The following is a 57,671-nucleotide window of genomic DNA, read 5'->3' as shown; positions in this document are numbered from 1 at the left end:
CGCCACTGCGCTGGTTCCGAAAAGCTCCCCGTAGAGCTCGATGTCGGCGAAGATATCGTCGAAGCTGCCCGCCGCGTCTCGGCAGTAGCCCCGGGTGACGAGCAGCGGGATGTTCACCTGGGCGAGATCGTCGGCGGTGACGGCCGCGCCCTCGAAGCTGACGACGATATCGGGGCTCCGGGCGATGATCTCTTCGCGGGCGATCTCACCGGTGCGGGAGGTCGTCTCGATACCGGCCAGCTCGTCTGCGTATTCGCCGGGGAACGGCGCGGTCTCGAAGGTCCGGGTGACGATCCGGTCGGCGGCCCCGGCGGCGGCGATCAACGGTGCGGCGACGGAGCCGACGGTGACGGCTCGTTGCGGGGAGGCGGCGATGGTGACATCGCGGCCGCAGCTGGAGATGGTCATCGGGAAGCCGACCGCGGTGGAGCCGGGTTCGGCCGATGGGCCGCCACACCCGGCCAGGAGCGCGGTGGCGAGCAATGCGACACCGGGTAGAGCCAGGCGTGCGCCGCTGGGTAATTGAGTGAACACTGTGGTGAGTTTCCTTTCGTAAGGGGTCAGTGCGGCGTTTGCCGGAACCGGCGCACCAGGACGAGGAGCAGCGGTGCGCCGACCACCGCGGTGACAATGCCCAGTGGCAGTTCACGCGGTGCGAAGGCGAGCCGGGCCACCACATCGGCCACCACCAGGAACAGCGCGCCGAGCAGAGCGGACAGGGGCAGTAGACGCCGGTGCCCGGCGCCGACACACAGCCGGGCGACGTGCGGGACGATCAGGCCCACGAACCCGATCGCCCCCGCGACGGCGACCACACCACCGATGGCCAGGGCCACGATCGCGAGGACGATCATGCGCAATCGCCCGGGGGACAGGCCGAGCGCGCGGGCGGTATCGTCCCCGGCGGCAAGCATGTCCAATCGGGTGGCGAGTAGTACGAGAGCGGCGATCGCGGCGACGGTCACCGTCGTGGTCGTCGCCACCGACGGCCAGGCCGCCGAGCCCAGCGAGCCCAGCAGCCAGAACAGTACGGTGCGTGCGCCCTCCTGATCGTCGGAGGCGAAGATCAGGAAACTGGTCGCGGCGGAGAAGAGATAGCCGATGGTGACCCCGCCGAGCAGCAGCCGCAGTGACGTCATCTGCCCGTTGAGGTGAGCGATCGCGAAAAGCAGTGCGGTCGCCACTACGGCTCCGGTGAACGCGCTCGCGGCGAGCGCTCCGGCGGCCACGGATCCGCCGAAGAGCAAGGAGACCGCCGCGCCGGTGGACGCGCCGGAGGTGACGCCGAGAATATGCGGATCGGCCAGCACATTGCGGACCAGGGTCTGCAATACGGCCCCCGCCACCGCGAGGGCGGCGCCGACCAGCGTACCGAGCAACACCCGGGGAACCCGTACCAGCCACACGATCGAATCCTGTGCCGTGGTCCAGTCCGCGTTCGCGGGTACACCCACGGTGTGGTGTCCGATGATGCGCGCCACCGTGAGCGGCGGAACCGGTACCGGGCCGAGCCCGGTGGCGATCACAACTACCAGCACCAGTGTCAGACCGAAGCCTCCCAGCCACCACAGCATCCGGACCCGGTCGCGCGCATGTCCGAGGTCGTCGACGGTATCGCCGCTGGGCAGGGTGGCCGTCATCCGCTGACCGCCTGTCCCTGTATGCCGTTGCGTTCGACCGAGTTCGCGGCGCCCTGCCGCTCGCGCGGACCGAAGAGCAGCTGGGTTTCGCCGAACGCGGTACAGCGTTGGACGCGTACTCCGTATACGGGTTCGATGATCTCCGGGGTCAGTACCTGGTCGACCGGGCCCGCGGCGGCCACCCGGCCGCGACGCAGCAGCACGAGTGTGTCGCAATAGCGGGCTGCCAGGTTCAGGTCGTGTAGCACCACCAAAGTGGTGGCGGTCAATTCGCCGACCAGCTCGAGCAACTCGTGCTGGTAACCGATATCCAGGTGGTTGGTGGGTTCGTCCAGCAGCAGGTGGTCGGCCTGCTGGGCGAGCGCGCGGGCGATCAGGACCCGCTGGCGCTCCCCACCGGAGAGCTGGGCGACGGGCCGGTCGGCCAGATGCCGGGCGCCGACCCGCTCGAGGGCGGCCGCCGCCGCGATGCGGTCCTCGCGTGAATAGCCGCGTAGCGAATGGGCCCACGGGGCGCGGCCCAGGAGGACGGTGTCGGTGACAGTGGCCGGGGTCTCCGGGGGTGCCTCTTGAGCCACCACCGCGAGGCGGGAGGCGAGGGCCCGGCCGCGCAATGTCTCGACCGGGATGTCGTCGATACCTACGACACCGGAATGTGGGCGCAGCGCCCGGTATATCGTCCGGAGCAGGGTCGATTTACCCGATCCGTTCGGGCCGATGAGCCCGACGGTGCTGCCCTGTGCCACGACCAGATCGATGTCGTCGAGGACGAGGCCTCCCGCGTAGGAGAACGTGATACCGGCGGCGCTGATCATCTCCGGACCGCCTCGATAGTTGCGAATATCATTCTGCGGTACCACCTTTCGTCTTCGGTGCCACGGGCAGTGCGGTCCCGGCGGCGGGCAGCAGCCCGCGCCCGCGCAGTACGAGAACCCCGACCGCCGACGTGCCGCCGATCGCCGCGCAGCACCCGGCCGGGGCCCAGGCGAACGGGCCGCCGTACCGGTCGACCAGTGCGCCCAGCCCGGAGGTGGTCGCCACCGTGAAAACTCCCGAAACCAGATAGAAAGCGCCGAAATAGGTCCCCGTGAGCGCCTCGCCGGCGAAACGCGGAACGGCTTCGTTGACGAAGGGCTGGACCATCGCCACCCCGATCGCGAGGACGACGGCGCCGGCCGGCACCGGCAGCAGGCGGATCGTCACCTCGACCGGCCCGGCCCCCGCAGGCACCGGCCAGAGCGCTGCCAGCGGAGGTACCAGGAACGCGGCACCCGACACCGCCATCCCGGCCGCCATCGCCGGCCCGCGGTCGGGCCGGTTGCTCAGCGCGCGGGTGATCGGCACCTGGCATACCAGTACCGCGACCGTTTCCACCAGGAACAGCGCGGCCACCGCTTTCGGCCCGGCGAGGTGCCGCGCTTGCACAGTGAAAAGAAAGTAGATCTGACTCTGCAACGCGAACATTCCCATGAGGGCCGCGGCGAAGCCCCAGAAGGCGCGATCGGTGAACAGCCGGCCCAGATCCGTGATCAGAGTGGTCCGGCGGGCCGGGACGGGGTGCGCGGGCAGCAGTGCCAGCTGGGCGACGGTCAGTATCGCGAACACGGCCGCGGCGACGATTGCGCTGAGCCGGAAACCCGCGCCCATCAAGAGCACACCGACCAGCGGTCCGACCGCCGAGCCGGTATTCCCTATCACGTTGAACAGGGCGAAGGCCTGCGCCGATCGGTCGCCGCTGTCACGAGCGATATACGCCCGAACCGCGGGATTGAACAGTGCTCCGGCGAACCCGGTGAGTACGGAGGCGAGCAGTACCACCGGCAGCGAACCGCCGACCGCGAACAGAGCGAATCCCGCGGCCCGGATCGCGGCCCCCACGATGATGACACCGCGGGCGCCGAGCCGGTCCGAGGCGGCCCCGCCGACCAGGAACAGCCCCTGCTGGCTGAGGTTGCGGACACCCAGTACCACCCCGACCACGGCCGCGGAGAGCGCGAGGTCGCTGAGCAGATAGTCGGCCAGGAACGGTATCAGCATGTAGAAGCCGATATTCCCGAGCAGATGATTGCCCAGCAGGAGGCGTACGGACAGTGGGAAGGTTCCGAAGGAACCGAACCGGCTCACCGCGCACACTCACGCGGCGCCCGGGCGATCACGGGAGACCGGAAACCGGTTCCGCGACCGGCGACGGTATCGGCGAACCAGGTATGGATACGTGCGGGCGGCGAAGCCAACTCAGTGCTCACAACCGAAACCGCTCCGGTCGAACGCATTCCTCATCGCATACCCTCTCGATCGAGGGATAATGATAACCGTTTGCAACTGCTTCGGGTAGCTTCGGTCACGCCGGCGCAACCGGCGGGCGCGACCGCGTCAGCCGTTACCCGCCACCGTTGTACTCCGCGATGTGCTCGGCGAGTATCTCGTCGAAACAGGACGCCACCGATCGGCCAGAGCCGGATCGGCGCGGTCGCAACGCAGGTGCCGCGAACTCTCTACCGAGGAACACCATGCGATAGGTCCGGCGGTGCCGAATCACGTGAGCGTAGTTGCAGTATCAAGACCGCAGCGCTCGCGACAAGCGCCAAGGCGACAGCACACCAGGGCGCGGCGAGTCCCCAGCCGGTGGCCGGCACCATGTCGATCAGGGTTCCGGTGATCACCGAGCCGACCAGTACACCGAGGCCGCCGATGGAGGCGAGGAGCCCATAGTAGAACCCGAGCCGGCGCTCGGCGGCCATACGCGGCACCAGGTCCCGGGCCACGGGCACGGCGATCATCTGGCCGAGTGCCAGGAGGAGGGCGAACACGGCGGCCGGGATCAGTGCGGGCAGGCCGTGGAGTTGCACCGGCGCGAGGAGAGCCATCACGGCGAATGCGACGGCCATCACGGACAGTCCCGCGGGCAAGGCCGTGACGGTGCGCACCCGTCGTGTGATGGGCAGTTGGGCGAAGACGACGAATACCGACGTCAGGGCGAAGTACCAGCCCAGCGGGGTCTGCGACCCCCACGCGCGTTCGACCTCCAGTGGTAACAGCAGATACAGCTGGTTGTATGCCACCAGCTGGGAGCTCATCGCCACCGCGAAGAGCAGAAAGGCCTTGTTCGCGATCACTTCCCGCCAGCCGTCGAGCCACCCGTCGGCGGCGTGCGCGCCGGGGCGGGCGGGGAGCCGGCGCAGATGGACGAGCAGGATTGCGGCGAAGACGGCTGCCGCGACCAGACACGCGACGGAGAAGTCGACCGTCAGCAGCAGCGATCCGAGCAGCGGGCCGGCGAACGCGCCGACCTGACCGCACGCGGCGAACAGTGCGAAGGCGTCCGTTCGGGACAGGCCACCGTCGTCGGCGCTACCCGCGGCGGTGGCGAGGGCGGACTCGACAGCCGGCGAGAACAGCGCGCCGGCGAATCCGGTCAGCACGGTCGCCACGACGATCCCGGGTACCGAAGTAGCGAAGCCCAATCCGGCGAAGCCGATGATCCGACACACACACCCGGCGACGACCACCGGCTTCACGCCCCACCGGTCCGCGAGCGAGCCCCCGATGAAGAACAGGCCCTGCTGCGAGAACGTGCGGAGTCCGAGCACCGCGCCGACGAGCGCCGCCCGCAGACCGAGATCCTCGGTCAGGTGCACCGACAGGTACGGCAACACCATGAAGAAGCCGACGTTGAACACGAGTTGAGTGAGGACGAGCAGCCGGACGGTCGGGGTCGCGGCCCGCAGACCGGTCAGCAGTGACCACCGGAGGCCGCGCGGCCGACGAATACGTGCCGCCGTGTCCGACGCCGACACGGTCTGTCGGTCCTCAGCGCGCGGCGACGGCAACCGGACCCGGTTCGAAAAGGATCGACAGCCGCCCCTTCGACTCGTCGACGAGAACCTCGGCACGGACGTTGTACACCTGGGCGATCAGCTCGGGGGTCAGGACTTCGGCGGGCTTTCCGCCGGCCACGACCCGGCCCTCGTTCAAGACGATCACCGCGTCGCAGAACATAGCGGCGAGGTTGAGGTCGTGCAGGGCGATCACGCTGGTGACCGGCAGCCGTGTGACCAGTGCCAGCAACTCCAATTGATGGTGGATGTCCAGGTGATTGGTCGGCTCGTCCAGCAGGAGCTCACGTGGCTCCTGGGCCAGGGCTCGGGCGATCTGAACGCGTTGTTTCTCCCCGCCGGAGAGCCGGTGCCAGAGCCGGTTCGCCTTCGAGGTCAGGCCGGTGTGCTCGAGCGCGGCCGTCACCGCGGCGTCGTCGGCAAGTGGGTTCCCGCCGAATGTTGTGCGATGCGGGATGCGCCCCAGCCGCACGACGTCGCCGACGGTGATGTCGAGATCGGTATCGGCGTGCTGACTCACGACGGCCACCGCTCGCGCGATGTCCTTGCGTCGCATGGCGGACAGGTCGTTGCCGTCGAGGGTCACGACACCCGCGGTCGGCCGCACGACCCCATTGAGCAGGTGCAGCAGTGACGATTTCCCGGACCCGTTCGGACCGAGCAGGCCCAGGGTCTCGCCCGGCGCCATCGTCACCGTGACGCCGTCGACCACGAGCGCACCGCCGCGGTTCCAGGTGACGGTATCCGCGTGCAAGGTCACTGTGTTCTCCTACGGCGCGACAGGATCACGATGAACGCGGGAACACCGACCAGTGCGGTGCCGACGCCCACCGGCAGCGGGGTGGGCGCGAAGGCGACGCGGGAGACGGCATCCACCCATACCATGAAGACCGCCCCCAGCAGCGCCGTCGCGGGAATCAGCCGGCTGTGCCGCGGCCCCAGCAGGAACCGCGCCGCGTGCGGGAGCACGAGTCCGACGAATCCGATCGCGCCCGCGACGCTGACCAGGGTCGCGGTGATGATCGCCGTGACCACCAGAAGCATGAGCCGGACCTTCGCGACGGAGATGCCGAGCGATGCCGCGACATCGTCGCCGAAGGCGAAGGCATCCAGGGCGTGCGCGAAGTACAGGCACACCGCCGTCCCGAGAAGCACCACCACCGCGCACAGCCCGACGTCGTCCCAGCGGACGCCTTCGAGCGAGCCGAGCAGCCAGAACATCACACCGCGGGTCTCGTCGGAGTCCGCGAACGCGAAGATGACGAAGGAGGTCAGCGCCGAGAACAGCTGCGTACTGGCGACACCCGCGAGAATGACGCGGTCGTTGCTGCCGCCGGCCAGGCGGGCGAGCAGCAGCACCAGCCCGAACGCGACCAGTGCTCCGATGAACGCCCCGCCGGACAAGCCGAGCGCGACGCCGCCGACACCGAGAACCCCCACGATCACAGCCCCGGTCGACGCGCCCGACGAGATGCCCAGGACGAACGGGTCCGCGAGCGGGTTGCGCAGCAGCGACTGCATGAGCGCGCCACAGATGCCGAGCCCCGCGCCGCACGCGGCCGCCACCAGGGCACGCGGAAGCCGTTCCTCCCATACGATCGCGTTCTTGGCCATCCGTACCGGAATGTCGGCGAGGCCGAGATGATTGAGCAGGATGTCACGGACATTCACCAACGAGATGTCCGCCGGGCCCAGGGTGACGGCGACGAGAACCGACAGACCGAGCGCCACGACCCCGGCGACCACGATCAGCGACCCGGCGATCCACCCTCGCCCCCGAATCGGTCCGGTGGCGAGGGTCTCGGCCCGGTCGCGAGTGGCGGTCAGTTCGGCACCTGCAGGTCGCGAAGGCCGGTGGCGACCTTCTCGAGTCCGTCGATGGCGCGGATCGACGGGTTCATCTCCGCACCGTGCAGAGCGATGTACCGCCTGTTGCGCACGGCGTCGAGGTTGCGTGTCACGGGATCGGATTCCAGGAAGGCGATTTTGTCGGCCAGCAGGTCTCCGGGGAAGCGGTTGCGTAGGAGGTCGCCGAGGACGAGGACATCCGGGTTGCGGTCCACGACGGTCTCCCAACCGACGGCGGGCCAGTCGTCGGTCAGATCCCCGAACACGTTGGTGCCACCGACCGTGGTGGCGAGCAGGTTCGCCGAACCCAGACCACCGGCCACATACGGGCTCTTGGTATCGGCGAACCAGAACGCTATCGACACATCCGACTTCTCGATCCCGGCGAGGGCCGCGGTTTCGCGGCGGCGCAGCTCGTCGATGAGTTGCGCGCCCCGCTCGTTCACATCGAAGACGGCGGCGAGCTCACGGATCTCCTGATACAGCGCCTCCATCGTCAGCGGTGTGGTGCGCTTCCCGCCACCGTTGATGCTCACGCCGTTCTCGCAGTCGGTCGGCGACAGATACGATTCGACCCCGGTCTCCGCGAACCGGGCGCGCTCTGCGACACCCCCCTGCTTGAAATGCCGGCCGAACGACGCGGTGACGAAGTCGGGATCGGCGCCCAGGACGACCTCATAGGTCGGTGCGTTGTCCGCGAGCCGGGGAACCGATTCGTTCGCTTCTGCCAAGTTCTCGCGAATGGGATCGGTCCACGACGCGGTTCCCACCAGGCGATCGCCGAGCCCGAGCGACAGCAGAATCTCGGTCGATCCCTGATCCAGCGAGACGACCCGCTGCGGCGCCGCGTCGACGGTGACCGTTTTGCCGCAGTTGTCGAGAACGAGGGGATAGGCGGTGCTCCCCTCTCCGGTGGATACGGCGCCGGCATCGTCGACGTGCTCGGACTGTCCACAGGCGACGAGCGCGCTCGCCAGCACAGTTGCGACGGCCAGGAGACCGATCCGGCCCACGGAAATCTTCACGTTCGCCATGGCTTTCTGCTTGTCGAGAAGTTGCGCTGCCTCGCGCGCCATGGGTGGGGCCGACGAGGAAGCAGGGGAACGCTAGCACAAGTAAACCTAACCTAAACCGTCGGTATACCTACCGGTCGGTTGTGCGTGGAGAAGGCTGGTTCGGAGCGACATCGATACCGCCGGTCTTCGTCATCGAGGGTTGCCGGCATCCGAGGGCCCGGGGAGATTGGTGCCCTTGTCCAATATGTTTTCGACCGCGTGGCTGTCGGCCTGGGTGAACCGGCCGTGGGGCAGCGGCACTCCCAGGGCCGAGGCCAGTTCCGGAAGTTTGACATCGGTCAGCGCCTCGACGAGGAGGCCGAGATCGGCGGCCGCGCGGCGGGCCGCGGTCCAGGCCGAAAGGTAGAGAACGACTCCGACAAGGGCGGCCGGCCACCACAGTAGGCCCAGGGCCAGGTAGCCGAGCGACCACGCGGCCCGCACCGAGGCCGCGGTGTACCGGTCCCAGGCGAACTGGACGGGGCCGCGTTGGCTGTCGTCACACAGATGCCACAACCTGGGCCATACCCGGATCAGCGCCACCCGGTACTGGGCGTATACGCGCTTTTCGGCGAGCAGCAGGTGATCTCCGATACGGGTCGCCCGCTGGGGGAGGTAGCCGGCGTGATGGCCGGGCGGAGCCTCGTTCTGGGCCTGCCGAATGCGTCGGCGGCGGAAAAGGGCCAGCATCTTGCCGCTCGGCACGCCGCGTCCGAGCCACAGCCGGGCGATGGCACGGCTCGATTCCGCAGCGGCGCCGGCCGCGGCCGCCGCGGTGAGCGTCACCAGCGCGGCGAACACCAGTCGGTGCCGTGTGTTCACCGCCCACCGGGGCGGCGCCTGGTCCAGCCGGTCGCTGAGCAGGGCCGGGTCGAGGGCATGCGCCACGCCGAGCGGGTGCAGCCACCAGGACAGCGCCAGCGTCGATGCGAAGAGCAGGCCGGGTAGTGCGAGCAGGGTGATCCACCGTTCGGCGAATTTGGCCCCCAGACCAGTGAGAAGAGCGTCCATGATCTCGCGCGGCCTAGGGGTCGAGTCGGTAGGTGGTGGACTGTAGCGGTCGGTCTTCGAGGTGACAGTACGGCTCGTGCGCGTCCTGGTCACGACCACGCGGTGGGCACACCCCACGCGGGCAATGGAACAGTTGCCCGACCGGCCGCGGGTCCCACACGTCTCGGAGGGGCACCTCTCCGAGCCCGCGTACGGTGGCGGAGGAGTCCAGCAGCAGTGCCGCCAGCGCCTCGTGGACAGGCCGCCCGTCCCGTACGGCCGTCACCTGGGCTTCGAGCTCCCGCCGCCAGCCGTACCTTTCTGCTTTGGCGCGCAGCAGCGGCAGTCGCTCGCAGAGCCAGGCTTGGGCCAGTGCGGGGTCCTGCGGCGGAGTACCCGAATCGGGGGGTTGCGGCGGAGCCGGAGCGGGTTCGTTCGGGCGGGTACGTCGTCGGAAAAAGGAGGGCATGCGTCAACTGTGCACCAGCACTGGCTGTTTCAGGGACCGATATGCACGAAGGGTGCCCAGCGAGCGGGATCGGCCCGGTACTTTTCGCGCAGCCGGTGTTGCGCGTGGTGCAGTGCCAGTGCGGGGCCGCATTTTTCGGTCAGCAGCATGCGGTAGAAATCGTCCGCCACTGTAGGTCCATCCGCGCTGTTGATCTGCCACATGGTGCCGATCACGTGGGAGAAGCCGTTCAGATGGAACGCCGCGGCCGGATGGAGCACCTCGTCCATGGCCCGGGCATCCGGTAGGGCCGAGACACAGGCCGACAGGAACGCCAGCCGCTCTCCGGCCAGGTTCATATCCGCCAGTTCTTCCAGGCCGAGATGCCCGTCGCGCAGGATCAGGCCGCTCTCATCGCCGTGGCAGGCGATGTGTACCCACGGGTGGGCGTGCAGCGCGGCTCGTATCGCGGTGACAGTGACCTCTTGCTCGCCCAGCGTTTCGACCGCCGGGAACCGGGCCGAGATGATCGCCGCCTCTTCCTCGGCGTGCTCGAGTTCGGGCATACCGGGGGTTTCGCGCAGCGAGGCGACCAGCATCGACGAGGGCGGGGCGGGACCCACGACACCCGCGCCGGTCCGGCGGGCGTCTCGCAGCGCCCACAGACTGGGCGTATAAGAGGAGACGACGTGGTCGATCAGCGCGGGGCCGTTTTCCTGATCGTGGTGACCGGCCAAGTGCAGGGGAACCGCGGACAACGGGCCGGTCGGGCACCACCAGACCCGGCGGTCCGGACCGAGATGGGGCTCGACCACTTCCAACACGGGGGCAGCGATAGTGTCCCAGAGGAGGCGGGCGAGAGCGCGGGCGTTCATGCCCCGGATGGTGGGGGCGAGTAGACCGCCGGCCCGGGTGGCCAACTCGGCGTGGTTCGCGAGGGGAAGCCCCACGGGTACCGGATCACGATCGGCCAGTACAACGACTGCGGCGCAGCCTGTATCGCTGATATTCACGATGACGACGGGCCCGCCGTGGGCCGCCTCTCGTAGCTCGGAGAAGCTCATACCCCGGTCGGGACCGTGCCCGGCGGTCAGGCTCTCCCATTCGGCGGCCAACTCGGCGCGAGCCCGGGCCGCGCGGTGCCCGGACAGCAGGTCGTGGCGCCCCAGGCCGGGATAGCCTGGATTGTCCAGCTCGCCGCGGAGCTCCATCAGCCGGGCCGACACGCCGAGTGGCGGCTCGGTGCGGCGTAACCGGCGGGTCTGCGACCAGATGACGGTCCGGCTCAGTTCCAGCAACTCCACTGCCCGCCCGACCTGGCCCATGGACAGGGCGATGTCGGCGACCGAGGGAGGAGACAGGACTCCGGTGCCCAGCACCACCTTCCGGTCATGGAGGCTCAGCCCGAGGGACGCGGACTGTTCGGCCAGCATCAGGGCCCGCTCGTACCAGGTGAGGGCCATCTCGTGGTCGTCGTCCAGAGCGAGAGCGGCTCTGCACATGGTGGACACTGCGTTGAGCGGAAAGGACAACTCCGGCAGCGCGTCCAGCATATCCAGCAGGTCCACGACCAGGGCACGCTCCGGTCCGAATCGCCACGCCGGCGCCTGTATGGCTGTGAACAGCAGCACGAACAGACCCTCCTCGTCGTCCGGGCCTTCGGCGGCCAAGTCCCGGGCGGCCGCGCCGGCCTCCGTCAGGTCGTCGCCGTTCGCAGTTGCCCGGTGCCGGAGCACCAGTGCCCAGATCAGTGCGGAAGACGGGCCGGCCGACCGGAGGGCGTCGATTGCGCGGGACAGGGTGGCCACGTCCGCCTGCCGCTCGTACTGCTTGACCAGAAGCCGGCCGACGACCCCGCCCGCCGTCTCCGCCCTGAGTACGGTGGCGGCCTGCTCCGCCAAGGTGAGGGCCCGGTCCAGATCGCCGGTGTCGGCGCCGGGGTCTCTTGTGTGGCGCAACCCGAGAGCCCAGGCGAGGGTCAGCGCGATCCCGGCACGTGTATAGCGCCCGGCGAGAATGGGAGGGCAGCGGTGGAGGCCCTCCAGGATCCGCAGGGCCGTGTCCAAGTGCGGACTTGCCTGGGTGCGGTGATACTCGTTCATCAGGGTCTCGGCAAGGACGAGACGCGTTTTCACCTGTAATTCCCACAGCGGGCTGAGCCGGAAGAGCCGGCCCGGCTCGTCCAGCCCTGGCATGCGGGAGAGCGTGCGCAGCACGCTGTCGAAGAGCTCCTGATGGGGGCGGCCGGCATCGATGCGCCGCAGCATACTGATCAGTATCTGTTCGCGGTACGGCCGTTCGGCGATCTCTTCACCCAGCTTCAGTACCTCCCGCGACAGCGCTTCCTGCTCTCCCTGCCGCTGCAGGCGACCGAACCGACGCTGGTAGCGCAATACCCAGCAGAGGTAGTCCGTCAGCCAGGGCCCGGCCGCGAGGAGATAAGCGGACAGAACCGTGCACAGCACGCTGAGGAACCAGAAGAACGGCCGGTCGGCCAGCACCCAACGGGACAGATGACGACCCATCGGTACGCCTGCCGCCCAGTCGCGAAGAAGCAGGCCGAACAGCAGACAACACCAAGGCGCGGCAGCCCAGGCGAGCGCTCCGAGGGACAGTTCCACCGGACGCTCCCGCCAGGCCCCCAAACCGATGCGGATATCCTCCCGCCGCCGCTGGAGCGATCCGGCTATCAGCAGCATGATCGCCAATGCCACCACGGGATATATGAATTGAACGGTCCCATCGGTCGTCAGCGACTTCGATGCGCTGCTTTCCGGGTTCAACCTGAAGAGAAGCCCCTCCCGCTGTCCGAGCCACCACCCCCATCCGGCCATCCCGACACCGCCGGCGACAATCGCTCCGCTCGGCCACCGCATACAGGAAGTATGGCAAAGAAGTTGGAAGCTGCCCTCCGCCAGTGCGATCAGGAACGGTCGAATGTCGGTGAAGGTGGCGTTCGATGATTCCTCGGATGGACGTCGTCGGCCGCCTGCGCGAACCCCTTTGTGCCCCATAGCCACCAGCGGCACCTTTCCTGCCCGGGAACGGTGCTGCGCTGTACCGTCGGGGATGGAAAGATGGACCGGAATATCCCGCGGTCAACCAGTGGAGCTCAGGAGAATCCATGCCTACATCAGGAGAGTTCCCCGGCATCGGTATGCCGAGTTTCGAAGCGTCCTCGTCTATGGACGGCCTGGGTCCGGTGGAAATGGAACCACCCACCCAGGACCTCGTCGTCGACGGCATACTCGACACCTTCGTCACCACCGGTCCCGATTCGATGAGTGTCTGGACCGATACCGACCTCGACGGCTACGCCGACCGGCTGAGCGTGGTGGAGAACGACGGCGACTACTCGGCTTGGGAATACCACCGCAATCCGGACGGGACGGGCGAGTGGCGGCAGACCGATCAGGGGAAAGTGGGGGAGTGATCGGGGCGCCGGCCGCGCGGAACCGTGCTCCACACCGGAATCCGGCCCCCGGCCGGTATGGCGGCGCCTCAGCTGCGTCGGCCGGCGGCGATCTGCTCGCCCAATGCGGCAAGCGAGTCGGCGAGGCGTACGAGCTGGGCGCCGAGGCCGCGTGAGCGGTCGGCCTGCCAGGCGATGAAGGCGCCGTCGAAGCCGGCGATTCCGAAATAATCGAGTTCGTCGGCGACCAGCTGTGCGATTTCGGGCCCTTCGGCCGCGAATGCCTGGGCGATCATGCGGTTCATATGTCGACGCCCGTCTCGGCGGACTTGCTCGATCACGGAACCGACCTCTGCCCGGGCCGTCTCCCCGCTCATGAGCAGCATCAGGTGCAGCCGCAGGAAATCGGCCTGGTCCAGGAACACCTCCTCGGTGCGCTGGAGAAACCAGCGCATTCGCTCCCCGGCTGTGCCGCCCTTCAGCGGCTCCGCTTGCGTTCGTGCCATTGCCTGGAAGAAGTCGTAGGCGCCGTGCGCCATCACCGCCGACAGCAGGCCGCTCTTGGAATGGAAGTGGTGGTAGATAGCGCTCTTGGGTAGCCCGGTCTCGGCGCTCAGAGCCGAGATGGAGGTGGCGGCATATCCGCGTTCGGCCATCATCCGTGCGGCGGCATCGAGGATCTCCGCACGTGATCGGCGCCCGCGCCTATTGCCTGCCGACCCGTTGGTCCAAGCGCTGGGGTGAGTGGCTTCCATACGGGACAGCCTAGGTAGGGGCCCGAGCACGCCCAGGGTGCTATCCGGGGTCCGTTCCGGCGCGTGGGGACCTCTCGGTTCTGCAGTGCGGAATCCGCTGGCTGTGTCGGGCGGCACATGTGACTCTGGGGCAAAGAATGGAACGATCGGTACAAAAGTGAGCGATCGTGGAACCGGGAGTCTCATGAGCAAGGATTTCGACGCCGACGTCGCGATCGTCGGATACGGCCCGTCCGCAGTGATAGGCGCCCTCACCCTCGCCCGGCAGGGCGTCTCGGTGGTCGCCTTCGAGCGAGACCGCGATATCTATCCTCGGGCCCGCGCCGTCACGATCAACGACTGGACGATGCGGATTTTCCAGAGCCTCGGCATCGATGAGCGGATCGGCAAGGTCATCGATCCCCAGCGGATGCTGCGGTGGGTCACCTACGATGGCCGGGAAGTGATGCGAGTCGAGCATCCGCCCAGTGCTCTCGGCGGCCGGCCCCGGTTCTACAACATCTACCAGCCGACGATGGAAGCCGAGCTGCGCGCGGCCACCGAGGAGTACGCCGATCGGCTGACCGTCCATTACGGCGCCGAGGTGACCGGCGTCGATCAGGACGAGACCGGGGTGACGATCGCGACCACCGATGTCGCCACCGGGCAAGCCCGCACGTTCCGCACCCGATACGCGATCGGGGCCGACGGTGGCTCCTCACGGACTCGCGACTGGATCGGCGCGACCCTGGAAGGGGACACCGCCGACACGCTGTGGATCGTCATCGACTGTTCGGTGCGACGCTGGTGGCCTGATCGCGACGTTCTGACCTTCTGGACCGACCGCTTGCGTCCGGTCGTCGATATCGCGCTGTCGGGAGGACATCACCGCTGGGAGATGCCCCTGACGCATGGCGAGACCGAGGCCGACTTCCCGACCGACGCCCAGGTCTGGCCACTGCTCGAGGCGATCGGGGTAACCGGCGAAGACGTCGACATCCATCGGTACGCCTTCTACCGCCACCATGTCCGGATGGCGGATACCTGGCGCAACGGTCGGGTCTTCCTCGCCGGCGATGCCGCCCACCTGATGCCACCATGGGCCGGCGCGGGCATGCAGACCGGTATGCGCGACGCCCACAACCTCGGCTGGAAGCTCGGCAGAGTACTTCGCGGCGCGCTGCCGGAGGCATGGCTGGATACCTATGAGGCCGAGCGCCGTCCCAATGCTGCGTTCTACACCGATCTCGCCGTCGGATTGGGTCGTGTCATCAGGCAGGAGGCCACTGCCGAGGAGGTGGAGGCGATGAACGCTGTCCCCGAGAACCTCGTCACGCCGTATGAGCCGCCCCTCATCGCGCCGCCCACCCTTGCTGCCGGGTGGATCCGCGGCGAGACCGGCGATGCCAGCATTGTCGGCCGGATGGTGCCGCAACCGATCGTCGGAGACACCGTCGGCCGGATCGCCCGGCTCGACGACTTGCTCGGCGACGGCTTCGTACTGCTCGGTGACGATATCGACCCGGCTGCCCTCCTGACACCGGACGAGAAGGCCGAGTGGGACGCACTCTGTGCCCGCTACGTGGCCGTCCGCCCCCGGAATGCCCACACGCGTGGCGAGGATGATCTCGTCGATCTCGACGACATCCTGCGCCCGTGGCTGCGGCGGTACGGCGTCCGTGCCGTCGCGGTTCGCCCCGATCGGTTCGTCGCGACCGATGACTGCACGGTCTTGCCGCTCCCGCCCTCTGAACCACCGTTATGTCAGGAGACTCCACTATGACCGGAGTGAAAGAACTCGCCTATGTCGTCTATGAGGCCAGCGATCTGGTTGCGTGGCGTCGCTTCGCCTGCGATCTGCTCGGCATGCAGCTCGCGCATGAGGATGCCGACTCGCTCGCGCTGCGCACCGACGAGAAGGCCTTCCGATGGCGCATCGACCGAGGTCCGGCCGACGACCTGATCGCGTCGGGTTACCAGGTCTCCTCGTCGGAGGCGCTCGACGCGCTCGTCGAGCGCCTCCGGGCAGCCGGCGCCGAGGCCACCGAGGGCGATGCCGCTCTTGCTGCCGCCCGGCACGTCGACCGGATAGTGCTGACGACCGATCCGATGGGCAACCGCATCGAGTTGGTGACCGGCTTCGCCGATGCCGCGACTCCGTTCCGTTCCGAGGCTCTGCTCGGAAGGTTCGTTACCGGTGAGGGTGGTGCGGGCCATCAGGTACTTCTCGCGCGGGGAGTCGGCCGGGACGAGTACCTGGCGTTCTACGAAGATGTGCTGGGATTCCGCGTCAGCGATGTCATCGTCGAGGAGCTGGCGCCGGGGACCTACGCCGATTTGATATTCCTGCGCTGCAACCCGCGCCATCACTCAGTGGCCTTCGGGGAGATGCCGCACCCGAAGCGGACCCATCACTTCATGATCGAGGTCACCGATATCCGCGATGTCGGCATGGCCTACGACCGTTGCCTCGACGCCGAACAGCCGTTCGAGATGACGCTGGGCATGCACCCGAACGACAACATGTTCAGCTTCTACGTCCGTACGCCGAGCGGCTTCTCGGTGGAATACGGCTGGGGCGGGCTGCTGATCGACGACCAGACCTGGCAAGTGCGGACCCTCGACCGCCTGCACAGTTGGGGGCATCGGGCGCCCGAGGTCGTCCACGAGCTGCTCGGCCGGGCGCCCTTCACGAACGCACCGCACCAGGAGGTCCACTGATGGCGATCACACAGGACTCGGCGGCACGCACGGTCACCACCCGGGACTGGACGCTGCGGTACTACGAGGCGGGGCCCGCCGATGCCCGGCCCATCGTGCTGCTGCACGGCAGTGGTCCGGGGGCGACCGGCTGGTCCAATTTCGCCGGCAATATCCCTGCCCTCGCCGAGCGTTTCCACGTCTACGCTGTCGATATGCCCGGTTGGGGCGAGTCCGATGCGGTCACTGTCGATCGGCTCGACCATGTCGAAGCGGCGGTGCAGTTCCTTGATGCAGTGGGTGTCGAGAAGGCCGCCTTCGTCGGCAACTCCATGGGCGGCCACACTTCGCTACGGCTGGCGATCCAGCATCCGGAGCGGATAACCCACCTGATCACCATGGGCCCGCCGATCGGCAAGGTGCCGACCTTGTTCGGTGCCGGCGACGGCCCCTCGGAGGGTCTCAAAGTGCTGATCGCGGCCTACCGGGATCCCACTCCCGCGAATATGCGCGACCTGGTCGAGGTGATGACCTTCGACAAGGCCCGTTTCGCCACACCCGAACTCGTCAAGGCCCGTGCCGATGCCGCATCGGCACGTCCTGAGCATCTGCACAACTATGTGGCCGGCCTCGCTCAGGGTGCGCCGATCCCCGTATGGGTCGACCGGTCGAAGCTGTCCGGCATTTCCGTCCCCACGCTGCTCATCCACGGCAAGGACGACCGGGTGGTGTCCTACGAGAACACCCTCCACCTGCTCGCGCACATCCCGAACAGCCGGGCGGTTCTGCTCAACCGCTGCGGCCACTGGGCGATGATCGAGCACGCCGAGGAATTCAACCGACTCGTCGCCGACTTTGTCGCGAACAATTGAATTCGGCGTCATGTAAGGGGATCCCACCGCTTTCGTCTCGGCAGCCAACCCCACAGGCGCGGAGGCAGTCCAGTCGGTTTCCGCAGGCGGATTCCTGTGGTCGATGTCGACCCACGCCATCGGATGGGCAGGGCTCGTTGCCGGTGTAGTGCGTGGGCGTAGTGGTCGGTTTCCCCTCCCGATATGGACCCCACGCCGAAGTCCGTGCGGCTCGAGTAAGGGAATCGGTGGCGCCACCACCGCTGTGCGCCCCTTTCATCGGCAAGGCCCGCCCGCCGAGTCGACGGCACCACGACCGGCTGGACGATGTCCTCAGGCATGGTGACTCCCGAGTGGGTTCTCCGCGAGGGACCCACCAACTGCAGCGGTGCCCGAATGCCCCACTGACACAGTATTTGGCAGGATCATGCAACGTGAACGTGTCTGAAATCGTCTACAACGTAGTGGTCGTCACCCATCTGCTCGGTATGGCAGCGGTGGTCGGCGGATATGCCGCCGGTCGGCCCACCGTGAACGAGGTGATGGTCTGGGGCGCCCGGGCACAGCTCATCACCGGGATCGTGCTGGTCGGCTTGGCGGAGTCGCTGACCTCCTTGGACAAAGACCTGAACATGGTGAAGATCGGGGTGAAGCTCGTGATCTCCGTGCTGGTGGCCGCCTTCGCCGAAATGGGCCGGGCCGACGCCAAACGCGGTAAGGACCCCGCGTGGATGCCGGACGCGGCGGGCGGCCTGGCGATCGTGAATGTGCTGATCGCGGTGCTCTGGACCTGATCCGGGCGGCCGATGCCGGTGACATGCACCGGCATCGGCCGCGTGGTTACGATTCGAACAGAGTCTGGCCGATGTACTCGTCGGCGCCGCGAGCTCCGGGCGGCACGGCGAAGACCGCCGAGCCGATCGGAGTCGTCCAGACGTTCAGTGCGTCGAATTCGGCCAGCCGCTGCTGGACCGGCAGGAACTGGGTCAGCACATCGCGCTGGTAGGCGGCGAAGAGCAGGCCCGAGTTCGAGATCGCACCCGGTTCCGGGGCGTCGTCGTAGTTGTAGGCGCGCCGGAAGAACCGTTCACCGTCGTGCCGGTGATGGGCGCGCGCGATATGCGACGACGGTGGAATCACCGTGATCCCGTTCGCGTCCACCGCGGTGAAATCCGGTTCGTCGAATTCGTCCGTGCCGGTCAGCGGTGCGCCGGTGCCCAGAGTGCGGCCGACGGTGAACTCCCGGGCGCGGGGATCGATTTCGTCCCAGGTGTCCAGTGCCATCGCTATCCGGCGCAACACCAGCGATGTGCCCCCGGCCAGCCAGGGTTGGGCGGACCCGTCGTCCCAGACCAGCCTGTCGAAATCGGGACCGGCCGCGATATTGGCGGTGCCGTCGAGTTGCCCCATCAGATTCCGGGGTGTGGTGCCCGGTGGCCCGTCCCGGAAGCCGCGTTGCACCCAACGCACCGACATCAGTGAGCGTACGCTCCGGCACAACACCCGCACCGCGTGCGATACCGTCGTCGATTCCTCGGCGCACACCTGCAACAGCAGGTCCCCGCCGCAGTAGGCGGGGTCGAGCCGGTCGATGGGGAACGGCGGTAACGGCGCCAGCCAGGGCGGGCGCCGCGCGTCGAGCCCATAGCGTTCGAACACCGTGGCGCCCAGACCGATCGTGACAGTGAGCCGGGCCGGACGCGCCGCCAGTTCCGGTTCGGTATCGGCCAGGGCGGGCCGGCCCTGGGTGAGGCGAGCGGCGTCGCCGGTCCAGATCCGCAGGGCCCCCACGATATCCTCGCGCGCGGTCCCGGGGCGCAGGTCCATGGCCACGAATGCGCCCCGGGTCTGGGGTGGCGTCGCGATCCCGGCCTGGTGGATGCCGTGGAACGGTTCGGTCGCCGCAGCTCCGGCGCCGGACTCGCGCGCCTCGGCGAATACCGCCGCGCCCATCCCGAACCCCACCGCACCGGCGGCGCTGCCGCCGAGAAAGCGACGCCGGGCCACCCCGGGGCGGGCGTGTTCAGTCACTGTGCGCGGGCGGTTGGGCCCCGCCGTCGGGCCGGTAGTCCTCCTGGTTACCGGAGAAGTCACGCACCTGCGCGGTGAACGTGGTGGTGGATCCGTCCGAGAAGGTCAGTGTGACCGGCGCATCGGTTCCGGTGCGCAGCGCACCGTGCAGGCCGATGAACATGATGTGCTCCCCGCCCGGTACCAGGCTCAGTTCCCCGCGCGCCGGGATGACGAAGCCGCCTGCCTTGGGTCGCATGAACGGAGTTCCGCCGCTGTCGGTGGCGACCTCGTGCAATTCGACGGTGGCGGAGACCGGGCTGCTCGCCGCGACCACGGTGACCTCTCGGTCGCCGGCATTGTGCAGTTCGCCGAATGCGGCCGACATGCCGCTGCCGGCGGCTTTGGCCCACTGATCGGTGATCGTCACCGACTCGGCGGCGGTGGTCGGATCGTCGCTTGCGGACGAACAGCCGAGGAGCAGTAGTGGAGCTGCGGTGGCGGCGGTGAGCGCGCGCAGGACGCGGAAGGAGACGGCGTCCGCACGGGACGCCGGAGGATGAAATGGCATGGGTCTACTCCGATCGAGGATGGGATGTGCCGACGCGGCCGCAGTCCGGTGCCGCTGGTGGTGGTCGGCGCACACCGGCGATATCCGGTGCCTGGCGCGATGGGACGCAACCGGTGCGAGGCAGTGGGACGGACCTGTCGACGCGTGGGTGTCCGCGCACCGGTCTGCCGATACGGGCCGGTGTGTTGTGGATGACGAGAACTAGCCGGGCAGCAGTGGCGGCCCGCGGGTCCCGGGTCCCGAGGACAGGAGTGGGCGCCGGGCCGCCCGGTGATCCGACTCCGCGACAGCCACCGCGTGCGGGAACGAGAAACCGCGGAAGGTGTGTTCGCGTAGCGCTTTCCTCAACCGCGAAACCGCGTGGCGCAGGGCGCGTTCCGCGGTGTGAATGAGTATGGCGCCCACTGGGATCGCCAGCAGATGCGCCGCCAGCATCGGGGCGCTCGGCGCCGCGGCGTGCTGGTGCTCCGGTGCCGTGGCGAGCGCGCTGTGCCCGGCCGTCTGGCCCAGAGCCAGCAGCGCCATCAACGGCACCGGCCCGTGTCCCGGGCGCAGTGAGAACGCCAGCGCCCCGGCGAGCGCGCACCCGGCGAGCAGCAGGGCGGTCGCCGAAAATCCGAGCGTGACAACACCGCCACCGGCCGCGTGGGCGGCGACACTCACCGTCCCCGACGCGGCGCCCACGAACGCGCCGCGCAGGTGCGCGGGAGTGGGTCCGGAGGCTGGCACGCGTCGATACTACGCCTGGTCGTAGATTATCGTCGGGCTGTTCGGCCGGCGGAGAACCGCAGTGCCGGTGGGAATCCGGCGCCGGCGTTCCGAATATGCGAAAGGCCCCGGGTATCGCGGTGATACCCGGGGCCTGAGCGGGAGCGCTACCTGCTCAGCTCTGCAGCGCGGGTTCCCGGCGGGCGGATTCGCCGGATTCCACCTCACCGACCCGGTTTGCCAGGTCAGCGGAACCCATCGGATCGAGCTCGGGGTCGATATCGATCGTGCGGCGCAGCGGCCGGTTCGGCAGCAGCGTGGTCGCCAGGAGCGCGACCACCGCCGCGACCGCGGCGATCAGGAAGATCCGGCCGGTCGCGTCGCCGTAGGACGCGCGCACGATGGTGGCGATCGGTGTGGGCAGGCTGTCCAGGTCCAGGTTGCTGCCATCACCCGAGGAGGTCTGGATGCCCAGCCGGGCGAACCCCTGGGCCGAGAGCTCACCGACGCGGTTTGCCAGAACCGAACCCAGCACCGAGACCCCGATGGCGCCACCGAAGGTGCGGAAGAAGGCGACATTGCTGGAGGCCGCGCCGATATCGTGCACGCTCACCGTGTTCTGCACGGCCAGTACCAGGTTCTGCATCATCATGCCGACGCCCAGGCCCACCACCGCGATGTATGCGCTGACCAGCCAGAGGTCGGTTTCGTGATCGAGCGCGGAGAGCAGCGCGAAGCCGAACACCAGCAAGGTGGCGCCACCGACGACGAACCCTTTCCATTTGCCGAACCGGGTGATCAACTGACCGGAGACAACCGAGGCGACGAGCGTGCCCGCGACCATCGGAATCGTCAGGATGCCGGCGATCGTCGGCGAATAGCCGCGCGAGGTCTGGAAGTACTGACCGAGGAAGGTCGTCGCGCCGAACATTCCGATTCCCACCGCGATGGACGCGATGATCGCCAGGCCGGTGGTGTGCTCGGTGACGATCCGCAGTGGCACGATCGGCGACTTCGCGCGGGCCTCCACCCAGACGGTCGCCGCGAGCAGCGCCACGCCCGCCCCCACGTACAGCAGCGATTCCCGGGAGAACCACTCGTAGTAGCCGGCCTTCCCCGCGAAGGAGACCCAGATCAGCAGAATCGAGACACCGGCGGTCATCAGGGCGGCACCGAGCCAGTCGATGGACACATCGTCCTTGCGCTCGGTGGGCAGCCGCAGCGTGCGCTGCAGCAGGAACAACGCGATCAGTGCGAGTGGTACGCAGACGAAGAAGCACCAGCGCCAGCCGAGCGGGCTGTCCACGATGACGCCACCGAGTATGGGGCCGCCCGACATGGAAACCGCCATCACCGCGCCCATATAGCCGGAGTACCGGCCTCGTTCCCGCGGCGCGACGATACTGCCGATGATGGCGACGACGAGTGCGGTCAGACCGCCCATGCCGATGCCCTGGACGACGCGGGCGGTCAGCAGCAGCGTGACATCGTGGGCGAAACCGGCGAGGACCGAGCCTGCCACGAAGATGACGATGGCCGTCTGGACCAGAACCTTCTTGTTGAAGAGGTCGGCGAGTTTGCCCCAGATGGGGGTGGAGGCGGCGTTGGCCAGCAGCGCGCTGGTGATCACCCATGCGTAGGCGGTCTGCGAAGCCTGCAGATCGCCGATGATCGTGGGCAGCGCGGTCGCCACGATCGTGGTACTGAGCAGCGCGGTGAACAGTGCGGCCAGTAACCCGGTGAGCGATTCGAGAACCTCACGGTGGCTCATCGCGTAAGGGTCTCGCCGCGTCACCGCCTCGACGGGACTAGACATCTATTTCCTGACTCTCTTTCGATTCCGGCTCGTGTTCTTCGGTGACGCTGCGCTGCGTGTCCGTGGACGGTGAGCTGTGCGGATGTTTCTGGCTATCGGTCGCGGCGTGGCGACTGTCCCGGGCGATGAGTCGGTTCCGGAGTATGTGCAGGATCTGGTGGGCGTGCTCGGCGTCGTCCACGGTCCAGTCGGCCAGGACTTCCTGTAGGCCCCGGACCCGCGATTCCCGGATCCGGGCAAGAAGTTCCTGGCCGGCGGGGGAGACCTCGACGCGGATGGCGCGCCCGTCACTGGGATCGGTATTGCGCAGGACGTAACCGTCGGCGACCAGTTCGGTGATGTGCCGGCTCATCGCCGAGGCGCTGATACCTATCTGGGTGGCGAGATCGACCTGGCGGCACGAACCGGCCGATTCCAGGTTGACCAGGACGCTGATCCCGCCCGGCAGCAGCCGGCCCTCCTCGGGTTGTGCCAGGGACCGGCGAAGCGCTCGACTGATGAGGAACAGTTCGTCGAGAATGCCCTGTGCTGTGTCGGGGGGGACTCCCATGCGTGCTCCAGACCTGATTAGTTGCTTTCGCTAATCAACTATAAGTTTGTTGCTTGCGCTAATCAACAAATGTGAAGTGTGCGTATCCCCACAGCCGAGCGCCGCCTGGACAGCGGGCGATACTCCGCCGCCGTCACGGTGGGCGGGTACGGTGACCTCGCGGTCGGAGGCGGGTGGTTCGTGTCCTCCGTGATCGTGACTCCGTACTTCCCCGGGTCACCCGAGCTGCTGCAGCGCTGTATCGACAGCGTCGTCGCGCAGACCGTCGAGACCGAACACATCCTTGTCGCCGACGGCACTGCGCAGGACTGGATCGACGAGACGAACGGCCGCAGCGCGGTCTGCGTAGCGCGGAAACCGCGACGGTGACGCAACTACCACTGTCTGTGGTCGGTGATCTACGCGTCGGTGTGGGAGGCCCCGCCGCCGGGGGCCAAACCGAATCCGCCCTGGTTCCGAGATCAACGCATGGTCGGCGGGGTTGTCCCCGGTCGAGCACTCGGCGGTCCGGAAGCTGTGCGGTCCGGAACCCTGAGGCGGGCCGCTCCGGTCTACCGCACGAACTCCCCGGCGCGATCGGCGAGATCCAGCAGGGGTTGCGGAATGATGCCGAAGATCAGGGTGGTCACCGCCGCGATGCCCGCCACCGTGGTCGCGGCGGGCGGACCGACGATCTCGGGTGGGTCGGCGGGCGGCTCGGTGAAGAACATCAGCACGATCACCCGGATATAGAAGAACGCGGCGATAGCGCTGGCCAACACGCCGACGATCACCAGCAGACCGGCGTCGCTGCCGGCGGCGGCCTGGAACACCGCGAATTTCGCCACGAAACCCGCGGTGATCGGGATACCGGCGAACGACAGCAGCAGCAGCGCGAACAGGGTGGCGAGCCACGGGGCGCGGCGGCCGAGCCCGGCCCAGCGCGACAGCGCCGTCGCCTCCGTCCCGTCGGCTTCGCGCACCATGCTCACGATCGCGAAGGCGCCCAGGGTGCCCAGGCCGTAGATGAAAAGGTAGAAGAGGGTCGCGGCGATCCCGCGGTCGTCGGCGGCGACCAGTGCGGTGAGCAGGAACCCGGTATGCGCGATGGACGAATAGGCGAGCATCCGCTTCATATCGGTCTGCGTGATCGCCAGCACCGCCCCGACCACCATGGTGGCCACCGCGACGGCCGCCAGTACCGGCCGCCAGTCGTCGGCGATCTCCACGACACCCACCGACAGCACGCGCAGCAGGGCGCCCAGCGCGGCGATCTTGGTCGCCGCAGCCATGAACGCGGTGATCGGCGTCGGTGCGCCCTGGTACACATCGGGCACCCACGCCTGGAACGGCACCGCGCCGACCTTGAACAGCAGACCCACGGCCAGCATCGCCACGCCCAGCAGCGCCAGGGTGGGCGCGCCGGTCTCGGCGGCGAGCGCGTCGGCGATTCCGGCGAGGCGGACCGTACCGGTCTGGCCGTAGAGCAGCGCGACCCCGTACAGGAAGAAGGCCGAGGAGAACGCGCCCAGCAGGAAGTACTTCAGCGCTGCCTCCTGCGAGAGCAGCCGGCGCCGCCGGGCCAGCCCGCACAGCAGGTACAGCGGCAGGGAGAGTACCTCCAGCGCGACGAACATGGTGAGCAGATCGTTGGCGGCGGGGAACAGCAGCAGGCCGCCCAGGGCCAGCAGTAACAGCGGGAAGACCTCGGTGGGCGTGATCCCCGCGGTCGCGGCCGACCGCTCGGCCCCGCTGCCCGGGACGGCGGAGGCCTGCGGAGTGAACGCGTCCATCCCGTAGTCGGCGGTCGCGGCGGCGCGAGTCCAGGTACCCGGCCCGGAGCGCGGCCGGGGCAGCGGCCCGCGTTCGGCGACGAACAGCACCGACAGGATGCCGACGATCAGCAGAGTGCCCTGAAGGAAAAGAGTGACCCCGTCGACCGCGACCGCGCCGACCGCGGCCGTCGTCGCGGTCCCGGACAGCAGCAACACGGCGACCAGCGCGGCCCCCAGGGCCGCCAGAGTCAGCACCAGCTGCGCGGGGTACCGCCACGGGCGTGGGAAGAACGCGTCCACCAGCACACCCACCACCGCCGCGCCGAACACGATGAGGATCGGCGCCAGCACGTGGTATTCGATACTCGGCGCCGGTACGGCCGCGGCCAGGACCGTACCGGCGGACAGCTCAGCGCTCATGATGCACACCTCCGGGGTTCGCCGCTTCCGGCCGGGCCGGGACCGGCGGTGCGGGATCGACACTGCCGACCGTGGTGAGGGTCTGGTTCACCGCGGGGTCGATGAAATCCAGCACCGGTTTCGGATAGACACCGAAGAAGATCAGGGCGCCGAGCAGCGGCACCACGACCACGAGCTCGCGCGGCACCAGATCCCGGATCCGTTCGCTGCCCTCGGCCACCGGACCCGTCATCATCCGCTGGTACAGCCACAGCACATAGACGGCCGCGAGGACCAGCGCGGCGGCGGCGACCACCGCGGCCACCTCATATCTGCTGAAAGTGCCTATCAAGACCAGGAATTCGCTGACGAACGGCGCGAGCCCGGGCAGCGAGAGCGTCGCCAGGCCGGCGATGAAGAATGTTCCGGCCAGCACCGGCGCCACCTTCTGTACTCCGCCGTAATCGGCGATGAGCCGACTGCCGCGCCGCGACACCAGGAAACCTGCCACCAGGAACAGAGCCGCTGTGGACAGTCCGTGATTGACCATGTACAGAGTCGCGCCGGTCTGGGCCTGGCTGGTCATGGCGAAGATACCGAGCACGATGAAGCCGAAGTGCGAGATGGAGGTGTAGGCGATCAGACGCATCACATCGGTCTGGCCGATGGCCAGCAGTGCGCCGTAGAGGATGCCGATCACGGCCAGCGTGATCACCAGCGGCGCGTAGGTGTCGACCGCTGCGGGGAACAGCAGCAGACAGTAGCGCAGCATGCCGAAGGTGCCGACCTTGTCGACCACCGCCATCATCAGCACCGCACTCGCCGGGGTCGCGGAGACGGCGGCGTCCGGCAGCCAGGTGTGCAGCGGCCACAGCGGCGCCTTGACCGCGAACGCGAACATGAAACCGAGGAACAGGGCGTTGAGCACCGCCGGTCCGGCACCGAGCTGGCCGGAGTTGGCGGCTGCGACCACTGTGCGCAGGTCGAAGGTTCCGGCACCGTCCGCGCCGAGGTCCTGCTGGACGGTGAGTACATAGAGGCCGATCACCGCGGCGAGCATGATCAGGCCGCCGAACAGGTTGTACAGCAGGAACTTCACCGCGGCGCGGGAACGCTGCTGCCGGACCTGCGCATCGTCGGTGCGTGGCCCGAAACCACCGATGAGGAAGTACATCGGGATCAGCATGGCCTCGAAGAACACGTAGAACAGCAGAATGTCCAGGGACAGGAAGGACACCAGCACCATCGCCTCCACCAGGAGGGTGAGCGCGATATAGGTGTGGGCCACCCGTTTCCCGGTGCCGACCTCGCGGTCGTCGTGCCAGCCGGCGATGACCAGCAGTGGGACCAGCCCGGCGGTGAGCAGCACCAGGACCAGCGCGATCCCGTCCACGCCGAGGGTGTATCCGGCGCCGAACGCCGGTATCCAGGTGTGGGATTCGACGAACTGGAACTGCTCGCCGCCGGGTTGGAAGGCCATCGCCACCCCCAGCGCCACACCGAAGGTGGCCACGGTGAACACCAGGCCGACCCAGCGGGCCAGTAGTCGCTGCGCGGCCGGCAGCAGGAGTACGACCGCCGCGCCCACCACGGGCAACAGCCAGAGCACGGACAACCAGGGCACGGCGCTCACCAGATCCTCACGGCCAGCAGGGCTGCGGCCACCAGGGCCGCGCCGGCGAACATGGACAGGGCATAGGAACGAACGAAACCGGTCTGGACCCGGCGGGCCCGCGCGGACAGACCGCCGATGAGGGCGGCGGTGCCGTTGACCAGACCGTCGATACCGCGGTTGTCGAGGAAGACCAGGGCGCGGGTCAGGTGACGGCCGGGCCGCATGAAGGCGGCCTCGTTGACGGCGTCGCCGTAGAGATCGCGCCGCGCGGCCACGGTCAGCGCGGTCACCTCCTGCGGTGCGCTGTCGGGCACCGCGCTGCGCCCGTACTGCCGGTAGGCGACCGCCACGCCCGCCGCGACCACCGCGAGGGCGAGCCCGGTGATGACCGGAACCGGCAGAATCGGTTCACCGTGGTGCTCGCCGACGACCGGGGCCAGCCAGTTCTGCAGCGAAGACCCCCAGACGAAAACCGCTCCGGCGCCGACCGAACCGAGCGCCAGTAGGATCATCGGACCCGTCATCACAGCGGGGGATTCGTGCGGATGGGTATCGGGCTTCCAGCGGCGTTCGCCGAAGAAGGTCAGGAGCATCACCCGCGTCATATAGAAGGCGGTGAGTCCGGCGCCCAGCAGGGTGACGGTCCCCAGGATCGGACCGGCGGCGCCTTCGGCGGCGAAGGCCGCTTCGATGATGCGGTCCTTGGAGAAGAACCCGGCGAACGGCGGCACACCGATGATGGCGAGATATCCGAGACCGAAGGTGATGTAGGTGATCGGTAGCAGGGTGCGCAATCCGCCGTAGCGCCGCATATCGGTTTCGTCGTCCATGGCGTGCATGACCGAACCCGCCCCGAGGAACAGGCCCGCCTTGAAGAAGCCGTGGGTCAGCAGATGCATGATGGCCACCGCGTATCCCGCGGGACCGAGGCCGACGGCCAGCACCATATAGCCGATCTGGCTCATGGTGGAGGCGGCCAGCGCCTTCTTGATGTCGTCCTTGGCGCACCCGATGATCGCGCCGAACAGCAGGGTCACCGCGCCGACCACCACCACCGCGACCCGGGCGGTGGGGGCGAGATCGTAGAGCGGGTTCGAGCGGGCGATCAGGTACACACCCGCGGTGACCATGGTGGCGGCGTGGATGAGCGCCGACACCGGGGTGGGGCCCTCCATGGCATCGCCGAGCCACGATTGCAGTGGTACCTGGGCGGATTTACCGCAGGCTGCCAGCAGCAGGAACAGGCCGACGGCGGTGAGTGTGGCGTCGCTCGCCCCAGGGGCCGCGCCGAACACCGCACCGAAATCGAGGGACCCGAAGGTGGCGAACATGATCATCATGGCGATCGCCAGGCCCATATCACCGACCCGGTTGACCACGAACGCCTTCTTGGCGGCCGTGGCCGCCGACGGCTTGTGGTACCAGAACCCGATCAGCAGATACGAGGCCAGACCGACGCCCTCCCAGCCCAGGTACAGCACCAGATAGTTGTTCGCCAGCACCAGTAGCAGCATGGCCGCGAGGAACAGGTTCAGGTAGGCGAAGAACCGGCGGCGGCCGGGATCGTGGCTCATATATCCGACGGAGTAGATATGGATGAGCGAGCCGACGCCGGTGATGAGTAGGGCGAAACAGATGGACAGCTGGTCCAGGGCGAGCCCGAAGTCGACCTGGAGCTCGGCGATCGGCACCCAGCTGAACAGATCCAGTGTCACCGCGCGATCGGCGCCGGCACGGCCGAGCATCCCGGCGAAGGCGATTACCGCCACTACGAAGGAGGCCAGCGCGGTCACGGTGGCGAGCAGATGACCCCATGCGTCGGCGCGACGCCCGGTGAGCAGCAGTACGGCGGCGCCGGCCAGGGGCAGAGCGGGCAGCAGCCACAGCGTTGCGGTATCCACGTCAGTGTCCTTTCGACATGCTCGGGAGCGCTGCGTGGTTACACTGCGCTACCGCCTCCGCGCTCGACCCGAACACGTCAGAACTTCAGCAGGTTGGCGTCGTCGACCGAGGTCGAGCGGCGGGCGCGGAAAATGGTGACGATGATGGCCAGACCGACCACGACCTCGGCCGCGGCGACCACCATGGTGAAGAAGGCGAAGACCTGACCGTCGAGGTTCGCGTGCATCCGCGCGAAGGTGACGAACGCGAGATTCACCGCATTGAGCATGAGCTCGATGCACATGAAGACGATGATCGCGTTCCGCCGCAGCAGCACGCCCGCGGCGCCGATGGTGAACAGTAGCGCGGACAGGAACAGATAGTTCTCGGGATTCACCGGATACCTTCCTCGTCGGCCGGGCGGGCGGTGCCGGTGTCAGCGGATCCGGTGACCGGCGAAGAGCCGACCGAGAGCACCGCCGCGTCGGTGAGCGCCTGGGTGCGGCGGTGCCGCAGAATGGTCGAGACCGAAAGCTCCTCGAAGGATCCGTCCGGTAGCCGCGCCGGGATGTCCACGGCGTTGTGCCGGGCGTAGACACCGGGGGTGGGCAGCGGAGTGGGCCGGTGCCCGGCATCGCGGAACCGTCGGCGTGACAGTTCCCGCTGGCCGAGTTTCGGGCCGAACCTCTCCCGGTGGGCCAGCAGCATGGCACCGATGGTGGCCGCGATCAGCAGCGCGCCGGTGAGTTCGAAGGCCCAGACGTAACGGACGAAGATCAGTTCGGCCAGGGCACCGATCACATCACGTCCCGGGAAACCGGTGGCGGGGAATTGGACTCCGGAATTACGGACCCCGTGCGCGATACCCGTGCACAGCAGAACCCCGAAACCGACGCCGACGACCCCGGCGGCGATCCGCTGCCCGCGCAGCGTCTCCCGCAGTGATTCCGCCGAATCGACCCCGACCAGCATCAGGACGAACAGGAACAGCATCATGACCGCGCCGGTGTACACCACGATCTGCACGACTCCGAGGAACAGCGCGTCCTGGGCGATATAGAACACCGCCAGCGTGATCATGGTGGCCGCCAGGCAGATCGCCGAGTGCACGGCCTTGGCCGCGAAGACCATACCGAGCGCACCCAGCACCGCCAGCGGGGCCAGGATCCAGAACTGCACCGTTTCACCGGTTCCGGCGTCGGTCAGCGGGGCGGCGGCCAGCAGGGCCGTTCCGGTGCCGTTCATCGGTTACCTCCCGGCGCGGTATCGGCGGTGGGCCGCTGCGGCGCGGGACCCACCCGGCCGAGGTAGTAGTCGGCCTCGGTGCTGCCCGGCTGCATCGCGTGCGGCGGGGCCTGCATCTCCGGGGCCAGCGGGGCGAGCAACCGGTCCTTCTCGTAGATGAGATCGGCGCGGTTGTCGTCGGTGAGTTCGTACTCGTTGGTCATTGTCAGCGCCCGGGTCGGGCATGCCTCGATGCACAGGCCGCAGCCGATACAGCGCAGATAGTTGATCTGGTAGACCCGCCCGTAGCGTTCGCCGGGGGAGAAGCGCTCCTCCTCGGTGTTGTCGGCGCCTTCGACGTAGATCGCGTCGGCCGGGCACGCCCAGGCGCACAGCTCGCAGCCGATGCACTTCTCCAGCCCGTCGGGATGCCGGTTGAGCTGGTGGCGTCCGTGATAGCGCGGTGCGGTGGGGACCTTCTCCTCGGGATAGAACTCGGTATTGGGCTTCTTGAACATGGTGAGCGCGGTGACCGCGAAACCCGCCAGCGGTTCGAGCAGCCCGGGGGACGAGGCGATGGTCGAGGTCCGCTCCGGCAGCGGCGGCGTGGGGAAGCCCAGGAAGACCTGGCTGCCGGCCGGCACGCCCGGTGCAGCGTTGCCCGCCGGTAGATCGTCCTCGGGACCGAACTCCGGCGCGGTGGCGGGGGCGTTCCCGGCCCGGAGGAACAACCCGATCAGGAGCCCGGCGAGGAGCAGGCCACCGATCACCAGAATCGGTGTGCGCACGCGATATCCCTCGAGATCGAGGACCCGGGCGGTGGCCACCACCATCACCCAGGCCAGCGAGGTCGGGATGAGCAGTTTCCAGCCCAGTTTCATGAACTGGTCGTAGCGCAGCCGCGGCAGCGTCCCGCGCAGCCAGATGAACACGAACAGGAACATCCAGACCTTGGCGGTGAACCACAGCAGCGGCCACCAGCCCGAATTCGCGCCCTCCCAGAGGTTGATCGGGAACGGGGCGCGCCAGCCGCCGAGGAACATGGTGGTCGCCAGCGCCGAGACCGTGGCCATGTTCACGTATTCGGCGAGCATGAACATCGCGAACTTCAGCGAGGAGTACTCGGTGTGGAAACCGCCGACGAGTTCGCCCTCGGCCTCTGGCAGGTCGAACGGGGCCCGGTTGGTCTCCCCGACCATGGAGATGCAGTAGATGAGGAACGACGGCAGCAGCAGGAACACATACCAGGTGGGCTGCTGGGCGGCGATGATGCCGGAGGTCGCCATGGTGCCGCCGAGCAGGAACACCGCCCCGAAGCAGAGCGCCATGGAGATCTCGTAGGAGATCACCTGCGCGGTGGAACGCAACCCGCCCAGCAGCGGATAGGTGGAGCCCGAGGCCCAGCCGGCCAGCACGATCCCGTACACACCGATCGAGGTGACCGCGAGAATATAGAGAACACCGACGTGTAGATCGGTGAGCTGCAGGGCGGTCCGCTGCCCCAGGATCGAGACCTCCGGCCCGAACGGGATCACGGCGAAGGCCAGGACGGCCGAGACGACGGAAATGATCGGCGCGAGTACGAAAATGGGTTTGTCGACGATCGCGGGGACGATATCTTCCTTGAACGCCATCTTCACGCCGTCGGCGGCGCTCTGCAGCAACCCCTTGGGCCCCACACGGTTGGGTCCGACCCGCATCTGCATCCAGGCCACGACCTTGCGCTCGACCAGCACCCCGAACAGCACGGTCAGCAGCAGGAATACGAAAATGGCGACGGCTTTGGCGGCGACCAGCCACAGCGGGTCGTGACCGAAGAGGGACAGATCAGTCATGGTCGGATGCCTCCGTCCGCTGGTCGGCGCGTCGTAGGGTCACGACGTCGCCCGGTCGGGCGCCGAGATCGGTGTGGATCGAGCACCCGGGTGAGTTCATGGGCAGCCATACCACCCGGTCCGGCATCTCGGTGACGGCCAGCGGCAGGGTCACGGCGCCGTGCGGGGTGATCACCGTGATCGGTTCCCCGTCGGCGACTCCCACTTCCGCCGCGGTCACCGCCGACAACCTCGCCACCGGCGGCCGCGCGATACCGGCCAGATTCGCTTCACCGTCCTGCATCCGGCCGCGGTCCAGTAGCATGCGCCAGCTGGCCAGCACCGCGGTACCGGGTTCCGGGCGGGCAGGCGGCGCGGCCGGCCGTGCGGGGGGCGCGACCGTGGCCCCGGTCCAGGGACCGAGACGGTCGAGTTCGGCGCGCGCGGCGGCGGTATCGGGGAGCCCGAGCGCCACCCCCACTTCCGCCGCCAGACTGTGCAGCACCCGTAGATCGGACAGCGGCGCGGCGGTGCGGCGCACCGTGCTGTCGGTGAGCGCCGCGGTGAACGGACGGGGACGGCCCTCCCAGGTGCGGAAGGTGCCGGATTTCTCCATCGCCGTGGCCACCGGGAACACGACGTCGGCGTACGCGGTAACCGTGCTGTGCCGCTGTTCCAGCGAGATCACGAAATCGGCGGCCTGCAGGGTGGCCCGCGCCGCGGCGGGATCGGGCAGGTCGGCGAGTTCGATACCACCGACCACCAGGGTGCCCACCGTCGCGGTGCCGTCGAGAACCGCCGCGGTATCGCGGCCGGGGGAGTCGGGAAGATCGGTGGCACCCCAGATCTCGGCCACCTGCCGCCGGGCCTCGGCGTCGGTGACGGGCCGGCCACCCGGAAGCAGGCCGGGCAGTGCGCCGGCCTCCACCGCGCCGCGTTCACCGGCTCGCCGCGGCACCCAGGCGAGCGCGGCGCCGGTATCGGCGGCGAGCCGGACCGCCGCCGACAGCGCACCGGGGGCGGTCGCCAGCCGTTCGCCGACCAGGATGACCGCGCCGGGTTCCCGCAGCAGCCGGGCCGGGCCGGACTCGGCGCCGGGTTCGATCAGCTCGGTGAGGAGCCGGGCCTCGCTGCCGGGGACCGCCGGGACGAGAGTGCCCGACATCCGTTCCAGGCCGCGCGAGGCATAGGCGGCGATCGAGAACACCGGCACCCCGCGGGTCCGGGCCGCCTTGCGCAGCCGCAGGTAGACGATGGGCGATTCCTCCTCCGGTTCGAAGCCGGCCAGGAGTACGACGGGGGCCTTCTCCAGACTGTCGTAGGTGACGGTGCCGGTGTGCCCGGCGACCCAGGCGCCCAGGAATTCCGCTTCCTCCGCCGTCTGGGCGCGGGCCCGGAAGTCGATATCGTTGGTGCCCAGTACCGTCCGGGCGAATTTGGCGTACGCGTACGCCTCCTCCTCGGTGATCCGGCCGCCGGGCAGTACCGCCGCGTTACCCACGCCGGCGCGCAGACCGCGCGCGGCGGCCGCGAGTGCCTCGGACCACGAGCACGGTGCCAGCGTCCCGTCGGCGCCGCGCAGCAGCGGACCGGTGATCCGATCGCGTTCTCCGGTGTAGGCGAACGCCCAGCGCCCCTTGTCGCAGTTCCATTCCTCGTTGACCTCGGGATCGTCGCCGGCCAGGCGGCGCAGGACCTTCCCGCGCCGGTGGTCGGTGCGCTGGGCGCAACCGGAGGCGCAGTGCTCACAGACATTCGGGCTGGAGACCAGGTCGAACGGGCGGGCCCGGAACCGGTAACTGGTACCGGTGAGGGCACCGACCGGGCAGATCTGCACGGTGTTACCGGAGAAGTACGAATCGAGTGGCTCGTGCGCGGCGGTGCCGACCTGCTGGAGCGCGCCGCGGTCGAGCAGTTCGATGAACGGGTCCCCGGCGATCTGCTGGGAGAAACGGGTACAGCGCGCGCACAACACGCACCGTTCACGATCGAGCAGGACCGCGGTCGACAGGGGAATCGGTTTGGGATACTTGCGCTTCTCCCCTTCGAAGCGGCTTTCCGCCCGGCCGGTGGACATGGCCTGGTTCTGCAGCGGGCATTCCCCGCCCTTGTCGCAGACCGGGCAGTCCAGCGGATGGTTGATCAGCAGCAGTTCCATCACACCCTGCTGCGCTTTCTCCGCGACCGCGGAATCGAGCTGGGTGTGCGCCACCATGCCCTCGGTGACCGTCATGGTGCAGGAGGCCACGGGTTTACGCTGGCCCTCGACCTCCACCAGGCACTGCCGGCAGGCGCCGACCGGGGCGAGCAGCGGATGGTCGCAGAACCGGGGGATCTGGATACCGATCAGTTCGGCGGCGCGGATGAGCAGGGTGCCGGCCGGGACGCCAACGGTGATGCCATCGATCGTGACGGTGACCAGATCGGCAGGCTGCAGATCTGCGGAATCGGTACGGACGGTGGCGGTCATCGGATCCCCTCTCCGGCCGCGGATCCGGCCCAGGCAGTCGCGCGGGCGGGATCGAACGGGCAGCCGCCGCGCGTCATATGCGCGAGGTATTCGTCGCGGAAATACTTCAGCGAGGACACGATGGGGCTGGCCGCGCCGTCACCGAGCGCGCAGAAGGACTTGCCGTTGATGTTGTCGGCGATATCCAGGAGTTTGTCCAGGTCGGTGGGTGTGCCCTCGCCCGCCTCGAGCCGGGTGAGCAGCTGGACCAGCCAGTACGTGCCCTCCCGGCACGGGGTGCACTTACCGCAGGACTCGTGGGCGTAGAACTCGGTCCAGCGCAGTACCGCACGGACCACACAGGTGGTGTCGTCGAAGATCTGCAATGCCTTGGTGCCCAGCATCGACCCCTGCGCCATCACATTCTCGTAATCCAAGGGCACATCGAGATGTTCGGCGGTGAACAGCGGGGTCGAGGAACCGCCGGGCGTCCAGAACTTCAGCGACCGGCCCGCGCGGACCCCGCCCGCGTACCCGAGCAGTTCGCGCAGGGTGATGCCGAGCGGCGCCTCGTACTGGCCGGGCCGGGCGATATGACCGGACAGCGAGTACAGCGTGAAACCCGGGGACTTCTCGCTACCCATGGAGCGGAACCAGGCGGGGCCGTTACGGATGATGGGCGGCACACTGGCGATGGATTCGACATTGTTCACCACGGTGGGGCTGGCGTACAGACCCGCGACCGCCGGGAACGGCGGGCGCAACCGGGGCTGCCCACGCCGGCCCTCCAGCGAATCCAGCAGGGCGGTCTCCTCACCGCAGATATAGGCGCCGGCGCCGGCGTGCACGGTGAGCTCCAGGTCGTAGCCGGAGCCGAGGATATCGCGGCCCAGCAGCCCGGCGGCGTAGGCGTCGGCGACCGCGGCCTGCAGCCGGCGCAGTACCGGCACCACCTCACCGCGCAGATAGATGAAGGCGTGCGCGGCGCGAATGGCATAGGCGGCGATGATCACGCCCTCGATGAGCGAATGCGGCGCCGCGAGCATGAGCGGGATGTCCTTGCAGGTTCCCGGTTCGGACTCGTCCGCGTTCACCACCAGGTAGTGCGGTTTGGTGGAGCCGTCGGGTTCGGGGCCCTGCGGGATGAAACCCCATTTCATACCGGTCGGGAACCCGGCGCCGCCGCGGCCGCGAAGCCCGGCGTCCTTGACCGTGGTGATCACCTGGTCCGGTGTCATGCCGAGCGCGATCGGCAGCGCTTCGTACCCCTGGTGGGCCCGGTAGGTGTCGAGGGTCCAGGAATTCGGCAGATCCCAGTACTTGCTGAGGACGGGCGTCAGGGTCATCGGGCACCGTCCTCGTCCGGTACCTCGGGGGCCCGCATACCCTGGGCGCGTGCGGTCTCCAGGCCGGTGAGCGTCGGGGTGCCCGGCTCTCCGTCGAGTACGCCGGGCCGGGTGTCCGGGAAACCGGCGAGTACCCGCGCGGTATCCCGGAAGGTACACAGCGGCGCGCCGCGGGTCGGGGTGACGGTACGGCCCTCGCGGAGTGCGTCCACCAGTTCGCGGGCCGATTCCGGCGTCTGGTTGTCGAAGAACTCCCAGTTCACCATGATCACCGGCGCGTAATCGCAGGCCGCGTTGCATTCGATGTGTTCGAGGGTGATCGCACCGTCGTCGGTGGTCTCGCCATGCGCGAGGCCCAGGTGCTCGCGTAGTTCGGCGAGGATGGCATCGCCGCCGAGGACTGCGCACAGGGTATTGGTGCAGACGCCCACGTGGTAGTCGCCGGTGGGGGTGCGCCGGTACATGGAATAGAAGGTGGCGACCGCGGTCACCTCGGCGCCGGTGAGCCCGAGCAACTCCGCGCAGAACTCGATCCCGGTACTGCTGACATAGCCCTCTTCCGACTGCACCAGATGGAGCAGCGGTAGCAGCGCCGAGCGGGGCTGCGGGTATCGGGCGATGATCTCTTTCGCGTCCGGCTCCAGCCGGGCACGGACATCGTCGGGGTAGGGCTGCGGCCGAACACTCAGGCGCAACAGGATCTCGCTCATCGCTTCTCCTTCGAAGCCGGTGCGTGCGGTCCGCCGCGGCCGCGGCGTGGGCGGAGGTCTCGCCTCATATGACCCTCCTCGGAACCGGCAGGCGCCGTTCGGCAGAGGTGATATCGCCCCTCATCGGTCCACACCGCCCATCACCGGATCGATACTGGCGACGGCCGCGATCACATCGGCGACCATGCCGCCCTCGCACATCGCGGCCACGGCCTGCAGGTTGGTGAAGGAGGGATCGCGATAGTGCACGCGGTAGGGTCGCGTGCCGCCGTCGCTGACCATATGGACGCCGAGCTCGCCGCGCGGCGACTCCACCGCGGCGTAGACCTGCCCCGGTGGCACCCGGATCCCCTCGGTGACGAGCTTGAAGTGGTGGATGAGCCCCTCCATCGAGGTCCCCATGATCTTGCCGATGTGCTGTGGTGAATTGCCCAGCCCGTCGGCGCCCAGTTCCAGGTCCGCAGGCCAGGCGATCTTCTTGTCCGCCACCATGACCGGACCCGGCCGCAATCGGTCCAGGCACTGTTCCGCGATCGCCAGGGACTGCTTCATCTCCTCGATCCGGATGAGGTAGCGGCCGTAGCAGTCGCAGGTGTCGGTGGTGGGGACGGTGAATTCGTAGGTGTCGTACCCGCAGTAGGGCATGGCCTTGCGCAGATCGTGCGGTAGGCCGGTGGAGCGCAGGACCGGGCCGGTGACGCCGAGTGCGATACAGCCGGTCAGATCGAGATAGCCGATATCGCGGGTGCGTGCCTTGAAGATCGGATTGTGGGTGAGTAGATGCTCCATGTCCCGCAGCCGTTTCGGCATCAGCGCCAGCAGTTCGCGAACCTTGGTGACCGCGTCGCCGGGCAGGTCCTGGGCGATACCGCCGGGCCGGATGAACGCGTGGTTCATCCGCAGGCCGGTGATGTTCTCGAAGACGTCGAGGATCAGCTCGCGCTCACGGAAGCCGAACAGCATCGGGGTCAGCGCGCCCAGTTCCATACCCCCGGTCGCCAGCGCCACCAGATGCGAGGAGATGCGGTTGAGCTCCATCAGCATCACCCGGATCACGGTGGCGCGTTCGGGGATGTCGTCGGTGATGCCCAGCAGCCGCTCCACTCCGAGGCAGAAGGCGGTCTCGTTGAAGAACGGGGACAGATAGTCCATCCGGGTGACGAAGGTGACGCCCTGGGCCCAGGTGCGGAATTCGAGGTTCTTCTCGATACCGGTGTGCAGATAGCCGATACCGCACCGGGCCTCGACCACGGTTTCGCCCTCGATCTCCAGGATGAGCCGCAACACCCCGTGCGTGGACGGATGCTGGGGACCCATATTGACGACGATGCGTTCCTCACCCGCGCCGCGCAGGGCGTCGGCGACCTCGTCCCAGTCCTGCCCGGCGACCGTCAGTACCCGCTCGGTGCGGTCCGCGCCGCTGCGGCCCGATGCCGTGTGGGCGGTCCGGGAGTCGTCGCTGTCCGGCCCGCCGGAGACTCCGGGCCGGTAATCGGTCTCGCTCATCAGCTGTACGCCCTCCGCTCATCGGGCGGCGGTATCCGCGCGCCCTTGTACTCGACCGGTATCCCGCCCAGCGGGTAGTCCTTGCGCTGCGGGTGACCGCGCCAGTCGTCGGGCATGGTGATGCGGGTCAGCGAGGGATGCCCGTCGAACAGGATTCCGAAGAAGTCGTAGGTCTCCCGTTCGTGCCAGTCGCAGGTCGGATACACGCGATACAGCGACGGGATATGCGGGTCGGTGTCCGGAGCGGACACCTCGAGTCGTACCCGGCGCCCGTGGGTGATCGAGTTCAGGTGATAGACCGCCCGAAGCTCACGGCCGGATTCGTCGGGGTAGTGCACACCGCTCACCCCGAGGCACAGTTCGAACCGCAGCGCGGGATCGTCGCGCAGTGCGCGCGCCACCGCGACCAGATGGTCGCGGTCGACGTGCAGGGTGAGTTCGCCGCGATCCACCACGACCTTCTCGATCGCGGCATCGAACCCGGCGCCGGCTGCCAGGGCCGCGCGCAGCAGCTCGACCACCGTGTCGAAATAGCTCCCGTAGGGCGGCGGGCTGCCACCGGGTAGCGCGACCCGGTGGACCAGGCGGCCGTAGCCGGAGGTGTCGCCGCTGCCGGAGATTCCGAACATCCCGCGGCGCACCCCGATGACCTCGTCCTCGGGACCTATCGGCTGTTCGGGCTCCACGGCGCGGCTGTCGGTGGAGCCCGGACCCTCGGTGCTCATCGCAGCAGACCTTCCATCCGGATGGTCGGGGTGGCCGCCAGCGCCGCCGCCTCGGCGGCGCGGATCGCCTCGGCCCGGTTCACGCCCATCGGGGTCGCCTGGATCTTCTCGTGCAGCGCGAGGATGGCGTTGAGCAGCATCTCCGGGCGCGGCGGGCAACCCGGTAGGTAGATGTCGACAGGGACCACATGATCCACGCCCTGCACAATGGCGTAGTTGTTGAACATGCCGCCGGAGGAGGCGCACACCCCCATCGCCAGCACCCACTTCGGTTCGGTCATCTGGTCGTAGACCTGACGCAGTACCGGCGCCATCTTCTGGCTGACCCGGCCGGCCACGATCATCAGATCGGCCTGCCGCGGTGAGGCACGGAAGACCTCCATGCCGAAACGCGCCGAGTCGAATCGGCCACCGCCGGTGGCCATCATCTCGATCGCGCAGCAGGCCAGACCGAAGGTGGCCGGCCACACCGACCCCTTTCGCATGTACCCCGCCATGGCTTCGACCGTGCTGAGCACGAAACCACTGGGCAGCTTCTCTTCCAAACCCATGTCCGACTACTCCCTGGATATCGGCCCGCGCCGGGCGCGGTACGGCTGATCGGAGGTTCGCGGCTCAGTCCCAGCTGAGGCCGCCGCGCCGCCATTCGTAGGCGTAGGCGACCGAGACATTGACGATGAACAGTGCCATCGCGGCCAGTCCGAACACCCCGAGCGCATCGATATGGACCGCCCACGGGTAGAGGAACACGATCTCGATATCGAAGATGATGAACAGCATCGCGGTGAGGTAGTACTTCACCGGAAACCGTTGTCCGGTAATGTTTCCCGCGCCTCCGGCCGTTGCGTGCGGTGTGGGTTCGATACCGCATTCGTAGGCCTGTAGTTTGGCGCGGTTGTAGCGTTTGGGGCCGATGAGGCCGGCGATCAGGATCGAGATCACCGCGAACGCGGCGGCGACCGCGCCGAGGACCAGTATCGGCAGTTCGGTGTTCACGACTGCGCTTCCCCTCCTTGCGAACTGGAACCCCGCGGTTGTGCCACCGGGTCCCGCGAACGGGGTCGGGCGGAGGATGGGTATGCCCCACGCCGCCGGATCGTCCCCGGATTCGACACAGGGCTGGGGGAGGATCAGTCGACGCGGGTTATATTTCATCTCCCGCGCTCATGTGAGCTACAGCACAGCCTACAACTGTCGTGGCAGGACGAACGCGGATTCATGGAGCGCTTTGATCGAATTCGCGACTGAGATTTATGAGCGAATGAACGTAATGAGCCGCTCAGGCAGCCGGGCGCCGACGCAGCAGATCGACCACGATCTCGGTGAGCCGCAGCGGGTCGATCGGATGGGCAGCCACGGCTTCGGCCCGCGACCAGTTCGCCAGCCAGGCATCGTCGGCGCGCCCGGTGAGCACGACCAGCGGCGGGCACCCGCGGATTTCGTCCTTGAGCTGCTTGGCCAGGCCCATCCCGCCCACCGGCGCGGACTCGCCGTCCAGTACGGCCAGATCTGCCGCGCCGGCATCCATGCGCTCCAATACCACCGGGGCGGTGGCCACCTCGAGGTACTCCAGGGGCGGTAGATCCGGATGCGGCCGGCGGCCGAGCGCCAGCATCACCTGACCCCGGGTGTCGGCGTCGTTGCTGTAGACCAGGACCCGCAGCGCGGCGGGGGGATTCGCATCGGCCACGTTCGCATGGTACGTCCGCGACCGCGCGATGCGTGGCAGCTTGGCCGAGATCGGCTTGCGAGCCGGGCCGGGAACAGCGACGGTGGAAGAGTCGGCAGGTGGACGCGGAGGACCGGAGGACGTCTGCGGGGCGCTCGGGACGAAGGCGGGGCGCCTAAGCTGACCGCGTGACGGACGAGCTGGTAGGGAAACTCATCGATACGGTCGCCTGGGTCCTCATCGTGGACGGGCGAATCCTGTGTGCGCGTCCGCGCGGCAAGAACGTGTTCTATATCCCGGGCGGAAAGCGGGAAGCCGGCGAATCCGATGAGCAGACCTTGCTGCGCGAGATCACCGAGGAGCTGACGGTCACGCTGGTACGGGAGACGGTCGAGCCGGTGGGGGTCTACGAAGCGGCGGACGACGGCGCGCGGGTCCGGATGAGCTGCTACCGCGCGGATTATCACGGGACGTTGGCCGCGAGCAGTGAGATCGCCGAACTCGCGTGGTTCGGTTTCGCCGATCGGCCGCGGGTGCCGCCGGTGGATCAGTTGCTGTTCGACGAGCTCCACGCGGCGGGCCGGCTGGCACCCTGACCCTCGGCGGGCGGAGCCGGTGCGGCTCCGCCCGTGCCGGCCTACTTGGTGGTGAGATTGGGGCGGGTGGCCCGCTCGATGAGATGCTCGATCAAGCTGAGCAGCACATTCTTGGCCGAGACCCGGTCGCGCGCGTCGCACAGCATCACTGGGATGGACGGGTCGAGATCGAGTGCGTCACGAACCTCGTCGATCGTGTACCGCGGCGCACCGTCGAAACAGTTCACCGCGATCAGGAAGGGCAGGCCGCGCCGCTCGAAATAGTCGATGGCGGCGAAGGAATTCCCCAACCGGCGGGTATCGGCCAGCACCACCGCGCCGAGCGCGCCCCGGGCGAGTTCATCCCACAGGAACCAGAAGCGATCCTGGCCGGGGGTCCCGAACAGATACAGCACCAGGTCCTTGTCGATGGTGATCCGGCCGAAGTCCAGCGCCACGGTCGTGGTGGTCTTGGATTCGACACCGGACAGATCATCGATACCGGTACTGAGTTCGGTGATCATCTCCTCGGTGCGTAGCGGCGGGATCTCGCTGATCGAGGCCACCATCGTGGTCTTGCCGACGCCGAAACCACCGGCGATGAGGACCTTCACCGACGCAGCAAGAGCCGGAGCCCCGGGGTCCATCCGGGCAGGGTCAAATTTTTCGGATTCCATCCAGTACCGCTCGCAATATGTTGAAGTCGCCGGGACCGGACTCCATCTGCACGGGAGCCCGGAAGATCAGATGGCCGTCACCGATCAGATCTCCGACGAGAATCTTGGTCACCGCCAGCGGCAGTTTCAAGGCGGCTGCCACCTCCGCCACGGTTTGTGCTTCCGTGCACATGTGCACGATATCGGTGTACTCGGGTTCGATCCGGCGCAACGGCGGGGCACCACGAGCTTTCACCACGACAGTGAGCATATCCAGATCGTGTCCCGCGCCCACAGTGCGACCCTTGGTGATGGCGTACGGCCGCACCAGAGGTCCGGCGTCGTCGTCGAACCAGGGTTCCTGTCGGCCGGTCATACCCGCATACCCGTCATGGCGCCGTTGCTGTTTCCTCGGTTACTGGGGGTCGGCCCCGGCCCCGCCGCGGGATCCGGTCGACAGATGGCTGCCGACCCGCTGGACGGTGAGGTTCATCTCGTAGGCCACCATGCCGAGATTGGCATCCGCGGCGGCCTGTACGGCGATGCACGCGTTGTCACCGGCCGAGGTGACGAACAGTACGGCGCGATCGAGTTCGATCACCGCCTGCCGTACGGCACCGCCTTCGAACCGTGCGCCGGCGCTACGGGCCAGGCCGTGCAGGGTCGAGGACATCGCGGCGAAATGCTCGGCCTCGGTGCGATCCATTTTCGAGGAGTGGCCCAGCAGCATTCCGTCGGTGGACAGTACGACCGCGAGGCGGACCCCCGCGAGTCGGTCGACCAGGTCGTCGAGCAGCCAGTTCAGGTCACCTTGTGTGGAAGTGGACACTTAGCCTTCCTGTTCATCCGGGGATGCGCCATCCGCCGCCGGGTTCCCGGCGACGGCTTCTGCGGCGGGCAATGGCTTGCGGCCCTGCCGGGTGCCGTTCTCGATCGCCGACATCAGATCCCTGGCCTGTTCGGCCGAGCGTGGCCGCGCCGTTGCGGCGGTCTGGGCGACGTCCGAAACTTCCGGTCGCGGTGCGACTTTAGCCTGCCTGCTACGGCGGGGTAAAGCCGGACGACCGTCGGGCAGCACGGCCGGCTCGGCGGTGGTCTCCGTGGCTTCCGGACGGGCGACCGGCACGGTGTCGGGTGCACCGTTCGCCGCGGCGGCCGGCTCGGCCTGTTCGCGGGCGGGCCCGCTGTCGCGGGGCGGGTCCGCGAGCAGCGTCGCGACGGCGGAGCTTTCGGGCAGGGGCGCGGTGTGGTCCTCCGTGCCGTCCGGGCCGGGGGTACGGGGCAGCCCGGTCAGCGGCGTGGTCTCCTCCGCGGGATCGGTCAGCAGGGTCGCGGGCACGATGACCACCGCCCGGACGCCGCCGTATTCCGATTCCCACAGCCGCACCGCCACACCGTGCCGGGCCGCCAGCTGCGCGACGACGAAGATACCCAGCCGCGAATCCCTCTGCAGGGACGCGACCTCGAAGTTCGGCGGGTTCTCCAGCAGTTCGTTGAGGCGGTCGCGATCCTCCTCCGAGATGCCCATACCCTGATCGGTGATCTCCACGGCCACGCCCTTGCCTATCACCGAACCGGTGACCTGCACCCGCGACTGCGGCGGGGAGAACGAGGTGGCGTTGTCGACGAGTTCGGCGAGCAGATGGATGAGGTCGCCGACGGCGTTGCCGGCGATGCGGAGTTCGGGAAGGCGGGCCAGCCGCACCCGGGTGTAGTCCTGGGTTTCCCCCACCGCGCTGCGCACCAGGTCGACCAGCGGTACGGGGGCCCGCCACTGCCGGCCCGGCTTCCCGCCGCCGAGGATGGTGAGATTCTCGGCGTTGCGGCGTTCGCGGGTGGCCAGATGGTCGAGTTTGAACAGGATGTCCAGCATGGCCGGGTCTTCTTCGCGCCGTTCGGCGTCGTCGAGGATCTCGAGTTGTTTGTGGACCACGATCTGGCTGCGGTGGGCGATGTTGAGGAAGATCGCCTTCACGCCCTCCTGGGTACGGGCCTCGGTGATCGCGGCGTTGACCGCCACGGCGTGCGCGTGTTCGAACGCGGTGGCCACCGCCCCGAGCTCGTCCCGGCCGAAGTCGAGTTTCGCGGCGGCCGCGGTTTCGTCGACGTCCTCCCCGGCACGCAGTCGTTCGAGCATATCGGGCAGGCGTTCGTCGGCGAGGGCGAGTGTGTGGTCGCGCAACCGCACCAGGCGGTGGATGAACCGGTTGGCCAGTACCAGCGATACCCCGAACGCGGCCGCGGAGACCACCAGCACCGCGAGGCCGATCAGCAGCGACTGATTGGTGGTGCGGGCCGCCGCGTCCAGTGACAACTCCTGCATGAGCTGGTTCTGGTCGTCCCAGACATTCAGCATCTCCTGATTGACGTGGTCGGCTGCGGCCTGCCAGGCCGTCAGCTGCCCCGCAGAGAGCGTGGCCGCGGTGCTCTCGGCGTCGGCCCCGGCGACGCTACGGGCGATGAGCGTGTTCTCGGTGCGGGCGAGCAGCCGCCATTCCGGGCTGTCGACCAGCGTGCGCACCCGCTCGCCGATCTCCGGATCCAGCTGGGTGGCCAGCAGGGCGGTTTCGGTGTGGTAGAAGCCGGTCTGCTGGATGAATTCGTCGGGCAGTGCGACCGGGTTGCCGGTGCGCAGTGCCGCGCCGGCCAGGGCGTGACTGCGCGACGCGGCTTCCAGCGCGTGCATGATGCGCGACACCAGGCCCAGCTGGCCGACCGCCTCCGGGTTCTGTTCGAAAGTGTGCGACAGCTGGGCGCCGGTGCTGAAGGCGTCGAGGACCCGGACGTAGAAGGTATAGGCGTCACCGGTCGGCACCGCGCGGGTGTCGACCGCGGTACGGATATTGCCGAGCTGCTGGGTGAGCGTGGTGAACGAGCCGACGTCGTCGGTGATCTCCGCCGGCTGCAGTTCCCGGATCCGCTGCGCCGCGGCGACCAGGTCGCGAAGGGCTTGTTCGGTGTTGGGTCGGACGGCGGCGAGGGCGGCGGCAGCGGTGGGATCACCGGCGAGATGCGCGAGCGTGAGGCGGCGCTCGTTCTGGACCACCTCGTAGACGTCGCGAGTGGGACCGGAGACCTCGCGTAACGCCTCGGTCACCTGCCGGTTGTGTTGTCCCTGGTCGATCAGATAGCCCGTCGCACCCACACCGGCCACCAACAGGGTCAGACTCGGGATGAGCGCGATGGCCAGGATCCGGGCGCGGACACCGAGCCTCGCTCTGAACATCGCCACAAGTTAACCGTTCAACCGGTTTCCCGCACATCGAATCCCAATGAACAAGACTTATTTTGACACCGTGTCCGGCATATGCGGCGTGTTAATACCGGGGTCGGCTCGACAATCCTTCTCCGCGCTCGCCGCCGCCGAATGCTCCACCGCGCCGCGCTGCCCCGGGATCTGCGTGCGGTGGCCACTCGTTCCGGCCCGCAGTTCGCGAGGGGTGGACTGCTGTGCCCCTCTGATGTTCACCGGTGTCTCGGCACCGGACGGCCACACGCCCAGCGGCGCGGAGGCGCGGCCGGACGGGTTCTCTGCCTGGCCGGGTGATAAGAATCCGGCAGCGGGTACTGATGAGGATCGCCGGTCGCTGCGGTTACTGCCCGGCTGCCGAGTCCCGGCCGGGTCGCGTCGTGGTGTTGTGGCCGCCGCGCCTGCGGCTGTCGAGGGCGGCGGCTTCCGCGGCGCTGAGCCGGCGGGAGCGGAGCAGGAAGATCGCGGCCTCTTCGGGATTCGATCCGCCGTTCGAATCACCGCCGGCCACCGGGCCGCCGTCGGCGGGGACGTCCACAGTGAGATGTTCGCGCTCGAAACGGGTATAGGCCTGCGCGCTCATCCACAGCTCGGTGTGCCAGGCGAGGCGGCCGAACAGAGTATCTCCCTCGGCCGCGCGGAAATCGCGGATCGGCAGCCAGTCCGGTTGCGGGTCGGCGGAATCGCGGTGCGGGAGGTACAGCAGGATGGGCCCGTGCTGTTCGATCAAGTCGCGTAACGCGTTGCGGGCCCGATCCGTTACCGCGACCCGGTCGCTGCGATACGCCATCAGTAGCTCCGTGCCGTGCCGTGACGCCGCGGTGGCGCTGCCGAATCGATCCGATGAAACATATCGCTCCCTTGTGCATCGTCGCCGGCCCCGGATCGGACGGCCCGGGGATTCGATACACCCGCCGTCCGAAATACCGGCTCATGGCGGCCGGCACTTTTGCGAACACATTCTTGCGTATTGCGGTCGCCGGAGCGAGCGGGTGTCCGTGATCGGACGAAAACGCTTGTGGTATAACCCTGTGTGTTCGTGAGCCCGGATCGAGTGTTCGGCCGGGCCACCCGGGCGAGCGCTACGACGCCTCGAAACCTTATGCGCACCGGCCTATTTGCGGATGAAGATACCCGCGACGTCGGCCCGCTCGATCGGAGTGTCGGCATTGGCCTGCGCACTGCACAGCGCGTTGACCGCCGCAATGGACAGGTCCACGTTCGTACCGCTCGGTTCCGCGCCCTGCTGTTCCTCGAGGAACTTGGTGATGGTGACGCGCTGGGTCTTCTGGTCCTGCTCCACGTATTCGCGGCACGGGGTGTCGCCACCCTTGTTCATGGCCCGTTCGATTTCGGTGCAGCCGACCAGTGTGAGCACGGCGGCCGCGATCAACAGGCCGGCGCGGGCTTTCGTGGTATTCATCGACAATCCTCCCGGTCGGCTCGGATCGCGCGGTGCGGACCCGAGTCCAGTTCACTCTATGCCGGGCATACCCACCGCGGCGGCCGCCTCACTCCGGCGGGAGGACGGGCGGTGATCCGGTGCCGGCGTCGAGAAATCCGGGAATGCCGGCAACCACCGCATCGACCAGGGCCGTCGCGGTCGTACCGAACAGGGTGCCGCGCTTTTCCAGCTGGCCGTCGAGCCACAACGACGCCAGGCCGTGTCCGAGCGCCCACAGCGTGAGGGTGGTCGGTTCGGCGCGGTCCGGCGGAAGTTCACCGGCGGTTACGCAGTCTTCGACCGCGGCGGCCAGTACGCCGAAGGCGGCTTCACCCGCCGCGCGGGTATCGGGGTGTTTCTCCGGTTGTGACAGTTCCGGGCGGAACATCAACCTGAAGTATCCGGGCTGCTCCCGCGCGAACCGGATATAGGACTGTTCCAGGGCGAGGAGCGCCGCGGTGGGGGAGCCGGCGGTGGCGCGGGCGGCGGAGAGCTGGTCGGTGAGCAGGCGGAAGCCCTGGGTGGCCAGATCGGCCAGTAGTGCCGCGCGATCGGCGAAATGGTGGTACGGGGCGCCGGAACTCACGCCGGCTTCCCGGGCGACCCGGCGCAGGCTCACCGCTGCGATGCCCTCGGTTTCGATGAGCCGCAGACAGGCGGCCAGCAGGGCATCGCGCAGGGCGCCGTGGTGGTAGGAGGTCCGGGTCACCTTCTGAGGGTAGCGCCGGGTGTGCTGGGTCGGGACCGGGTCTGGACAAGCGATCTATGCGGTGCTTAGATTATCTGAGCAGCGTTCAGATCAACACGGCAAGGATGGATGAAAATGAGTACACGGGTACTGGTGACCGGCGCCACAGGGTTCGTGGCCGGGCATGTCATCGCCGAACTACTCGATCACGGTTACGCGGTCCGCGGCACCGTACGCGATCTCGCCGGCACCGGCAGGCGGGCGCATCTCGTCGACTACGCCGCCCGTGTGGGCGGTGACCTGGAATTCGCCGCCGCCGATCTCGATCACGACGCCGGCTGGGCCGAGGCCGTCGCCGGCTGTGCGCAGGTGCTGCATGTGGCCTCGCCCTTTCCGGCGACCCCGCCCGACGACGACAACGAGCTGATCCGCACCGCGGTGGACGGAACCCTGCGGGTCCTGCGGGCCGCGGCGGCCGCACCCGACGTACGGCGAGTGGTGCTGACCTCCTCGATCGCCGCGATCGCGCACGGGCATCGTGACGAAGCGATGCGTACCGAGGCGGACTGGACCGTCGTGGAGCGGAGTCCGGCGTATCAGCGCAGTAAGACGCTGGCCGAACGCGCGGCGTGGGAATTCGTCGAGTCCCTGCCCGCGGCACGTGGTCTCGAGCTGGTCGTGCTGAACCCGGGAATGGTTCTCGGGCCGGTGCTGTCTCCGGAGACGAGCACCTCGCACGAACCGGTCCGCCGGCTACTGGCGGGCGCTGTGCCGGGGGTGCCCCGAGTGGGGTGGTCGGTGGTCGACGTGCGGGATCTGGCGGTGGCGCACCGGTTGGCCATGGAAACCGCGCATGCGGCCGGGAATCGCTACATCTGCGCCGGTGATCATGTGTGGATGCGGGATATGGCGCAGATGCTGGCCGCGGCGTACGGGTCGCGCGGGTTCCGTATCGCCACCCGTGCGCTGCCCGATCCGCTGGTGCGCCTGGTGGCGCTGTTCGACCGCGGGCTGCGGCTCACGGTTCCGGCGCTGGGCAAGGTCGAGAGGGTGAGCGCTGCCCGGGCCCGGCGTGACCTGGGATGGGTGATGCGGCCGGTGGACGAGACGGTGCGCGATACCGCGGAGAGCCTGCTGCGGGAGGGGCTTGTGCCCTCGCCCGGGCGCGCGGAGTTCGCCCGGAATGCGCGCCGGATGCCGGCGGCCGGAGTGTGAGGGGCCCGAGATGTTGATAGCGACATTGCTGGTCGCCCTGAGTGCGCTGGGGCGCCGGTGGAGCAAGGGCCGCCGAGTGCCGCGGCAGTGTGCTTCCGCCCGGCCTGTGGTGGAGATCCGATGGCGAGGTGGGCCGGTCGCGGTGCCGGTCGCACTCGCCTCGTTGGGTGGTATCGCGGCTGCCTTGGCGGTGGCCTGCTGCTGACGGGTTCGGCCGCCGAAGTCCGAGCCGCCGCGAAGTGGGGTCGCACCGGACGATCGCCGTCCCGGCCTGCAGATCGAGGCGGGAGTGCAGGGCTCGCCTCCGGCCATGCCAATGTGGAAGAAATGAGTTTTAGATCACAGTGGGCCGGGTAGGACGGTTCGGGGTTTCGATCCCGACGGATCGCCGGGTGGCGCCGACTCGTCGGGTGGCGGGCGCAACACGGTGCGCGGCCGGAGATGTATCGAGTACTCTCGGTTACAGATAAAAGGTGTGTCTGTCATGATTGGCGACGACCCCGGGCACGAGCAGACGAGGAACGCAATGACGCGGCATGTCGACGTACTGATCATCGGAGCCGGTCTTTCCGGTATCGATGTGGCCTGTCACCTGGAGAAGGAGAACACCGGGCGCAGCTACGCGATCCTGGAGCGCCGCACCGCCGTCGGCGGCACCTGGGACCTGTTCCGCTATCCGGGAATCCGCTCCGACTCCGATATGTACTCCTTCGGTTACGGTTTCCGCCCATGGCGGGGGACCCGCATGCTCGCCGACGGCGCCGGTATCCGTCGCTACATCGCCGAGACCGCCGACGAATACGGCGTGACACCGAAGATCCGTTTCGGCCGCAAGGTGATCTCCGCGAGCTGGTCCGGCCCGGACCACCGATGGACGGTACGGGCGCTCGACGAAGCGACCGGTACCGAGGAGATCTGGACCAGCACCTTCCTGGTCGGGGCCACCGGCTACTACGACTACGACAACGGCCACCGGCCGTCGTTCCCCGGCGAGGACTCGTTCACCGGGCGGATCGTGCATCCGCAGCACTGGCCCGAAGACCTGGACTACCGGGGCAAGAAAGTGGTCGTGATCGGCAGCGGCGCGACCGCGATCACGCTGGTGCCGGCCATGGTGGGCGAGGCCGCCCATGTGACGATGCTGCAGCGATCCCCCACCTATATCGCCTCCATCCCGGGTGACGATCCGGTGGCGCTGGGGATGACGAAGGCCGGGGCCCCCGCCGGGCTCACCTATCAAGTCGGGCGTGCCCGCAATATCGCGGTGCAGCAGGCCAGTTACCAGCTGTCGCGTCGGCAGCCGAGGCTGGCCCGGCAGATGTTCCTGAAATGGGTCCGCATGGCGGTCGGCCCGGGGGTGGACATGCGTCATTTCACCCCCGAGTACGCGCCATGGGATCAGCGGCTGTGCGTCGTACCCGACGCTGACCTGTTCAAGGCCCTGCGTCGCGGCGAAGCCTCGGTGGTCACCGACACCATCGAGACCTTCACCGAAACGGGTATCCGGGTCTCCTCCGGCGAGGAGATCGAAGCCGATATCGTCGTGACCGCCACCGGGCTGACCATTCAGATTCTGGGCGGTATAGCGCTCGAGGTCGACGGTGAGCCCGTGGTCACCCGGGACCGGGTCATGTACAAGGGTTCGCTGCTCGACGGCGTGCCGAATGCCCTGATGGTGCTCGGATACACGAACGCCTCCTGGACTCTGAAAGCCGACCTGGCCGCCGAATACTTCTGCCGGGTGCTGAACCGGATGCGCGACAAGGGGTACACCCGGTTCCTGGTCCGGGCGCGGGAGGGCGATCGCTCCGAGGTCTCGGTGATGGGCGGTGCGCTGAGTTCCGGGTACATCCAGCGCGGGGACGCGGTGATGCCACGGCAGGGGACCGGCGGTCCGTGGAAGGTGGTCAACAGCTACTTCCGCGACCGGGCCTATCTGCGCAAGAGCCCGATCGAGGACGGCATCCTGACCTTCACCGACCGCGACGGGTCCGAAACCACCAGTTCCGGCAGCCGGGCGCGCGGTGCGGTGAGCCGCCTGCCGCTCATCGGCGCCCGGTCTGCCTGAGCCGGCCCTCTCCGCCGGATAACTGAAATCGTCGGCGAGTGGGAGAAAGCGGGAAGTCCGGCGGTCCGGGTGGTATCGGGCGCCGGCTGGGTAGTTTGATCTCATGACAGAGCGGTTGGTGGTCGTCGGCGGGGACGCGACCGGAATGTCGGCGGCCGCGCAGGCCCGGCGTCACCGGGCCGTGCCGGACCTCGAGATCGTCGTGTTCGAACGCGGGCACTTCACCTCGTACTCTGCCTGCGGTATCCCGTACTGGGTGGGCGGCCAGGTGCGGGAGCGCGACCAGCTCATCGCCCGGACGCCGGAGGAACACCGAGCGCGCGGCATCGATGTGCGCCTGCGCCACGAAGTCGTCGAACTCGATGTGGCCGGGGGCCGGTTGCGTAGCAGAGAGCTGGCCACCGGCACCGAGACCTGGACCGGATACGACCATCTCGTCCTGGCGACCGGCGCCCGCCCGATCCGGCCGGCGCTGCCCGGAATCGACGCACCCGGGGTCCACGGCGTACAGACTCTGGACGACGGCGAGGCGCTCATCGCCGCATTGGCGGCCGGTACCGGCCGGCGGGCGGTGGTGGTCGGGGCCGGATATATCGGGGTCGAGATGGCCGAGGCGCTGATCCGGCGCGGTTACGAGGTCACCATCGTGCACAGCGGTGCCCAGCCGATGTCCACTCTGGACCCGGATATGGGTGTGCTGGTACGCGAGGCACTCCGGGGCCTGGACGTGAATGTCGTCGGGGACAGCGAAGTCACCGAGATCCGCACCGGGGACGGCGGCCGCGCCCGGGCGGTGTTCGCCGCCGGTCGCGAACACCCGGCGGATGTCGTGGTGCTCGGGATCGGGGTAGTGCCCGAAACGACACTGGCCGCCGCGGCCGGATTGCCGATCGGGGGCCACGGCGGGCTGCTCACCGATTCGGCCCTGCGAGTGGCCGGGTACGACAACATCTGGGCCGGCGGGGATTGTGTCGAGGTGCTGGACCTGGTCTCGGGTATGCGCAGGCATATCGCGCTCGGTACGCACGCGAACAAGCACGGTCAGATCATCGGCGCCAATATCGGCGGCGGTTACGCGACCTTCCCCGGTGTCGTCGGCACCGCCGTCAGCAAGGTCTGCGATCTCGAGGTGGCGCGAACGGGCTTGCGGGAGAAAGACGCGCGTGCCGTGGGCTTGCAGTACGTCACCGCGACCATCGAATCCACCAGTCGCGCCGGATATCTACCGGACGCGTCCGCGATGACGGTGAAGATGCTGGCGGAACGCCTCAGTGGCCGACTGCTCGGGGTTCAGATCGTGGGCCGGGAAGGCGCGGGTAAACGGGTCGATATCGCGGCGGTGGCGCTGACCGCGGGAATGACGGTGGAGCAGATGACCACACTCGATCTCGGCTACGCGCCACCTTTCTCGCCGGTATGGGATCCGGTGCTGGTGGCGGCGCGCAAAGCGGTGCGAGCGGTGCGGGAACGCGGATGAACTCTCCGACCGGCATACCGCGTACTATCGTCGATCGTCAGTACGGAACGGGTCGAACGAAGGGGGACGGTGTGCGGACCCGAGATATCCGGAATACCCGGATCGGCGAGCACCGGAAACTACTCATGAATGTGGCGGCCGGATGAACCCTGACGCGAATGCCGGAGGCGCCGACCCGGCGGATATTCTCGACGCGGTGACCGAGCCGGTACCGCGCGTGCGGAAAACGTTCGATACCCGTCGCCGCGCCGCCGCCGCGGAGCCGACCGTGCCGCGGCAGTCGCTGGCTTCGGGTATCCATCGAGTTGCGCTCCCGGACGACGAACTCGCCGAAGTGGTGTGTGTGAACTGCGGGACGCAGAGCCGGGGCCCACGCTGTCCCACGTGCGAGCATCCACATCGTGTCCAGGACCGTTTCGAGGCCGATCTGGGTGTCGCCGGTCTGGTCACCGATCGCGGAATCCTGCACGCACGCAATGAGGATGCCGTGGCGGCCGCGGTGGTGCCGGACGGCAACGGGGAGCCGGAGACCATCGTGCTGGTGGTCTGCGACGGAGTTTCCTCCTCACCGGATCCGCAGGCCGCCTCGGGCACTGCCGCGCGCACCGGGGTCGATGCGTGTCTGGCCGCGCTGGCCGGAGATCGTACGGCGGAGGAGGCCACCGCCGCGGGGATGGCGGCGGCCTCGGAGGCCGTGCGTAACCTGGTCGGCCCCGATGGAGACGCGCCGTCGTGCACTTATGTCTCGGCGATCGTGCGTACCGAGTCGGGGGGTCGTATCTCGATCACCGTCTCGAATATCGGCGACAGCCGTGCCTACTGGCTGGCGGCCGGTGCGCCGGCGGCCGAACAACCGGCCCGTCCGGGCCACCCGGGGGTGCTGGCCGGGGCGCAGAAGCTCACTCTGGACGATTCGTGGGCGCAGACGCTGGTGGAGGCCGGCGCCATGGACGAGAAGGCCGCGATGGCCGATCCCCGGGCGCACACTCTGATGCGCTGGCTGGGGGCCGATGCCGGTCAGCAGCCGTGGTCCGGGGACAGTATCCGTACCTACTACGCGGACACACCCGGATTGCTCCTGCTGTGCACCGACGGGCTGTGGAACTATCTGCCCGGCGCGGCGGATCTGGCGCGGCGCGTACTCGGCGTGCCGATCACCGAGGGCGCGCGGGCGCTCGTGGATTACGCCGTCGTCTGTGGTGGCAGCGATAACATCACAGTCGCGCTGACCCCGATTCCCGCGGCCGGATGACCCGATAACCGGCTCTGGCAAACCTCGGGCAATCCGGCGGGCCGGTCGCCGTGGCGACGACTCCGGGCGGGGCCCGGCGTGACGGACACCGCGGACATCTCGGTGTCCGCGGTGTTTGCAAGAGTGCGAAGTCGGGTATTAGACGGGAAAGCCGGTGTGGCTGCCGAAGTCGCGCCGGGGAGAGCACGTACGCACCTACCGCAAGGAGGTTCGTCATGAAGGGTGGCCTGTCCGCCGCTCCCGGAACAACCCTGGTCACCACGAACCACGAGGTCATCCGCCAGTGGGCCCGGCGGCGCGGTGCGAACCCGGCGACGACGCCCGGTAGCCAGTACGACGGCGAGGTGGGGGTCCTGCGACTCGATTTCCCCCACTACGGCGGGGCGGTATTGCAACCGGTCAGCTGGGCGGATTGGTTTGCAACCTTCGACGCCCGGAAGTTGAACTTCCGGTACCAGGAGATGCGTCCCGATGGCACGCCCAGCAATTTTTTCCGCTTGGAACGCGTCGGCGATATGTGAATGTGAGGCATTTCACTCCGGGGGTTTACCCGGCAGGCCTTCTGGCTACTCGTATAACCGAAAGGTTGCTCGAGTAAGCTGAGAAGCGGGCTGTCGCGTCGGTATGGGGATGCGAAACCCGCGCCGCGGCACGCCACGTGCGTCTGCAAGGGATTGAATATTGAGCGCGAACCTGATGATCGTGGAAGACGGCGAGCGGGTCCGGGGTGCGGTGTGCCCGGCCGTGGAGAACGAGGGCTACGACGTCGCGGTGGCCGAGGAAGCCGAGGCCGCGCTCACCCATCTGCGTGCGATCGGCGTCTCCGACGTGGCGATCGCGGATCCGAGGCCCGGCGGGAGAGCGGAGCGGAGACTGTCCCGCCCCCGAACCGTGGCCGCCGTTCCTGGTCTCGGTGACCGGCTGGACGTCCAGCGCTAGATCATGGGCAGCACAACGAGCGCCACCCGCATCGGCCCCGATGCGGGTGGCTGGAAGCTGTCCGCCCGGGTGTACTCCACTGTTGTCGAGGCCCCGGGACTCAACGCGCCGGGTGGAGGGCGCGGCCGCCGGGAACACTGCCTCCCCGGTGACCTCTGTCACCAATCGCGCACCCCCCTCGCCGAGCCGGCCGCTGCGGTGGATGTACTGGAACGGCGCCGCGAGTACGGATCGCGGCAGATATACCCGGCGCCGCACCGAGTGGCCGCGAAGACCGATGACGCGAGCGGATTGTTCGCCGATTCACCGGTGCCGCACGGGGCGGTGGCCATGGGCGCGCGCCGCAGTTGCGGCCGGCCCGGCGTGGGTCCCGGCCTGTCCGAGGCCGCCAGAACAGCGGCGACATGCCACGGCAGGGCGGAATGTGAGGAGCGCCCCGCGGAATCGCGCGTTTCGTTCGCCGAATTCCGGTTATTCAAAGAAAGGGGCCAGTTAACACGCCTGTAACACGACCGTAAAGAGCTCGACCAGTCGCCGTGGAGTTGATTCGCGAGCCTGGGAAAGTACTGCACGCAGACATCGGAGTTGTATGTCTTTACAAACTGAGTCCACGCAGACCGCCGGCGCGGCCGGCAACGGCTCGGCCACTTCGTCCGCCGCGACCGATGCGGAGCCCGCCAGTACCGGTGTGGTCCTGCGGGCACCGCGGATCACCGACGCCGCGCGGCTGTGGCAGATCGCCGACGAGTCGCAAGTTCTGGACGTCAATTCGAGCTACGCCTACCTGCTGTGGTGTCGCGATTTCGCCGCCACATCGGTAGTCGTCGAGAGCGAAGGCCGAGTCGTCGGATTCGTGACCGGCTATTTGCGGCCCGAAGCGCCCGGCACCCTGTTCGTATGGCAGGTCGCCGTCGACGCCGACCAGCGTGGTCGCGGTCTGGGGGTCGCCATGCTGGACTGGCTGGTATCCACCGTCACCGCGCCCGGCCATCCGGCCGGCGGCGCCGTCGAGGCGCTGGAGACCACCGTATCCCCCGACAATCCCGCCTCGATCGCCATGTTCGCGTCGCTGGCCCGCCGCCGCGGCGCCGAAATGGTCCGCAGCGAATTGTTCGAGCCGGATGTTTTCCCGGACAGCCACGCTGCCGAGGACCTGTACCACATTTCCCCGATCGCCCGTAAAACCGAAAGGGATCACTCATGATTGCCGCCGAAACGACGATCTTCGACGAAATCGAATCGAATGTCCGAGGTTACTGCCGTTCCTGGCCGACAGTCTTCGAGACCGCGCAGGGCGCATGGCTGCGCGATGAGTCCGGTAAAGATTTTCTCGATTTCTTCGCGGGCGCAGGCGCGCTCAATTACGGGCACAACAACCCGGTGCTGAAGTCGGCGCTGATCGACTACATCGCCGGTGACGGAATCACGCACGGACTGGATATGTCGACGGTTGCCAAGCGCAAACTGCTCGAAACGGTCCGCGATACCCTGCTGGCGCCCCGCGGCCTGGATTACAAGGTGCAGTTCCCGGGGCCGACCGGCGCGAACGCGGTCGAGGCCGCGCTCAAGCTGGCCCGTAAGGTGACCGGTCGGCAGACCATCATGAGCTTCACCAATGCCTTCCACGGGATGACCCTGGGCGCACTGTCGGTCACCGGTAATGCCATGAAGCGCGCCGGCGCCGGGGTCCCGCTCAACCACGCCACCCCGATGCCCTACGACGGTTACTTCGACGGCGCCACCACCGACTTCCTCTGGATGGAGCGGGTGCTCGACGATTCGTCGTCCGGTATGGATCGTCCGGCGGCCGTCATCGTGGAAACCGTGCAGGGTGAGGGCGGGGTGAACCTGGCCCGCGACGAATGGCTGCGGCATCTGGCCACGTTGTGCGCCGCCCGCGGCATCCTGCTCATCGTCGACGACGTCCAGATGGGTTGCGGCCGTACCGGCCCGTTCTTCTCCTTCGAGTCGGCCGGTATCACCCCCGATATCGTGACTCTGTCCAAGTCCGTCGGCGGATACGGCCTGCCGATGGCGTTGGTGCTGTTCAAGCCGGAGCATGATGTCTGGTCACCCGGTGAGCACAACGGCACCTTCCGTGGTAACAATCCGTCTTTCACGACCGCGCAGGTGGCGCTCGAGCACTTCTGGTCCGATGATGTATTGGAGAAGTCCACCCTCGCCAAGGGCAAGCGGGTGGCCGCGTCGCTCGAGGAGATCGCCGGGGCCGTTCCCGGGGTGTCCACTCGAGGCCGCGGCCTGGTGCACGGGTTGGTCTTCGACGACGCCTCGCAGGCCGGGAAGGTCTGCCAGGTCGCGTTCGAACGTGGCCTGCTGGCCGAGACCTCGGGTGCGTCCGACGAAGTCGTCAAACTGCTTCCGCCGCTGACCATCGCCGACGACGAACTCGACCAGGGCCTGCACATTCTGAGCGACGCCGTCGAAACTGTCTGCAGCTGAAAGGAAATCACCGATGATCGTGCGCACCACCGAGGAGATCACCGGCACCCACCGCGACGTCGGCGCCGAGAACTGGCGGAGCAAGCGGATCGTGCTGGGCGGTGATGGAGTCGGGTTCTCCTTCCACGAGACCACCATCGAAGCCGGCACCTCTCACGTCTTCCACTATCAGAACCATGTGGAAGCGGTTTGGCTGGTCGAAGGGGAAGGCACCCTGCACGACCTGACCAACGATCGCACCTACGACCTCGCCCCGGGCACCATGTATCTGCTCGACGGACACGAGAAGCACGAGGTGCGGACCCGGACACGGATGCGGATGCTGTGCGTGTTCAATCCTCCTGTCACGGGACAGGAGGTGCACGACGAGAACGGCGTTTATCCGTTGATCGCCGTTCCGGCCGACTGAGAGGAAGGACGAACGACGTTGGTAGACAATCGGATCGATCGCTATCCGACCAGAACCGCCGAGCGTTTGCCGCTGCAGGAGCGGCACGACGCGACTGTGTGGGGCCGGATCGGCAACGCGGAGCTGGCTGCGTTCGATACCGACGGTTTCGCGATCATGGATCGTTTGCTGGGCCCCGAGGAGGTGGCGGAGTACGCCGCCGAGATCGACCGGCTGGCAAGCGATCCGGATCTGCGGGGTGATGACCGGCTCATCGTGGAGAAATCGTCGCAGCAGGTGCGCTCGGTATTCGAAGTGCACAAACTGAGTCCGGCGGTGGCGGAGCTGGTGCGGGAGTCGCGGGTCGCGGACCTGGCCCGGCAGGTACTGGGATCGGATGTGTACATCCACCAGAGCCGGGTCAACTATCTGCCCGGATTCGGCACCGGTTTCTACTGGCATTCCGATTTCGAGACCTGGCACGCCGAGGACGGCATGCCCGCGCCTCGGGCGGTGAGCCTGTCCATCGCACTGACCGACAACTATCCGTACAACGGCAGCCTGATGGTGATGCCGGGGTCGCACCGGACGTTCGTTCCCTGCCAGGGCGCGACACCTGCCGAGCACTACCGGGAATCACTGCGTGAACAGGAGATCGGAGTACCGAGCAAGGCCGATATCACCGACCTTGCCCACAAGTACGGGATCACCCAGTTCACCGGTGCGGCCGGTTCGGCGCTGCTGTTCGACTCGAACATCATGCACGCATCGGGCAACAACATCACGCCGTTCCCGCGGTCGAATATCTTCCTGGTGTTCAACAGTGTCGAGAACACACTGGAGGAACCGTTCGCCGCGCCGGCCCGGCGGCCGGCGTATATCGCTGATCGCGAGTTCAGGCCGGTATAGCGGGGACTGTTGCCCAGGGCGACGGGGACGAATCCAGCGCGGGTTCGTCCCCGTCGTCGTGTGCGGGGGTCAGCGGGGGTGGGCAGCCG

56 protein-coding genes (2 of these 56 cut by a window edge) are annotated in these 57,671 nt (G+C 68.0%); 17 read left to right on the top strand and 39 right to left on the bottom strand.

Annotated features, from left to right (window positions below):
- The 11 genes from NS4_RS06920 to NS4_RS06875 all read right to left on the bottom strand — a co-directional run.
- Positions 1-534: the 5' portion of an ABC transporter substrate-binding protein gene (locus NS4_RS06920; RefSeq protein ID WP_157105922.1), read on the bottom strand. The gene continues 441 nt to the left of window position 1, outside the view; the window shows 534 of its 975 coding nt (coding positions 1-534); its start codon is at positions 532-534; its stop codon lies beyond the left edge, outside the window.
- Between the two features lie 26 nt (positions 535-560).
- Positions 561-1,640 (bottom strand): FecCD family ABC transporter permease, encoded by a 1,080-nt coding sequence (locus tag NS4_RS06915; RefSeq protein WP_063058633.1) that lies wholly within the window; start codon positions 1,638-1,640, stop codon positions 561-563.
- Positions 1,637-2,455: an ABC transporter ATP-binding protein gene (locus NS4_RS06910; RefSeq protein ID WP_063058686.1), complete on the bottom strand. Its 819-nt coding sequence runs from the start codon at positions 2,453-2,455 to the stop codon at positions 1,637-1,639. Before NS4_RS06910 ends, NS4_RS06915 begins: the two co-directional genes overlap by 4 nt.
- Before the next feature lie 28 nt (positions 2,456-2,483).
- Positions 2,484-3,764 (bottom strand): MFS transporter, encoded by a 1,281-nt coding sequence (locus NS4_RS06905; RefSeq protein WP_063058685.1) that lies wholly within the window; start codon positions 3,762-3,764, stop codon positions 2,484-2,486.
- Between the two features lie 371 nt (positions 3,765-4,135).
- A complete protein-coding gene (locus NS4_RS06900) occupies positions 4,136-5,437 on the bottom strand; it encodes an MFS transporter (RefSeq protein WP_084486953.1) in 1,302 nt (433 codons plus the stop codon).
- Between the two features lie 13 nt (positions 5,438-5,450).
- On the bottom strand, positions 5,451-6,236 hold the full coding sequence (locus NS4_RS06895; protein ID WP_063058632.1) for an ABC transporter ATP-binding protein: 786 nt from the start codon (positions 6,234-6,236) through the stop codon (positions 5,451-5,453).
- Positions 6,233-7,222, bottom strand: coding sequence for a FecCD family ABC transporter permease (locus NS4_RS06890; protein WP_439955763.1), 990 nt, complete (start codon positions 7,220-7,222; stop codon positions 6,233-6,235). Before NS4_RS06890 ends, NS4_RS06895 begins: the two co-directional genes overlap by 4 nt.
- A 77-nt stretch (positions 7,223-7,299) precedes the next feature.
- Entirely contained in the window at positions 7,300-8,358 is a 1,059-nt protein-coding gene (locus NS4_RS06885; RefSeq protein WP_063058682.1) for an ABC transporter substrate-binding protein, read from the bottom strand.
- Between the two features lie 171 nt (positions 8,359-8,529).
- Positions 8,530-9,390 (bottom strand): hypothetical protein, encoded by an 861-nt coding sequence (locus NS4_RS06880; RefSeq protein ID WP_063058631.1) that lies wholly within the window; start codon positions 9,388-9,390, stop codon positions 8,530-8,532.
- Between the two features lie 13 nt (positions 9,391-9,403).
- Positions 9,404-9,838, bottom strand: a complete 435-nt coding sequence (locus tag NS4_RS32025; RefSeq protein ID WP_157105921.1) for a hypothetical protein — start codon at positions 9,836-9,838, stop codon at positions 9,404-9,406.
- 29 nt (positions 9,839-9,867) lie between these two features.
- Positions 9,868-12,531, bottom strand: a complete 2,664-nt coding sequence (locus NS4_RS06875) for a CHAT domain-containing protein (protein ID WP_169811735.1) — start codon at positions 12,529-12,531, stop codon at positions 9,868-9,870.
- 410 nt (positions 12,532-12,941) lie between these two features.
- Here NS4_RS06875 and NS4_RS06870 point away from each other — a divergent pair, with 410 nt between their 5' ends.
- The gene (locus NS4_RS06870) at positions 12,942-13,250 is read left to right on the top strand and encodes a DUF6802 family protein (RefSeq protein ID WP_063058629.1); all 309 of its coding nucleotides are present in this window, start codon (positions 12,942-12,944) and stop codon (positions 13,248-13,250) included.
- Positions 13,251-13,318: 68 nt separating this feature from the next.
- Here the strand turns inward: NS4_RS06870 and NS4_RS06865 are convergent, their stop codons facing one another.
- Complete coding sequence (locus NS4_RS06865) at positions 13,319-13,984, bottom strand: TetR/AcrR family transcriptional regulator (protein ID WP_063058628.1); 666 nt, start codon at positions 13,982-13,984, stop codon at positions 13,319-13,321.
- 184 nt (positions 13,985-14,168) lie between these two features.
- On the opposite strand from NS4_RS06865, the gene NS4_RS06860 reads away from it, so the two are divergent.
- From NS4_RS06860 to NS4_RS06845, 4 genes are all read left to right on the top strand, one after another.
- The gene (locus NS4_RS06860) at positions 14,169-15,746 is read left to right on the top strand and encodes a bifunctional 3-(3-hydroxy-phenyl)propionate/3-hydroxycinnamic acid hydroxylase (protein WP_063058627.1); all 1,578 of its coding nucleotides are present in this window, start codon (positions 14,169-14,171) and stop codon (positions 15,744-15,746) included.
- Positions 15,743-16,684: a VOC family protein gene (locus tag NS4_RS06855; protein WP_063058626.1), complete on the top strand. Its 942-nt coding sequence runs from the start codon at positions 15,743-15,745 to the stop codon at positions 16,682-16,684. The genes NS4_RS06860 and NS4_RS06855 overlap by 4 nt, the downstream gene beginning before the upstream one ends.
- Positions 16,684-17,535 carry an alpha/beta fold hydrolase gene (locus tag NS4_RS06850; RefSeq protein WP_063058625.1) on the top strand — a complete coding sequence of 284 codons (852 nt, stop codon included), beginning with the start codon at positions 16,684-16,686 and terminating at the stop codon, positions 17,533-17,535. The genes NS4_RS06855 and NS4_RS06850 overlap by 1 nt, the downstream gene beginning before the upstream one ends.
- A 467-nt stretch (positions 17,536-18,002) precedes the next feature.
- Complete coding sequence (locus NS4_RS06845) at positions 18,003-18,308, top strand: hypothetical protein (RefSeq protein ID WP_063058681.1); 306 nt, start codon at positions 18,003-18,005, stop codon at positions 18,306-18,308.
- Positions 18,309-18,354: 46 nt separating this feature from the next.
- Here NS4_RS06845 and NS4_RS06840 read toward each other — a convergent pair whose 3' ends face one another.
- The 5 genes from NS4_RS06840 to NS4_RS06820 all read right to left on the bottom strand — a co-directional run bounded on the left by NS4_RS06840 (position 18,355) and on the right by NS4_RS06820 (position 23,169).
- Complete coding sequence (locus tag NS4_RS06840) at positions 18,355-19,545, bottom strand: Dyp-type peroxidase (protein WP_439955762.1); 1,191 nt, start codon at positions 19,543-19,545, stop codon at positions 18,355-18,357.
- A complete protein-coding gene (locus tag NS4_RS06835) occupies positions 19,538-20,044 on the bottom strand; it encodes a copper chaperone PCu(A)C (RefSeq protein ID WP_063058679.1) in 507 nt (168 codons plus the stop codon). Before NS4_RS06835 ends, NS4_RS06840 begins: the two co-directional genes overlap by 8 nt.
- Before the next feature lie 252 nt (positions 20,045-20,296).
- Positions 20,297-20,824, bottom strand: coding sequence for a hypothetical protein (locus NS4_RS06830; protein WP_245665132.1), 528 nt, complete (start codon positions 20,822-20,824; stop codon positions 20,297-20,299).
- A gap of 154 nt (positions 20,825-20,978) precedes the next feature.
- Entirely contained in the window at positions 20,979-22,574 is a 1,596-nt protein-coding gene (locus tag NS4_RS06825) for an MDR family MFS transporter (protein WP_063058624.1), read from the bottom strand.
- Between the two features lie 37 nt (positions 22,575-22,611).
- Positions 22,612-23,169, bottom strand: a complete 558-nt coding sequence (locus tag NS4_RS06820) for a MarR family winged helix-turn-helix transcriptional regulator (protein ID WP_084486933.1) — start codon at positions 23,167-23,169, stop codon at positions 22,612-22,614.
- A gap of 78 nt (positions 23,170-23,247) precedes the next feature.
- Between NS4_RS06820 and NS4_RS06815 the strand changes: the two genes are divergently transcribed.
- A complete protein-coding gene (locus tag NS4_RS06815; RefSeq protein ID WP_063058623.1) occupies positions 23,248-23,538 on the top strand; it encodes a hypothetical protein in 291 nt (96 codons plus the stop codon).
- A gap of 182 nt (positions 23,539-23,720) precedes the next feature.
- Here NS4_RS06815 and nuoN read toward each other — a convergent pair whose 3' ends face one another.
- The 14 genes from nuoN to NS4_RS06745 all read right to left on the bottom strand — a co-directional run bounded on the left by nuoN (position 23,721) and on the right by NS4_RS06745 (position 40,282).
- Positions 23,721-25,343, bottom strand: coding sequence for an NADH-quinone oxidoreductase subunit NuoN (nuoN, locus tag NS4_RS06810; RefSeq protein ID WP_063058622.1), 1,623 nt, complete (start codon positions 25,341-25,343; stop codon positions 23,721-23,723).
- Entirely contained in the window at positions 25,333-26,955 is a 1,623-nt protein-coding gene (locus NS4_RS06805; RefSeq protein ID WP_063058621.1) for an NADH-quinone oxidoreductase subunit M, read from the bottom strand. Before NS4_RS06805 ends, nuoN begins: the two co-directional genes overlap by 11 nt.
- A complete protein-coding gene (nuoL, locus tag NS4_RS06800) occupies positions 26,952-28,838 on the bottom strand; it encodes an NADH-quinone oxidoreductase subunit L (RefSeq protein ID WP_063058620.1) in 1,887 nt (628 codons plus the stop codon). Before nuoL ends, NS4_RS06805 begins: the two co-directional genes overlap by 4 nt.
- 77 nt (positions 28,839-28,915) lie before the next feature.
- On the bottom strand, positions 28,916-29,215 hold the full coding sequence (nuoK, locus tag NS4_RS06795) for an NADH-quinone oxidoreductase subunit NuoK (RefSeq protein WP_030519458.1): 300 nt from the start codon (positions 29,213-29,215) through the stop codon (positions 28,916-28,918).
- The gene (locus NS4_RS06790) at positions 29,212-30,063 is read right to left on the bottom strand and encodes an NADH-quinone oxidoreductase subunit J (RefSeq protein ID WP_063058619.1); all 852 of its coding nucleotides are present in this window, start codon (positions 30,061-30,063) and stop codon (positions 29,212-29,214) included. The genes nuoK and NS4_RS06790 overlap by 4 nt, the downstream gene beginning before the upstream one ends.
- The gene (gene nuoH / locus NS4_RS06785; RefSeq protein ID WP_063058618.1) at positions 30,060-31,877 is read right to left on the bottom strand and encodes an NADH-quinone oxidoreductase subunit NuoH; all 1,818 of its coding nucleotides are present in this window, start codon (positions 31,875-31,877) and stop codon (positions 30,060-30,062) included. The genes NS4_RS06790 and nuoH overlap by 4 nt, the downstream gene beginning before the upstream one ends.
- Positions 31,870-34,326: an NADH-quinone oxidoreductase subunit G gene (locus NS4_RS06780; protein WP_063058617.1), complete on the bottom strand. Its 2,457-nt coding sequence runs from the start codon at positions 34,324-34,326 to the stop codon at positions 31,870-31,872. Before NS4_RS06780 ends, nuoH begins: the two co-directional genes overlap by 8 nt.
- Positions 34,323-35,651 carry an NADH-quinone oxidoreductase subunit NuoF gene (gene nuoF, locus NS4_RS06775; protein ID WP_063058616.1) on the bottom strand — a complete coding sequence of 443 codons (1,329 nt, stop codon included), beginning with the start codon at positions 35,649-35,651 and terminating at the stop codon, positions 34,323-34,325. Before nuoF ends, NS4_RS06780 begins: the two co-directional genes overlap by 4 nt.
- A complete protein-coding gene (gene nuoE, locus NS4_RS06770; protein ID WP_063058615.1) occupies positions 35,648-36,361 on the bottom strand; it encodes an NADH-quinone oxidoreductase subunit NuoE in 714 nt (237 codons plus the stop codon). Before nuoE ends, nuoF begins: the two co-directional genes overlap by 4 nt.
- Before the next feature lie 120 nt (positions 36,362-36,481).
- A complete protein-coding gene (locus tag NS4_RS06765; protein WP_084486931.1) occupies positions 36,482-37,867 on the bottom strand; it encodes an NADH-quinone oxidoreductase subunit D in 1,386 nt (461 codons plus the stop codon).
- Entirely contained in the window at positions 37,867-38,592 is a 726-nt protein-coding gene (locus NS4_RS06760) for an NADH-quinone oxidoreductase subunit C (protein WP_063058614.1), read from the bottom strand. Before NS4_RS06760 ends, NS4_RS06765 begins: the two co-directional genes overlap by 1 nt.
- Positions 38,589-39,143 carry a NuoB/complex I 20 kDa subunit family protein gene (locus NS4_RS06755; protein ID WP_063058613.1) on the bottom strand — a complete coding sequence of 185 codons (555 nt, stop codon included), beginning with the start codon at positions 39,141-39,143 and terminating at the stop codon, positions 38,589-38,591. The genes NS4_RS06760 and NS4_RS06755 overlap by 4 nt, the downstream gene beginning before the upstream one ends.
- Before the next feature lie 64 nt (positions 39,144-39,207).
- Complete coding sequence (locus NS4_RS06750) at positions 39,208-39,588, bottom strand: NADH-quinone oxidoreductase subunit A (RefSeq protein WP_030519467.1); 381 nt, start codon at positions 39,586-39,588, stop codon at positions 39,208-39,210.
- A gap of 283 nt (positions 39,589-39,871) precedes the next feature.
- A complete protein-coding gene (locus NS4_RS06745) occupies positions 39,872-40,282 on the bottom strand; it encodes an Rv3143 family two-component system response regulator (RefSeq protein WP_063058612.1) in 411 nt (136 codons plus the stop codon).
- Positions 40,283-40,449: 167 nt separating this feature from the next.
- Here NS4_RS06745 and NS4_RS06740 point away from each other — a divergent pair, with 167 nt between their 5' ends.
- On the top strand, positions 40,450-40,857 hold the full coding sequence (locus tag NS4_RS06740) for an NUDIX hydrolase (RefSeq protein WP_084486929.1): 408 nt from the start codon (positions 40,450-40,452) through the stop codon (positions 40,855-40,857).
- 41 nt (positions 40,858-40,898) lie between these two features.
- Here NS4_RS06740 and NS4_RS06735 read toward each other — a convergent pair whose 3' ends face one another.
- The 7 genes from NS4_RS06735 to NS4_RS06705 all read right to left on the bottom strand — a co-directional run bounded on the left by NS4_RS06735 (position 40,899) and on the right by NS4_RS06705 (position 46,895).
- Complete coding sequence (locus NS4_RS06735) at positions 40,899-41,483, bottom strand: GTP-binding protein (protein WP_036512093.1); 585 nt, start codon at positions 41,481-41,483, stop codon at positions 40,899-40,901.
- 10 nt (positions 41,484-41,493) lie between these two features.
- Positions 41,494-41,868: a DUF742 domain-containing protein gene (locus NS4_RS06730; RefSeq protein ID WP_063058611.1), complete on the bottom strand. Its 375-nt coding sequence runs from the start codon at positions 41,866-41,868 to the stop codon at positions 41,494-41,496.
- 39 nt (positions 41,869-41,907) lie between these two features.
- The gene (locus NS4_RS06725; protein ID WP_063058610.1) at positions 41,908-42,321 is read right to left on the bottom strand and encodes a roadblock/LC7 domain-containing protein; all 414 of its coding nucleotides are present in this window, start codon (positions 42,319-42,321) and stop codon (positions 41,908-41,910) included.
- Positions 42,322-44,718, bottom strand: a complete 2,397-nt coding sequence (locus NS4_RS06720) for a sensor histidine kinase (RefSeq protein WP_063058675.1) — start codon at positions 44,716-44,718, stop codon at positions 42,322-42,324.
- A 367-nt stretch (positions 44,719-45,085) separates the two neighbouring features.
- On the bottom strand, positions 45,086-45,532 hold the full coding sequence (locus NS4_RS06715) for a DUF779 domain-containing protein (protein ID WP_063058609.1): 447 nt from the start codon (positions 45,530-45,532) through the stop codon (positions 45,086-45,088).
- Positions 45,533-45,856: 324 nt separating this feature from the next.
- Positions 45,857-46,165, bottom strand: a complete 309-nt coding sequence (locus tag NS4_RS06710; RefSeq protein ID WP_063058608.1) for a hypothetical protein — start codon at positions 46,163-46,165, stop codon at positions 45,857-45,859.
- A gap of 88 nt (positions 46,166-46,253) precedes the next feature.
- On the bottom strand, positions 46,254-46,895 hold the full coding sequence (locus NS4_RS06705) for a TetR/AcrR family transcriptional regulator (RefSeq protein WP_063058607.1): 642 nt from the start codon (positions 46,893-46,895) through the stop codon (positions 46,254-46,256).
- Between the two features lie 114 nt (positions 46,896-47,009).
- Here NS4_RS06705 and NS4_RS06700 point away from each other — a divergent pair, with 114 nt between their 5' ends.
- From NS4_RS06700 to thpD, 10 genes are all read left to right on the top strand, one after another.
- Complete coding sequence (locus NS4_RS06700) at positions 47,010-48,089, top strand: NAD-dependent epimerase/dehydratase family protein (RefSeq protein WP_063058674.1); 1,080 nt, start codon at positions 47,010-47,012, stop codon at positions 48,087-48,089.
- A 526-nt stretch (positions 48,090-48,615) separates the two neighbouring features.
- Complete coding sequence (locus NS4_RS06695; protein ID WP_063058606.1) at positions 48,616-50,157, top strand: flavin-containing monooxygenase; 1,542 nt, start codon at positions 48,616-48,618, stop codon at positions 50,155-50,157.
- A gap of 103 nt (positions 50,158-50,260) precedes the next feature.
- Positions 50,261-51,634, top strand: coding sequence for an FAD-dependent oxidoreductase (locus tag NS4_RS06690; RefSeq protein WP_063058605.1), 1,374 nt, complete (start codon positions 50,261-50,263; stop codon positions 51,632-51,634).
- 142 nt (positions 51,635-51,776) lie between these two features.
- A complete protein-coding gene (locus NS4_RS06685) occupies positions 51,777-52,886 on the top strand; it encodes a PP2C family protein-serine/threonine phosphatase (protein WP_063058604.1) in 1,110 nt (369 codons plus the stop codon).
- 215 nt (positions 52,887-53,101) lie between these two features.
- Positions 53,102-53,407 carry a hypothetical protein gene (locus NS4_RS06680; protein WP_063058603.1) on the top strand — a complete coding sequence of 102 codons (306 nt, stop codon included), beginning with the start codon at positions 53,102-53,104 and terminating at the stop codon, positions 53,405-53,407.
- A 160-nt stretch (positions 53,408-53,567) separates the two neighbouring features.
- Positions 53,568-53,825 carry a hypothetical protein gene (locus NS4_RS32805; protein ID WP_174552069.1) on the top strand — a complete coding sequence of 86 codons (258 nt, stop codon included), beginning with the start codon at positions 53,568-53,570 and terminating at the stop codon, positions 53,823-53,825.
- Positions 53,826-54,414: 589 nt separating this feature from the next.
- Entirely contained in the window at positions 54,415-55,029 is a 615-nt protein-coding gene (ectA, locus tag NS4_RS06665) for a diaminobutyrate acetyltransferase (RefSeq protein WP_084486927.1), read from the top strand.
- Positions 55,026-56,285, top strand: a complete 1,260-nt coding sequence (ectB, locus tag NS4_RS06660; RefSeq protein WP_063058600.1) for a diaminobutyrate--2-oxoglutarate transaminase — start codon at positions 55,026-55,028, stop codon at positions 56,283-56,285. The genes ectA and ectB overlap by 4 nt, the downstream gene beginning before the upstream one ends.
- 13 nt (positions 56,286-56,298) lie before the next feature.
- The gene (locus NS4_RS06655; RefSeq protein WP_063058599.1) at positions 56,299-56,694 is read left to right on the top strand and encodes an ectoine synthase; all 396 of its coding nucleotides are present in this window, start codon (positions 56,299-56,301) and stop codon (positions 56,692-56,694) included.
- 18 nt (positions 56,695-56,712) lie between these two features.
- Positions 56,713-57,582 (top strand): ectoine hydroxylase, encoded by an 870-nt coding sequence (gene thpD, locus NS4_RS06650; protein WP_063058598.1) that lies wholly within the window; start codon positions 56,713-56,715, stop codon positions 57,580-57,582.
- A 69-nt stretch (positions 57,583-57,651) separates the two neighbouring features.
- Here thpD and erm read toward each other — a convergent pair whose 3' ends face one another.
- A protein-coding gene (gene erm / locus NS4_RS06645; RefSeq protein ID WP_063058597.1) for a 23S ribosomal RNA methyltransferase Erm crosses the window boundary here: on the bottom strand, positions 57,652-57,671 show its 3' end. Its footprint extends 811 nt past the window's final position; 20 of the gene's 831 nt are visible here — the last part of the coding sequence; the start codon falls outside the window, past its right edge; it ends in the stop codon at positions 57,652-57,654.

This window comes from Nocardia sienata NBRC 100364 (assembly GCF_001613205.1).
Classification (GTDB): Bacteria; Actinomycetota; Actinomycetes; order Mycobacteriales; family Mycobacteriaceae; genus Nocardia; species Nocardia sienata.
This window is presented reverse-complemented; position numbering and strand designations above follow the sequence as displayed.

Bases quoted from the DNA above. Each gene is read 5' to 3' on its own strand.
- NS4_RS06915 (WP_063058633.1), bottom strand. From the start codon at position 1,640: ATGACGGCCACCCTGCCCAGCGGCGATACCGTCGACGACCTCGGACAT.
- NS4_RS06910 (WP_063058686.1), bottom strand. From the start codon at position 2,455: ATGATCAGCGCCGCCGGTATCACGTTCTCCTACGCGGGAGGCCTCGTC.
- NS4_RS06885 (WP_063058682.1), bottom strand. From the start codon at position 8,358: ATGGCGAACGTGAAGATTTCCGTGGGCCGGATCGGTCTCCTGGCCGTC.
- NS4_RS06880 (WP_063058631.1), bottom strand. From the start codon at position 9,390: ATGGACGCTCTTCTCACTGGTCTGGGGGCCAAATTCGCCGAACGGTGG.
- NS4_RS32025 (WP_157105921.1), bottom strand. From the start codon at position 9,838: ATGCCCTCCTTTTTCCGACGACGTACCCGCCCGAACGAACCCGCTCCG.
- NS4_RS06870 (WP_063058629.1), top strand. From the start codon at position 12,942: ATGCCTACATCAGGAGAGTTCCCCGGCATCGGTATGCCGAGTTTCGAA.
- NS4_RS06865 (WP_063058628.1), bottom strand. From the start codon at position 13,984: ATGGAAGCCACTCACCCCAGCGCTTGGACCAACGGGTCGGCAGGCAAT.
- NS4_RS06860 (WP_063058627.1), top strand. From the start codon at position 14,169: ATGAGCAAGGATTTCGACGCCGACGTCGCGATCGTCGGATACGGCCCG.
- NS4_RS06855 (WP_063058626.1), top strand. From the start codon at position 15,743: ATGACCGGAGTGAAAGAACTCGCCTATGTCGTCTATGAGGCCAGCGAT.
- NS4_RS06850 (WP_063058625.1), top strand. From the start codon at position 16,684: ATGGCGATCACACAGGACTCGGCGGCACGCACGGTCACCACCCGGGAC.
- NS4_RS06845 (WP_063058681.1), top strand. From the start codon at position 18,003: ATGGCAGCGGTGGTCGGCGGATATGCCGCCGGTCGGCCCACCGTGAAC.
- NS4_RS06825 (WP_063058624.1), bottom strand. From the start codon at position 22,574: ATGAGCCACCGTGAGGTTCTCGAATCGCTCACCGGGTTACTGGCCGCA.
- NS4_RS06820 (WP_084486933.1), bottom strand. From the start codon at position 23,169: ATGGGAGTCCCCCCCGACACAGCACAGGGCATTCTCGACGAACTGTTC.
- nuoN (WP_063058622.1), bottom strand. From the start codon at position 25,343: ATGAGCGCTGAGCTGTCCGCCGGTACGGTCCTGGCCGCGGCCGTACCG.
- NS4_RS06790 (WP_063058619.1), bottom strand. From the start codon at position 30,063: ATGAACGGCACCGGAACGGCCCTGCTGGCCGCCGCCCCGCTGACCGAC.
- nuoH (WP_063058618.1), bottom strand. From the start codon at position 31,877: ATGACTGATCTGTCCCTCTTCGGTCACGACCCGCTGTGGCTGGTCGCC.
- NS4_RS06780 (WP_063058617.1), bottom strand. From the start codon at position 34,326: ATGACCGCCACCGTCCGTACCGATTCCGCAGATCTGCAGCCTGCCGAT.
- nuoF (WP_063058616.1), bottom strand. From the start codon at position 35,651: ATGACCCTGACGCCCGTCCTCAGCAAGTACTGGGATCTGCCGAATTCC.
- nuoE (WP_063058615.1), bottom strand. From the start codon at position 36,361: ATGAGCGAGATCCTGTTGCGCCTGAGTGTTCGGCCGCAGCCCTACCCC.
- NS4_RS06765 (WP_084486931.1), bottom strand. From the start codon at position 37,867: ATGAGCGAGACCGATTACCGGCCCGGAGTCTCCGGCGGGCCGGACAGC.
- NS4_RS06760 (WP_063058614.1), bottom strand. From the start codon at position 38,592: ATGAGCACCGAGGGTCCGGGCTCCACCGACAGCCGCGCCGTGGAGCCC.
- NS4_RS06755 (WP_063058613.1), bottom strand. From the start codon at position 39,143: ATGGGTTTGGAAGAGAAGCTGCCCAGTGGTTTCGTGCTCAGCACGGTC.
- NS4_RS06735 (WP_036512093.1), bottom strand. From the start codon at position 41,483: ATGGACCCCGGGGCTCCGGCTCTTGCTGCGTCGGTGAAGGTCCTCATC.
- NS4_RS06730 (WP_063058611.1), bottom strand. From the start codon at position 41,868: ATGACCGGCCGACAGGAACCCTGGTTCGACGACGACGCCGGACCTCTG.
- NS4_RS06720 (WP_063058675.1), bottom strand. From the start codon at position 44,718: ATGTTCAGAGCGAGGCTCGGTGTCCGCGCCCGGATCCTGGCCATCGCG.
- NS4_RS06715 (WP_063058609.1), bottom strand. From the start codon at position 45,532: ATGGCGTATCGCAGCGACCGGGTCGCGGTAACGGATCGGGCCCGCAAC.
- NS4_RS06710 (WP_063058608.1), bottom strand. From the start codon at position 46,165: ATGAATACCACGAAAGCCCGCGCCGGCCTGTTGATCGCGGCCGCCGTG.
- NS4_RS06700 (WP_063058674.1), top strand. From the start codon at position 47,010: ATGAGTACACGGGTACTGGTGACCGGCGCCACAGGGTTCGTGGCCGGG.
- NS4_RS06695 (WP_063058606.1), top strand. From the start codon at position 48,616: ATGACGCGGCATGTCGACGTACTGATCATCGGAGCCGGTCTTTCCGGT.
- NS4_RS06690 (WP_063058605.1), top strand. From the start codon at position 50,261: ATGACAGAGCGGTTGGTGGTCGTCGGCGGGGACGCGACCGGAATGTCG.
- NS4_RS06685 (WP_063058604.1), top strand. From the start codon at position 51,777: ATGAACCCTGACGCGAATGCCGGAGGCGCCGACCCGGCGGATATTCTC.
- NS4_RS06680 (WP_063058603.1), top strand. From the start codon at position 53,102: ATGAAGGGTGGCCTGTCCGCCGCTCCCGGAACAACCCTGGTCACCACG.
- ectA (WP_084486927.1), top strand. From the start codon at position 54,415: ATGTCTTTACAAACTGAGTCCACGCAGACCGCCGGCGCGGCCGGCAAC.
- ectB (WP_063058600.1), top strand. From the start codon at position 55,026: ATGATTGCCGCCGAAACGACGATCTTCGACGAAATCGAATCGAATGTC.
- NS4_RS06655 (WP_063058599.1), top strand. From the start codon at position 56,299: ATGATCGTGCGCACCACCGAGGAGATCACCGGCACCCACCGCGACGTC.